Source organism: Pontibacter sp. E15-1 (assembly GCF_022601975.1).
Classification (GTDB): domain Bacteria; phylum Bacteroidota; class Bacteroidia; order Cytophagales; family Hymenobacteraceae; genus Pontibacter.
Window position 1 is genome coordinate 57,672 of record NZ_JAKVIR010000013.1, and the last position, 57,671, is coordinate 115,342.

Genomic DNA, 57,671 nt, shown 5'->3' on the forward strand with positions numbered 1-57,671 from the left:
CTTGGCATACCGCTGCAGGACTTACCGGATTTATGGAGGCAGTTGGTGTTTGCATCGCCCTTGCAGTTACGGCTACCCTTGATGTACTTTCACAACCAGTTGTAGAATTATAGCTACCTACATAAACTGTTCTTGCTGTACCTTCGGAGAGTGTAGGAGAGTAACTCAGTCCCTCCTGTAATAGAAGTCCACCTATTGGCGCATCATACCATCTGTTTGTAGCCCCCTCAGCAGGAACGTTTCCGGCAGCAACCGTACTTGTCAAATTGACTGTTCCGGCGCCGCATCGGGCTACAGCTGTATTAGTTACAGTTGGCTGATTGAGATTAGTACACGATCGTGAAACTTCTAAATCATCAAGAAGCAAGGTGGCATTGTTAACATTACTTGCAATCCGAAGTGCCAAATATTGCCCTGTAACAGGTGTGGAGACAGTGAAATTTATTGTGAAATTTGTTAAACTAGTGGTGTTTATAGTGGTCTTGTTAGGCGTAAGTAATAAACCATCTTTACTTCCGGCCACCGCCGAAGATACTCCTCTCCAAACTTCTATTTCAGCAGGAGAATTTGCATTTACTTGCGCTTTAAAACTAATGCTGTAGGTATATCCCGGATCAAAATTGAAGGTTGTTGAATTAATTACAACATAACCATTATATCCTTTTTTGGACGCATCTCCATTATTTCCAGTTGCTCTTATTGCTCCAGTAGCTCCGCTGCTTATAACTATAGAAGCACCACTTTGTGTTTGATTTTGAGCAGTAACTTGGCTTGCCTGAGCAGCAGTAGTAAAGGTATTGGGGCCATAAAGCGTCTGCGCCGACGCGACTTGGGCTAGCAGCATAAAGACCAACAGCAATAAGCCTGCGGCTGTATTGAAGTATCTTGCTCTATTGCAGCAGGCAATCAGTCCGGTAAAGTTTTCTAGCATAAAAAAGGGTTTAAAAATAGCCTATAAGCGTTGGTGTATAAAGTGTTAACTGCATACAATGCAGCGAAAACAAGGCTCCGAAGGGCCTTGCTACAGAAGGGTGAAATGCAGTAGTAATGCACCAGTTGCCTTTTCCGAGGCAGTTGCCGCATTACAGAATGGAATAGCCGTTTTTACCGTCTACCCGATAGAGATTCAGGGGCGCAGGCAGCGCGTTTGCAGCGCTACCTTTTTCTATAATTTCCTGCTATATTTAAAATACCTAAGAATATATATAGCAATAAATATTTTACTTTGTATATATAACATTTAACTATTACAATACATTTACCTTGAATGCTTAAATAAGTTACACCATTAATAAAATTAATTCTATATCATCCACAAAGCATATATATAAATTTTATTATACTAAGCCCTACAGCAACAGAATCAAACAAAAGGCATATAATGCCATGCCTGAAAATTCCAAAAAAATCACAGCGGAGTACCTACAGCCAACCTGGCATGCGGCTGCGTGCGCAGTAAGCTGAGAGAGGAAGGGCATACCCTTGGTATAACCTGAAAGTGCAGCCAAACCACCCATAGTATAAAACACGATAAAGCCGTACCTTTGCAGCCCTTACAAGACTAAAAGACCTATGAGTGCCAGAAGCGTAGCGCTATTACTTGAAACCGCCTACGACAGCGAGCAGCTGCCTGTAGCGGAAGATGCGGCAGGCCAGATTTACCTGGATTTCGAAAAAGCCCACAAGTCCTCCCGGTTATCGGCTGGCAAAGCGCCTGAAGAGCTGAACTTCCGGTTCGAGCGGCTGCGTCTGGTGGTGGCGCTCGCCTTCGTGAAAGCCTTCACGCGCCTCTCCAACAACGAGAAAAGCGTGGAGGTGCTGGAACTGCTGGAGCAGGCCCTGCAGGCCAAAAGCACGAAGGAGATTGACAAGGTGGTGCAAAAGAAGATCGCCGCGTTCGACAACCTGTACCACGAGATATTTGTGAATGAGCAGCGCGAGCAACTGTTGGGCCTTTTCGAGCAGACCCTGGATGCCGCATCGAAGGAGGAACTGGACGAGCTGATTTTTGAAGGCCTGGAACTGATGCAGGACATCAACTGGGAGGCCGACAAAGAGGATGACCCGGATGATATGGAGCCGCTGGACGAGGATTTCCTGAAAAACCTGTAAGCTCTGCCCTGCCGCCTCAGCGCTGTACGTGAAGCGATACGCCGATAGTAGCCCATTACACACGCATACCCTACTCCTATGACGGACCCCAAAAAGCTGGCGATAAAAGATTTTGTCTATCCGCTGCCCGACGAGCGTATCGCCAGGTTCCCACTGCCTGAGCGCGACCACTCCAAGCTGCTCCAATACAAGGGCGGCCATATCTCCGATCATACCTTTACCGACCTGCCCGGGCTGCTGCCCCCGCAGACGCTGCTGGTGTTTAACGATACGAAGGTGGTGCAGGCGCGGCTGCAGTTTCAGAAAGAGACGGGCGGCACGGTGGAGATTTTCTGCCTGGAGCCAGTGGCTCCCTACCGCGAGGTGCAGCTGGCCATGCAGCAAACAGGAAACTGCGTCTGGAAGTGCCTGGTAGGCAACAACAAGCGCTGGAAAAGCGGACCGGTGCAGCTGCGTTTTGACGGCGGTATGCTGCAGGCCACGCGCGAGGCACAGCAAGAAGGTCATTTCCTGATACGTTTCACGTGGGAACCTGCCGAACTGCCCTTCGCGGAGGTGCTGGAGCGCTGCGGCAAACTGCCCCTGCCCCCCTACCTCAACCGCGACCTGACCCCTGACGACCATATCCGCTACCAGACGATTTACGCCAACCAGCAGGGCGCGGTGGCGGCCCCCACGGCGGGCCTGCATTTTACTGAGCGAGTGATGGCAAGCCTCCAGGAGCAACACATCACATCAGCTTACCTGACGCTGCACGTGGGCGCGGGCACCTTTAAGCCCGTGAAAGCGGAGGTGATGGAGGCGCACGAGATGCACGCCGAGCAGTTATACATTACCCGGCCGCTGCTGCAGCGCCTGGCCCGGCAACTCGGAAAGCCGGTGATCCCGGTGGGCACCACCAGCATGCGGTCACTGGAGAGTTTGTATTGGCTGGGGGCCAAAGCGATCCAGACGCCGGATATGCTTTTGAGCGAACTGCATGTGAGCCAGTGGCAGGCATATGAGGCCACCGCGCTGCCCACCGCCACCGAGGCAGTCGAGGCCCTGCTGCAGTATATGGACCGGCATAAAACCAGCTTCCTGCATGCCAGCACCCAGATCATCATCGCGCCCGGCTATACCTTCCGCATCTGCAACGGCCTGATCACGAATTTCCACCAGCCCGAAAGCACGCTGCTGCTACTGGTATCCGCCCTGATCGGGGAAGACTGGCGCAAGGTATATGCCCACGCGCTGCAGCACGACTACCGCTTCCTGAGCTACGGAGACAGCTCGCTACTGCTGCCCTAACTGCTATAGCCTCACATTCACAGTTCCCATAACCTCACAGTGTCCGAAGGTCCTGTGAGTGTTTGGCAGCTACAGGGCTAACAGCTTTGCCATGGTTAGCCCAGTTACAAGGCGTCAGCTTTGCCATGGTTAGCCTAGCTACAGGGCGTCAGCTTTGCCATGGTTAGCCCAGTTACAAGGCGTCAGACACTCACAGGTCCTTCGGACGCTGTGAGGTCTTTTGCTGCCATCCCGTTACAGGCCATACTCGGATATGAGGTATACCAGCGAGGCCATACCGGCTGCGCCAAGTTGCATCTCGCGGCGGTTCACGTTCTCGAACACGTCTATACTGGTATGGTGATAATCGAAGTAGCGCTGTGAGTCTGGCCGGTAGCCGATGAGGGCCACCGATCCCTGTCCTTTCAGCGGGCCGATGTCGGAGCCGCCGTGCCCCATGCCGTACTCCGACAGGCCGTAGGGCTCCAGCATGGGCTTCCAGGCCTTCAGTTTGGCGAGCTGCGCGTTGCTGCCCTCCATGCTGAAGCCGCGCGGGGTAAAGCCGCCCGCATCCGACTCGATGGCAGCCACGTGCTTCTCGCCTTTGGCTTTGGCCACCTCCGCGTATTTTATACCCCCGCGCAGTCCGTTCTCCTCATTCATAAACAGCACGGCCCGCACGGTGCGCTTGGGTTTGATGCCCAGTTCCTTGAACAGGCGCAGCACCTCGATAGACTGCATACAACCCGTGCCATCGTCGTGGGCCCCTTCGCCCAGGTCCCAGGAGTCGAGGTGGCCGCCTACGGCGATGATCTCATCTGGCTTCTCTGTTCCCTTCAGCTCCCCGATCACGTTGTACGACAGCACGTCGGGCAGCATCTCGGAGGTCATGCGCATGTAAAACTTCAGGTTCGGATCCTCTTTCAGGAGGCTGCTGAGCCGCTCGGCGTCGTTGGTGCTGATGGCCGCTGCCGGTATTTTGGTTACGCCGTCTTCGTAGCGGGTATTGCCGGTATGGGGCACGTCCTGCAGTTCGTTTGCCATGGAGCGCACCAGCACCCCTGCTGCCCCGAGCCTGGCTGCCGCTACCGGGCCGCCGCCGCGCTGGTCCACAGCGCCGCTGTACGAGGCCATGGTCTGCACGTGGGTATTGTCAAAAGGCCGGTTGAAGAACACAATCTTGCCCTTTACCTTCTTTTTGCCCAGCTTCTCCAGCTCCTCAAAGTTCTGCACCTCAACCACCTCCGCGCTCAGGCCCTGTTTGCCTGTGCCCACAGAGGCACCCAACGCTGCGATGTTCATATCGGCGTTGCCGATCATTTTGGAGTTGTAGACACGGCCGATCTCCTTGTCGCCGCGCACCCAGTGGGGCACCATCACGGGCTGCAGGTATACGGTGTCGAGGTCCAGCCGCTGCATTACCTGCCGGGTCCATTCCACGGCCGCGGCGGCCTGCGGCGAGCCGCTGAGGCGCGCCCCGATTCGCTTGGTCAGGTAGCGCAGGTTCTCATAGCTCTCGGTGCTGGTGAGGGCCTCGCTGTAGAGTTTTCGGATGATGACTGAGTCGGAAGGAGCTTGCTGCTGTGCCACGGCAGGCAGTGTAAAGGCGGTGGCGGCTGCAATCAGAAAGTAGCGTAATTTACGTGTAGTGCGCATTAAGTATAATCAAATGAGTAGTTGTCGGTAGGTTTTCGGTTTGAGGATTCAAGATAGCGAATTTATGTCAGGACATGAAACCGACGCAACGCTAGCCAAATGAGAATTAGCGCTCATAGCGGCAGGTTCTGACCTGCCTGCCCATACCTCGGCATAAGCTAGCAGACATAGGTCTGTGAAAGGAATAAAGGAAAGACACCTTTATACTTTCGCTGCCCGGTCGTCATCCCCCTGCCCCCTTCAAAGGGGGACTTCCTCAATACGTAAAGTGAATAGACTTTCCAAGCATACTGAGTGACCCCTTTTAAGGGGGCAGGGGGATGAAATCTCCAAAGAAACAGGCTACACCATCTTTTGAGCCAACCACCATTTAACGCCCTCAAGCACGTGCCGCCAGGTATACACACGGCGCTGCAGCGGCTATTTCGCCTGCATCAGTTTCTCCAGGTTCTGCTTGCTCACGGTCAGGAGGCCGACTTCGGGCAGGCGGCTGGTGAGCTCGCGCCAGTCGGCGTCTTTCTTGTATACCTCTCGCAGCAGCTTCGAGGCTTCCGCTATCTGTCCGCTGTTGGCCAGCCCGATGGCATGCCAGTACTTCATCTCCAGGTTATTGGGGAACATCTTCTCTGCCTTGCCATACTCCTGCATGGCCTGCTGCATCTGCCCTTTCTCAATTGCCAGGTCGCCCGCGTTCATGTGCTCGTAGGCGCGGTATACCTTGAGCAGGCGCGCCAGTTCTTCCAGCGGTTGCTCGCCGTCGTCTACCCGCAGATCAATGGTGCGCTCGTTCCAGGGCTGGTCTGTTTTCTGCCCTTTCACCACCACCAGCGCCGCCGACTGCCGCCCGCGGATATCGCCGCCTTCGCCCTCGGCTGCCTGCATGGCCAGCAGCACCCGCTCGGCCAGCGGCTGCCCTTCGCTCTTCTCAAATGCCCTGGCCATGGCAGGCCATACCTTGTCGGTCAGCATCATGTTGGCCTGCACCGAGAAGTTAGCGCCCGTGGTGTGCCCGGCGTAACGGATGCACTGCTTGCCGGTATGGGTAGCCACCCGCCCCTGCGCATCCAGTATGGCCACCTGCCGCACCTCGCGGGCCTCGTCGTCAGAGAGCAGTATGGCGAGGGCCTCCTCCGGCGACTTCCCCTCTCTGAGCAACGCCAGCCCGCGCAACCCGAACGATTTGTTGGTGAACGACTGCGTGGCCACCACGCCTACCCCGGCCTCGGCCCACGGCACCGATGTGCCCACCGAGAACCAGTGGCTCTGCACGCCCACCGCCATCTCGCCGGTTTTCGGGTCGCGGGCGACGATAGAATAGGTATGGGCCAGCGGCTCCTCAGCCTTGAACACCTGCGCCTTCGCGGCTCCGAGCGAGGCCATCAGCGATACCCCCATAGCAATTAATGTCGTTTTATATTTCCTCATGTCGATCTATTTCCATATCATCGTGTATACCTTCCGGTCACTTCAAACGCTTGTTACCGGAAGTGATACGCAGGATAGGGCGAACGCACCATACAAAAATAAAATATTTTTCGCCCCTGGGATGTCCTTTGCCCTGCAACAACTTCTGCTAAGGATAGCAGTATAACGATATATATAACCACGACACTAAAAGCGGGCGCCAGCCGGCCCTCGCTCACAACATTTATACATGAAAAACGCAGTACGAGAAAAAAAACCTTCGCGCATGGCCATGCTGATAGACGGCGACAATGCGCAACCCAGCCTGATCGTGAAACTGATGGCCGAGGCCGGAAAGTACGGCGCCACCACCATCCGGCGCATTTACGGCGACTGGACCACCCCGCAGATGAACGGCTGGAAAGACTGCCTGAACAACCACGCCATACAGCCTATCCAGCAGTTCCGCTATACCGTGGGCAAGAACGCCACCGACAGCGCCCTGATCATCGATGCCATGGACCTGCTGCACAGCGAGTTGGTGGACGGCTTCTGCATCGTCTCCTCCGACAGCGACTATACCCGGCTGGCCACCCGCATCCGCGAGGCGGGTATTTTTGTGATGGGCATCGGGCAGCAAAAAACACCAAAGCCGTTTGTGAATGCCTGTAACGTGTTCATCTTCACAGAGAACCTGACCGACGATATTGACGAGAAGAAGATAGCCGCCGCCGAAAAAACCCCGGAAAACGGCACTTCCAAACAGGCCCCCAACCCAGTGCCCCTGCTGAAGGAAGCCTTCGTGATGTCGGCTGACGAGGACGGTTGGGCGCACCTGGGCGTGATGGGCGTGAACCTGCGCCAGCTCGACCCCAGCTTCGACCCGCGCACCTTTGGCTACGGGCAGTTGCTGCAGCTCATTAAGGCCCAGACGAAGCTGTTTACCATCCGGAAAGAAGACGACAAAGGCCCCTCGGCGGTATACGTGAAGCGCAAAGACCAGCGCAGAAGCCGCGCAAAGAAGAAACCACAGCCCGAAACGCAGAACATTGCCTAAGCGGATTTGGCGTTACATGAGTATAAACTTTTGGGTTGAAGTAGATACAGGCAGCGCATAAAGCCCTTCGTTTGTATATAAGTCATCATATTAAAGCGCATACCTGAAACGCCTGCTGTCTTGGGTTCACTGCCCGTGTCGTTCGTCTTGTGCAAACGAAACTGCTGCTGGACCTTTGCCTGCTTCCCTCCACTAGCGCCAGTACCAAAACAAAGATGTACAATGCCAGACATACCTTGCTCTAACCCGAAACACAACGCCGAGTTCGCGGAAGAATGACGTGGATGTACAGCTCATCAAAATGCACTCTGATTAAGTTGCATGTATCCCCACAAAAAACGCCTGCTCCGGAAAGAGCAGGCGTTTTTTGTGGGTGTCTTATAGCGGCATCCTACACACCAGTGCAGGAAAATCGCCAACACAATTATCTATAGCACAGATCTTTACAGCGAGGTGCCGATTTTTTCAACAAGCAGCTTGGCCTTTTTCCTCACCCCTGCCTTGCTGCGCTCAGGGAACGGGGTTACGTCAATCAAACTAAAGCTATATAGTGTTTCGCCAACCACAGCGGTAACGCTGTCTATACTACGAAACCCATTATCGCAACTGCCTATACACAGCTGAATGTCCTCGTTTTTGCCTTGGCTGTTGGATGCTGAAAGCACTATTGATGCGGCCCCATAGGTAATACAGGTCACATCCTCCGGACAGCGCGAGTCAGTGATTTTCCTGGCCGAGAGGTACAGTTTGCGGGGCACATCTTCACCATAGAGCGTCACCTGCCCCAGTTCCGGCAGCGTAATCTCCTGCCCAAACTGCACACCATCTGCTTCTATGCCGGCCTCTTCAAACTGCCCCGGCTCAATACTTGTTTCTTGCTGGCACCTGGTCAGCAACAGCAGCAGCAGCGCTGCGCAGATATAATTTACCATAGGGATTGAAAGTGGGTTCAGCAGTAAGAGCCCGAAAACGGACTAATGGTTGCATGCCATGGAAAACAGGTTCTATCCTTTGGCTTCAATGTCCCTATGCACTAAGAGCGTGTTTAAAATTCATCTTTTGGGCTACAAAACGTCCATCAAGGAACCTGACTTCGCCTTTTTATCGCCCCATAGCGCTGCTATGTGGCTCAAAAAACGCTTCGTCAGAACCCTTCCAGAACATTTTTCGCTTCCAAAAATGAAATTTAAACATGCTCTAAACCAGAAATAGACATCACAAGCGCCATGTCTATTTCTGGTTGTTTATTCAATTGAGCTTTCTCAAACTCTTTACTCCTCCCCCATGGCATAGCTGATGCCTCCCCACATGTGCTGCAGGAAGGTGGAGTCGGTGTAGCTTTCTTTGGTGTGGCCCAGGCCGGTGTAGAAAGAGCGGCCGCCGTCGAAATCGTGGTACCAGACGATGGGATGGTTTTCACCGTTCTTGCCACCTTCGTAGGTGCTTTCGTCCAGCGTGGCCAGCACCTTGATATCCGGGTTGATGTCCTTGTAGTTATAGAGCTCGTCGAAGCGCTCCCAGTTGTCGGGCAGGTGGCTGGTGGAGGGGTGGTTTTTGTCCTTCACGCGGACGGTGGCCTGCTGCTGCTTAGGGTGGCTCAGGAAATACGCGCCCACCAGCTTGTTATACCACGGCCAGTCGTACTCGGTATCGGCGGCAGCATGGATGCCCGCAAAACCGCCCCCGTTTTGTATATACTTCGTAAAGGCCTCCTGCTGCGCCGGGTCTAGCACATCCTGGGTGGTACTCAGAAAAACCACGGCCTTGTAATGCCGCAGCGAATCAGGGGTGAAGTAGGCGGCGTTCTTGGTGGTGTCCACCACGATGGTGTGCGCGCCGCCCAGCTTCTGTATGGCGGCAATGCCATCCGGTATGGACTCGTGGTAATAGCCGCTGGTTTTGGAAAATACGAGAATGCGCGAGGCGTCCGCTTTCTGCACTTCAGCAGCGGCGGGATTACGCGTCTCGGAGGCAGACGATGAGCAAGCCTGGGCACCGCAGAAAAGCAGGAGGGCAGCCCCGTAATGCAGGAGTTCTTTTTTCATGTGGAGATCTATCGTGTTTATAGTCAGATGTGTTATAAACTTAACAGATTATACCATCAGATAAAAGTGCCACAGGTATATAGTTTCATGCAAATCTTTCCGAACGGCGCACTGCCTGACTATTTCAGGATTTCCTTTGCCTTGGGCAAGGCCCGCAGGGCCCACTCCCGGTGCATCTTGCCAGAGTAGTGCAGCCCGTCGCTGGCCACATAAGTCAGGTCAGAAACGGCTTCACGCGTCAGCGGGGTAATGTTGATAAACGTGACCCCTGCCTGCTCCGATAGATCTTTGGCTGCGGCGTTAAAGGCGTCGATCTCCGCAGTAATCTGCTGACGGTTCTGGCCCCTGCCATAGGGCGTCGCGCCCCAATCCGGTATCGACAGGACCAGCACATGCTGCGGATTCCGTTTGGCCAGGCGGATGGAGGTTTGCAGCAACTCATTGAACTCGGTTCGGTAATTCGCCAGCGACTGCCCACGGTACTGGTTGTTCACCCCGATGAGCAGCGTCACCAGGTCGAAGGTGGCTTTGAGGTCGGCGGATTTGATGGCAGCGGCCAGCTCGGAGGTGGTCCAGCCTGTGCGGGCAATCGTTACGGGGTCGCTCACCTCCACGCCCTCCGCCCGCAGCAGCCCGACCAACTGCCTGCCCCACTGGTCGGCTTCCGGCACGCTCTGCCCGATGGTATAGGAATCGCCGAGGGCAAGGTAGGTTTTCGTGGTGCTGCTCTCGTCTGCAGGTGTTAGGATGGCCGGCTCGGGATCCGCCTGCTTGCAGGCGGCAAGGTTCAGGCACATGAGCAGTAACAGGTTTAAGAAATAGCTGTTCATAGGGTATGATTTCTTTCCCTCCATATACTCTTTCCAAGGGAAATCAGATTGGGTGCTACCCCCACAAACGTGTGTTTGTAAAGCAGCTTTCCGGTATAAGGGGAGGACAGGTCACACCTGTAAGGTTATCTCTTTTATACCGCCGTCAAGTGAAGCTTACGAACAGAAAAAAAGAATGATCCGAGTGAAAAAATCCAAGAAACTTTAAAAAAATAAAATTTATTTTCAGTGCTGCCGCCTCCCTCTCTAAAAGGAACTGTTTGTCAGATTGGACAATTTTCTTACAGTTCGTTTTCTTGTTACTAAACCCTAACATAAGACGAACAATAGCTTTAACGAACACACGTCAGCATATATACTGGGCAAATACACCTGTAATAAGTCAATTAAATATAAAAATGCATCAGGTTACTATCTGATTTAATAATTCCTTTCTATCAGTAATTATTATTACTTTCTTGTGATACTCCAAAACTATGACTCACCGAAAGGGGATTCAAAAACCATGGCCTAAGCCATTGGCAGACACAAAACCAACCAATTACCTCCTCCGTTTATTGATCATGCTGTAGGGCATTCCTTTGTACAGAGGCTATACCAGAATCAGTAAATTATATGTTAAAAAACGCCAGGCACGTCGCGGGCATTCCTGGCAAACTGAAGTTTATCCTATTTTATGTAAAACCTTTAACTACTCTCATCTTATGAAGTTGATTTTATCTTGTTTTACTGTTCTATGCCTGTTTGCAAACACCGTTTTTGCACAGGTTGTCATAGACACCGATTTGCAGCAGCAGTTGCATACAGCCACTGGGCCGTTGGGCGTAATCGTAACCTTTAAGGGCGATGGCGCACCTACCACCGCTAACTTAACGCTCCTGAAGGACCTCGGCATTAACAAGGGCGTCACTTTTAGCTCACTTCCTATCGCCGGAGTGCTGGCTACGCCGGCCCAGATCGAAAGCCTGTCAGGCAACCCTGCCGTTTTATCGATCTTCCTGAACAAGCAGCTTACCTACTACAACTACAACGGCACCAGCCTAACAGGCGTGAAAAGAGTTCGCGCTGACAAGGGGATGACGGCCCGCAACAACGGGATGCCGGTATCTGGCAAGGGCATCGGGGTGATGATCAACGACAGTGGCGTTGACGGCACACACGACGACCTGAAGCTGGGCACACACCTGGTACAGAACGTATTGGGTACCACAAACCTGAACGGTGTTGACGCCATGCTGCCGGTAACATACCTGGAGAACGTACCGAACACCGACACCAACTCTGGGCACGGCACGCATTGCGCAGGCTCTGTTGGCGGAAACGGTGCCAGGTCTAGCGGCCTGTACGAAGGCGCGGCACCAGGTGCACAATTAATTGGCTATGGCTCAGGTGGCGCGCTGTTCATCCTGGACGCGATTGGCGGATACGACTATGCCCTGACACACCAGTATGAGTACGGTATCCGCGTGATCAGCAATTCCTGGGGCACATCCGGCACGTTTGAGCCTGCCAACCCAGTAAACATTGCTTCCAAGAAAGCATATGACCGTGGCATTGTATCGCTGTTCGCAGCTGGTAACGACGGCCCGAGCTCTGATACCCACAACCCATACGCGATTGCCCCTTGGGTAATTTCTGTAGGCGCTGGCGACAAGTATGGCCGCCTGGCTGGCTTCTCTTCCAGAGGCGTGAAAAACGAAGGCGGCACCTTTACAATAGACGGCGAAACATGGAAGTATGAGAACAGACCTACTATAGTTGCCCCCGGCGTAGACATCGTTTCTACTCGTGTAATCGCCCCTGTTTCCTCACTTGGCGCTCAGAAAGACGCTGATCTTGCTCCAGCACACGTACCTTTCTATACGCACATGAGCGGCACTTCTATGGCGACACCGCACACTGCTGGCATCGTGGCCCTGTTATTAGAGGCCAATCCATCGCTTTCTCCTGCACAGGTAAAGGACATCTTGCAGAAGACAGCCACGAACATGCCGAACCGAGAATCTTGGGAGGTTGGTGCAGGTTACGTGAATGCTTACGCTGCCGTAGACCACATCTACCGCAACGCCACTTTCGGCACAAGCCTGAACATGACCAGAAGCTTCAACAGCAACATCAACACGGCTACTGTAAAGGAGAGCTTCGTGATCGATTACAAGCCTGTTTTGACTGCGGATAACAGCAAGACGTTCAATGTAGCGCAAGGAACCACTGCCATCGAAGCAAAAATCACTGCTGAAGGCGAGCTTGGCTTAACTGGCAACCCGGTAAACCTTATCCTGACAGGCCCGGACGGAAAAGAATACAGAGCAGGTATCCCGGTAACATTCGCCATCAGCACTGACCGTGGTGTAGCCGTTGCTTCCCCTATGGCCGGAACATGGACACTGCGCGTGGAAGGCCTGAATGGCGTGGCACTTGCAGAAAGAGTATCCGGTACCTTCACAGCCGTACAACTGAGCGGCTCTACTGGCCTTAACGACATTGCTGGCCATCCGGCAGAGGCTTCTATCAAAATGGCAGTTAGCTCCAGATTGGCAGACGGCCTTGGAAGCGGCTTTAAGCCAGACGAACTCCTGAAAAGAATTCAGTTGGCTGATTACCTGATGATGGGCCAGGCAGTGCGTCAGTACTACCCAACCACAGGCGCTGTTTCTTTCAAAGACGTAACCGGAAGCGAATTGCTGCTGGCAGAGTCTGTAACTGGTAAAGGAGCCGCGTTGAGAGACCGTTTCCAGACCGCAAACGGCATCATGCTGACAGATGGCTCTACCAAGTTTAACCCTAAGGGAAGCGTAGACAGAACGAGCCTCGCTTACGCACTGGTGCAAAGTCTGGGCCTTCAGGACATCGCCCTGCAGCGCAACGGAAAAGGTGTAACTGTACGAGTAGACGGGAAAGACATCCCGGTTGATGATGCGAAATCCATCCCTGCTGGTTTGGAGGGGTATGTTAGCGTAGCCTTAGACCTGGGACTGATCAACGCCTTCTACTCTGTAGCGCAGGGCCCTTACGACCTGGTGCCAGTGTTGCACGCTACTTTCAAGCCAACGCAGAACGTAACGCGCGCTGAGTTCGCCGTGATCATTACCCGCACATACGATAGCTGGAACTCTTTGAAGCAGCCATTAGCCACCTCAGGCACCTCCGGCATGCAGGCAGCAGGCGGCCAGTGGACAAAGAACTTCACATACCCGAACCCATTCACAGATGCCACTACCATTAGCTACGCTGTGGAGCAGGATGGCTTCGTAACTGTAGAGGTATTTGATGTGCTGGGCAAGAAAGTGAACACGCTGGTAGCTGAGCAGAAAGCAACAGGCACGCATGAGGTACAGTTCAATGCCACCAATCTGCCAGCCGGCACATACTTATACCGCATCAGCTCTGGCAACAAAACATATTCTAACAGAATGATGCTGACCCGCTAGACATAGCGAATAAAGCTAAAGCAAAACGCCCGTTGCAGTTGCAGCGGGCGTTTTGGTGTTTAATGGGTTTTGAGGATCAGCAGCTTGGTGATGGTCCTCCCCAGTTTGGAGGTACAGCCCTAATGCCTAGATATAGCGGTTCACCACGTTCTCCAGGTACTCCTGACGGCCGCTCTTTACTTCGGGCTCGCCGTTGTTGATCGCGTACTGGCGCAGGTCTTCGAGGGATAGCTCTCCGGCCTCGAAGGCTTTGCCCTGGCCGCTGTCGAAGGAGGCGTAACGCTCCTCGCGCACTTTCTTGTAGTCAGAGTTCTGCAAAATCTTGTCTGCCGTGATCAGGGCGCGGGCAAAGGTGTCGGCACCGCCAATGTGGGCGTAGAACAGGTCCGCCGGGTCAGTGGAGTTTCTTCTGATCTTGGCATCGAAGTTTATACCCCCGCCCTGCACGCCACCTGCCTCCAGAAACACCAGCATGGCTTCCGTCAGCTCGTTGATGTTGTTCGGGAACTGGTCCGTGTCCCAGCCGTTCTGGTAGTCGCCGCGGTTGGCGTCGATAGAGCCCAGCAGGCCCGCGTCGGCTGCTACCTGCAGCTCGTGCTGGAAGGTATGGCCCGCCAGCGTTGCGTGGTTCACCTCGATGTTGATCTTGAAATCGTCCAGCAGGTCGTACTTGCGCAGGAAGCCGATTACCGTGGCAGAGTCGTAGTCATACTGGTGCTTGGTCGGCTCCATCGGCTTCGGCTCGATGAAGAAGGTGCCTTTGAAGCCCTGCTTGCGGGCATAGTCCTTGGCGGTGTGCAGGAAGCGGGCCAGGTGGTCCTGCTCGCGCTTCATCTCGGTGTTCAGCAAACTCATATAGCCTTCGCGGCCTCCCCAGAACACGTAGTTCTCGCCGTTCAGGGCGATGGTGGCATCCAGGGCGGCTTTCACCTGCGCCGCCGCATGCGACAGCACATGGAAGTCGGGGTTGGTGGAGGCACCGTTCATGTAGCGGCTGTGCGAGAACACGTTGGCCGTGCCCCAGAGCAGCTTCACGCCGCTTTCCTGCTGCTTTTGCTTGGCGTATTCCACCAGCGTCTGCAGGCGTCGCTCGTTTTCCACGATGTCGTTGCCGTAGTCCACCACGTCCACATCATGGAAACAGTAATAAGGCATGTTCATCTTGGTGATAAACTCGAAGGCGGCGTCCATCTTGTCTTTCGCTCTTTCGATCGGGTCAGCTTTCTCGTCCCAGGGGAAGTTCAGCGTTGCGCCGCCGAAGGGGTCTGCGCCGCTTGCGTTGAACGAGTGCCAGTAGGCCACCGCAAAGCGCATATGCTCTTTCAGCGTTTTGCCGGCCACTACTTTGTTCTCGTCGTACCAGCGGTAAGCCAGCGGGTTGTCAGACTCCAGGCCCTCAAACTTTATCTGCCCTATTCCTTTAAAGAATTCCTTTTCTCCTATCAGCGGATTTGCCATACTCTTGGTTGTTAAAGATTAGTTGATTTATTTCTTGTTCAGTTGGTCCATCAGCAGCGCTTTCCACTCCTGGTATATGGGTTCGTAGGCGGCGGTCGCCTGTGGTTCTATCAGTTTTACGGGCCGGAAATGGAGGAAGGCCTCTTCCGGCGAGGCAAACACCGTGGCCCCGATACCGGCCCCAAGGGCTGCGCCCACGCTTCCGTCGTTCTGGTATAGCTCCACGGGCACGTTGGTGGCGTCCACGAAGGCCTGCGCGAACAGCGGACTCAGGAACAGGTTGGCCTGCCCCGCCCGGATCACCTGCGGATTCATGCCGTTTTCGCGCATGATGTCCAAGCCGTACCGGAAAGCGAACACGATCCCCTCCTGCACCGCCCGGAAAATGTGCGCCTGCGTGTGCAGGTTCAGGTCGATGTTATGGAAGTGCGCGCCCACGATCTTGTTGTTCAGCATGCGCTCGGCCCCGTTGCCGAAAGGCAGAATGCGCAGGCCGTCGCTGCCGATCTTCACCTGCTGCGCCGCCGCGTTCATGGCCGCATAATCCAGCCCGGACCCGATGTTGTGCTTTGCCCAGCTGTTCATGATGCCGGTGCCGTTGATGCACAGCAGCACCCCGACCCGCTTCTCGCTGGTGGCGTGGTTCACGTGCGCAAAGGTGTTCACCCTGGATTGAGGGTCATACACCAACTGGTCGCTCACGCCATATATAACGCCCGAGGTTCCGGCCGTGGCCGCCACCTCACCCGGCTTAAGCACGTTCAACGACAGCGCGTTGTTGGGCTGGTCACCGGATTTATACGTGACAGGTATACCGGCTTGCAGGCCCAGCCGCTCGGCCAGTTCCGGCTTCAGGCGGCCATGCTCCGAGAACACGGGCTTGATTTCAGGGATGAGCGTTTTCTCGAACTTGAAGTACTGCAGCACATCCTCCGACAGCGCGTCCTGCTTAAAATCCCAGAACACACCTTCGGATAAGGCAGAGGGACTGGTCGTGATCTCGCCGGTCAGCTTCATGGCGATAAAGTCGCCGGGGAGCATCACTTTATAGATCCTGCTGTAGGTTTCCGGCTCATTTTCCTTCACCCAGGCCAGCTTGGAGGCTGTAAAGTTGCCGGGTGAGTTGAGCAGATGCGACAGGCTCCTTTCATGCCCGATGGCATCGAAGGCCTTGTTGCCGATCTCCACGGCGCGGCTGTCGCACCAGATGATGGAGTCGCGCAGCACCTGCTGCTCCTTGTCCACTACCACCAGGCCGTGCATCTGGTAGGCAATGCCGATGGCGCTGATGTCTTTTGGGGCATAGCTGCCGCTGGCGTTTGCCTTGGCAATGGCCTTTTGGGCGTGCTCCCACCACATCTCCGGCGACTGCTCGGCCCATCCCGGCTGGGTGGAGGTGATGGCCGTTTCCTGGTCGGGGTACTGCGCCGCGGCCACCGTCTGCTGCGACTGTGCGTCCACCACCGATACTTTGATGGAGGAGGTGCCGATATCTATACCTAATAATAACATATATGCTTTGTTTCTGGCGGCTTACCGCCTTATTTTCAGTTAGTTCAAAATCAACCCACTCCTATGCCAACGTTGGCATAAATTTGTCGAGTTTTATTTACATAAACAAGTGTTTACTTACTTATTCTTTTCCTGCTACGGCTTTCTGCCTGTTTTCATTGCCTTTAAATGGATAGAAGCGTTACATTTGCTCGTCCCTTTTTTTATTTGAGTCGAAGCCCTTGAAAAAAGTTACCATACATGACATTGCCAAAGAGCTGGACATTGCCTTCTCTACCGTGGCCCGGGCCCTGAACGACCATCCGGCCATTAGCGACACGACCAAGAGATCGGTGCGGGAGACGGCGCAGCGGCTTGGCTATCGCCAAAACAAGATCGCCTCTTCCCTTCGCTCTGGCCAAAGTAACACGATTGGCATCATTGTTCCCAGCCTGGATGTCAGTTTTTTTAGCTCTGTGGTGCACGGCATCGAAAAAATAATGAACGAGAACGGGTATAGCATCCTGCTCTACCAATCGAACGAGTCGCAGGAGGGTGAGAAGAAAGGCATAGAGACTTTTCTGGACTCTCGGGTGGCGGGCATCATCGCCTCTGTGGCAAAGGGGACGACAACCTATGAGCATTTCGCCGAAATCCAGCGCCGCCGCATCCCATTCCTGTTTTTCGACAGGGCCATAGAGGCGCTGCAGGTGCCATCCGTGACGATTGACGATTACAAGGGCGGCTTTCTGGCAACAGAGCACCTGATCCGGCAAGGCTACAAACGCATCGTGCACATCACTGCCCGGCAAAGCATGGACATCTTTACCGAACGCATGAGGGGGTATGTGGATGCCCTCAAACGCCATGACCTACCTGTGGATGAGCGCCTTATCCTCTACGGGGACTTCTCGCTCGACTTTGGCCGCCAATGCATCCGGGAGCTCTGCCAGCACGAGGTTGACTTTGATGCCGTCTTCGCCCTCGAGGACTTCACGGCGATGGGCGCGCTGCAGCAACTGCTGGCCTACAACGTGCGCGTGCCCGAGGACGTGGGCGTGATCGGTTTCGCCAACGAGTCGTTTGCCGCACTGGTCACGCCGGGCCTGTCCTCCATCGACCAGCAAACCGAGGAGATGGGAGAAGCCGCCGCCGCGCTTTTCCTGAGGATGCTGCGCTCCGATGACCTGTACGACAACCCGCCTCAGCGCGTGGTGCTCGAACCGCACCTGATCGTGAGAGCCTCCACCGCCCGCAACTCCGCTTAACCCTTCTTCAGGTGCTCCTTGGGCACATTACCGCTTCGCGTTTACCCCCGTCATCATGATGGCCTCAAACGCTGGCTTGGGCTTGTACTGGCGGTCGAAAATCAATGGGTAGCTGGTGCGGCCCGGAATCGGCCAGTTGTTGAGCCAGGAGTCGTTGTCGGTAACGCCCCAGAACGTGATACGACTAATCTTGTCGCGGTGCTTGTGGAACAGCGCGAACAAGGCGGCATAGCGGTCGGCAAGCTGCTGCTGCACCGAGTCGGGCAGCCCGGTTGTGTAGAGGTTATACTTCTCGTCGAAGCCGAAGGTGGCGTCAATGTCGGCCCCCTGCCGCTGGCTCGGGTTTGGCAGCACGTCGATGTCCAGCTCCGTGAAGGCCACCTGCACGCCTAGCTCCGAAAAAGCCAGGATGCTGGCCTCCACCTCTTCCAGCGACGGGGTCTTCAGGCCGTAATGCCCCTGCATCCCGATCCCGGCCACCTTGATGCCTTTCTCCTGCAGGTTCCGCACCAGCCGCACGGCGCCCTCCCGCTTGGCGGGTTTCCAGAGGTTGTAGTCGTTGTAGTAGAGCTCCATCTGCGGGTCGGCCTCTCGGGCAAAGGTGAAGGCCTTGGGCAGGTAGTCCTCCCCGATAATCTGGAGCCACTTGGTCTGGCGCAGCGTGCCGTCGTCGTTCAGGGCCTCGTTCACCACGTCCCAGCCGTTTATCTTGCCTTTGTAGCGCCCGGCCACTGTGCTGATGTGGTCTTGCATGCGCTGCAGCAGCACCTCTCTGCTGGCGGCCTTGCCGTTGCCGTCCTCAAACACCCATGCCGGCGTTTGCTGGTGCCATACCAGGGTATGGCCCACGATAAACATGTTGTTGCGCTGCCCGAAGGCCACATACTTGTCGGCTGGCTCGAAGTTATAGATCTCCGGCTCCGGGTGCACCGGCCCCCACTTCAGGAGGTTTTCGGGACTGATGGTATTGAACTGCGACTGGATCAGGGACGTGGCCTGCGCGTCGCGCTCGTAGGCCTGCCCGCCGTTCAGGGCCGCGCCCACATAAAAGTCCCCTCGGTAGGCCGCCTTCAGCGTGGTGGGAGCGGAGGCCTGGCTTGCCTCCGGCTGGCTGGCGAACTCCTGTGCTACATTCGCCGTGTGCGTCTCGGCGCAGGAAGTGGCCAGACAAACCGCCAGCACCATCGGCCCGGCAATGTTTTTAAAGCGTTTCATATTCGATGCGTTTATATTGTCTAAAGCCTGATTTGCGCCCAACAGGTAGCGGCACGCGAAAGCAGGGGTATAACTTACAAGCTCAATTACTGCCTCGGCAGGTATAAATTTTTGCAGTGCCCGATGTATGGGTATGGCTCAGAACCCGATGGAGTTGCCGCCATCCACCGGCAGCACCGTGCCGGTCACGTACTTCGATGCGTCGCTGGCAAAGAAGTAAACCGCCTCCGCCACGTCTTCGGGTGTGCCCAGCGTGCCCATTGGCGTGCGCGACAGCACCTTGTTTTTCCGCTCCGGATCATCGTCCAGCGCCTTGGCCGACATGTCGGTGGCGATAAAGCCCGGCGCGACGCAGTTCACCCGGATGCCCTCCGGCGACAGGTCCACCGCCATGGCCCGGGTCATACCCTCTATCGCCGACTTGGAGGCGGTATAGGCGATCACTTTCGGAATGCCGTACTGCGAGGCCATCGAGCTGATGTTCACGATGGCGCCTCTGCGGTGCGGCAGCATCACTTTGGCCACCTCCCGGCTCAACGCAAAAACGGCGTTCACGTTGGTCTGGATAATCCGCTGAAAGTCCTCGTCGCTCACCTCCGTAAAGGGCTTTTTCATGTTGATGCCCGCGTTGTTCACCAGGATGTCGATCCGGCCGTGCTCCTGCATGATGCGGTCTACCAGCTGCGGAATCTCAGCCAGCTTGCTCAGGTCGAAGGCGATGCAGGTGCAGCGCCCCCCGAACTCGCGCTTGGCGGCGTCCAGTTTCTGCTGGTTCCGGCCGATGATAATCGTCTGGATATCCTGCTGGACGAGTTTCTGGGCGATGGCGTAGCCGAGGCCCGAGCCTCCGCCCGTCACGATGGCTATTTTGGTGTCTGACATAGGGTTTTCGTTGATTCGGTTTGTCTCAAAAGGTTAAATCCCCGGCACAAACTTGGGGTCTATCTGCATGTAATAGTCGAGGGTATGGGCGGGCTTCTCAAGGCCTTGCGGCAGGGGCCGCTTCGAGAAGGTTTGGAAATAAAGTAGGGCCGAATCGCGCCACCTCCGGGCCTCTTTCTCCTGGATCGCCAGGAAGGTTTTCACGTGGAAGAAGCGCTCTGCGTCCACCATCCCCTCCAGCTTGTCCCAGGTTTGCTGCATCTGCCGCACCGAGTCCACGCCGCCGGAGTAGCGGTAAGCCAGCTCATCCCAAAGGATTCTGCCGGAGTTCGTCTTATAGTCCCAGGGCACATGGTGGAACCAGAGCAGGTACTTCTCCGGCACTTTTTTGAGGCTGCCAAACTCCTTCTGCACCGGCGGGAAATACTGCGCCACGGCGTTGCTGCCGGTTTTGGTGCGGTCGAAGCCGATGCCTTTCTCATCTGCCTGGTGATAGTATACGGCGGTCCAGTCGGCGCGGGGCTTGTCTTTTATCCAGGGGCCGGGGCCGTAGTGGTGCGACCAGCCCATGAGGTGGTGCAGCCCCAGCGGGGTGGTATAGTTCACGTAGTTTTCGTGGGAGTTCAGCATCAGCGTCTGCACCGGGGCCAGGAACGCGCTGTTGTTCGTGAAGGTCATCCGAAGCCACTCGTCGGCTATTTTCTCCGAAGACAGGGTATGGTCCCAGGCGAGGCGGCCGAAGGTATACCAGTTGGACTGCGCGAACTGGTGGCCCGTCCAGTTGCGGTCTGTGCCGATGTTGCTGACCCCGGCGATGCCGGTGAGGGTATGGCTGTCCAGGGTGCCGTCGATCACCTTGCCCACGGTGGAGCCTTTGCCCTTGGCGTAGGTATCGGCGTTCAGGACCTCTTTATAGAGCGGCGCGAGGTATACCAGATTGGTTGCCTGCCCCAGGTACTCCTGCGTGATCTGGAACTCCATCATGAGCGGCGTCTTCGGCATGGCCCCGAACATGGGGTGGAAGGGCTCGCGCGGCTGAAAGTCGATGGCCCCGTTCTTTACCTGCACCAGCACATTGTCGCGGAAGGTGCCGTCCAGGGGCTTGAACTCGTTGTAGGCCTGCTTGGCACGGTCGTCGGGCACCTTGTCGTCATACACGAAGGCGCGCCACATCACAATGCCGCCGTGCGGCGCCACGGCATCGGCCAGCATGTTGGCCCCGTCGGCGTGGTTGCGGCCGTAGTTCTGCGGACCGGGCTGCCCCTCCGAGTTGGCCTTCACCAGAAAACCGCCAAAGTCGGGCACATAGGTATAAATCTCGTCTGCCTTCTGCTTCCACCAGGCCTGCACCTGCGGGTCAAGCGGGTCGGCGGTTTTCAGGCCGCCCAGCTCGATGGGCGCACTGAAGCGGGCCGTGAGGTATACCTTCAGGCCGTAGGGACGGAAGGCATCGGCCAGGGCCTTCACTTTTTCGAGGTATGGCTTAGTGAGCACCAGGGCGTTGGCGTTCACGTTGGTCAGCACGGTGCCGTTGATGCCGATAGAGGCGTTGGCGCGGGCATAATCGAGGTAGCGCTGATCGATGTAATCGGGAAGCTTGTGCCAGTCCCAGAGCGAGAAGCCGGCATAGCCGCGCTCCACGGTCCGGTCCAGGTTGTCCCAGTGGTTGAGCATGCGGTGCTGTATCCGGGGGGCGCTGCTGATGGCCAGGCTGCGGATGTCCTGCTGTGTCTGGAGGAGGCGCAGCAGGTGGAAGGTGCCGTAGAGCACGCCCACCTCGGTGTTCGCCGCAATCACGGTGGCCGGTTTCCCGCTCAGGTTGGTTGAGAGCAGCAGATAGCCCTCTTTTCCCACCTGCTTCAGCCTGTCGTCCAGGGCCAGGGTTTTAATCAAGGCAGAGCTGGCTGGCGTGCCCGCCACTACCGCCCCGGCCTGCGTCGGCCGCTGGGCGAGGGGCACCTGCTGGCCCAGCAAGCCGCTCAAGCCGTTGCGAAGCTCTTGCTGCACAAGGGCCAGCGTGGGCGAGCTGCCTTCCACCACCACCTCTTTGATGGCCTGCTGATAGTTTTGCAGCCTCGCGGCATCCTGCACTTTGTCGTAGCGCAGCCACAGCCGGTAGCCATCCTCGGCGTGCAGGCAATCGGGCACCAGCAGGAGCAGGAGCAACGGCAGGAGATAAGCAAGTCTTTTTCTCATAAGGCAATGTCGGTTATGGTGATGCTGTGTACTTTGCTATTGCGTATCCTTCCTCCTTTTCACACAGGCGCTTTGCTCCTCCTTGGATAGGCGGGCCTTTCGTCTGGCAAGGGCAGGTGATTATACCTGCGGTTTCCGCAGGGAGGACCCCCGCACGATCAGCTCGGACCTGAGCGTGACAGTGTTGGTGATGCTGATGTCGGAGAGGCCGTCGAGGTAATTGATCAGGCTCCGGACCGCCACCTCGCCCATCTCATACCCCGGGTAGTCGATGGTGGTCAGGGCAGGCTCCACCACCCGCGTGATCGGCTCGTTGTTGAAGCCCACGATGGCGATGTCGCCCGGTATGGAGAGGCCCGCCTGCTTCAGCGCGTTCATGCAGTTGGCGGCGCAGAAATCATTCGAGACGAACACGCCGTCCGGGCGAGGCTCCATTGCCAGGATCTGGCTCGCCGCCTCAATCCCCGCTTCCTCCGTCAGGTCGTTCACGATCACAAGCGATTCGTTGAAGGGCAGGTCATGGTCGATGAGGGCGTATTTATACCCCTTCAGCCGGTGGGCATACACGTTTATGCGGAGGTTGCCGGTGATGTGCACGATGCGCTGGCAGCCCTGCTCGATCAGGTGCGTGGTGGCCCGGTAGGCCGCCTGCACGTTGTCGATGATGATGCTGGTGCTTTGCTTGTGCTCGGCCACCCGGTCGTAGAACAGCACCGGCACGCCTTTCTTGAAGAAGGGCTCGAAATGGTCGATGTTCTCGGTGTCGGTTGCCAGCGACACCAGCAGCCCGTCTACCCGGCTGTTGAACATGGTTTTGGCGTTGGCGATCTCCTTCTCGGCCGTGCCCATCGACTGGCTGATGATCAGGTTATACCCCGCCTCGGTGGCCACTTTCTCCATACCGGCCATCACCGACGACTGAAAGCTGCTGTTGAGATGCGGCACGATGACCCCGATGGTGTTGGTGCGCTGCTTGCGGAGGTTGCTGGCGAACATGTTAGAGCGGTAGCCCATCTGGGTGGCGATCTCATAGATCCGCTGCTTCGTCTTCTTGTTCACCGCGGGGTGGTCGTTCAACGCCCGGCTCACCGTGGTTGGCGACACCCCCACTCCTTTGGCTATATCATATATGGTTATGTCCTTGTCCATGTTGTAGGATTAATTTGAAACTGTTTTTGAAATCGGTTTCATTGATTCTGTAGTCTTTCAGCGCCTATTTATACCTATTCTACTTCAGTATACTCACTTTTGCAGTTATCCCGACACTATATAGCCCTAAATCTACAATAGTTACTACCGCGCCTGCTACAAATACCACAAAAACTGTTTCTAAGGTATACCTCTTCTAAGCAAGACAGCATTTGAACCTACAACTTTCAACTGATTTTAAAACAAATTTATGAAATCGGTTGCAATTTCCAAATCATTTCCTCAAGTTTACAAAACAATAGTGATCGGTTACTCACTGAAATACCCCGAAACACCACGCGCCAACACCATTTTGAAGAGAGGAAAACACGCTTTCAACATACTAAAAATCAGCTGATTATACCATACAAAATACTTAAACACAAAGCAGTATTTCGGACGATTGGAAATGAAAATGGTGCAGAAATAGAGCCTGTTAGGATGGTTCCGGCAGGATAGCAAGGCACACGCCACCACGTGGCACCCACTGTAGCATCAGTTAAAACACTCGACAAATGAACCCAGAGAAAGACTTTATGCAACCCCCGACCGGCATTATGTCACGGATACTGCAACCGACGGCAACCCGGCCCCACACTGGCACCCCAACAGCAGTCGCACAGACTGACGCGCTCCCTGATTCTAGTGAACAGCAATACCAAACCTCAAAAACCTTCTCTTATGAAATTTGATTTTACGCAGAGCACCGGGCGGCCCCTTTCGCTGGCTCGCAGACCAGGTGCCATTCGGGTAGCCATGCTGCTGATTGCCTGCCTGCTGGCAGGCGGCCAGGCAATGGCCCAGGCCCTCACCGTAACCGGGCGGGTAACCGACGCAGAAACAGGAACAGGCCTGCCGGGGGTAACCGTAGTCCTGAAAGGCACCACAACGGCAGGCCCCACCGACGTGCAGGGCAACTACACCATCCAGGTGCCCAACGGCAACGGCACACTGGTGTTCTCTTACATTGGGTACACCGGGCAGGAAGTGCAGATTAACAACCGGGCGACAATAAACGTGAGCCTCAGCACCGACGCAAAGGCGCTGGAGGAAGTAGTGGTTATTGGGTACGGCACGCAAAGAGCAGAAGCCGTAACAGGCTCCGTTGCCTCCATAAGTGCAGAAGAGATTTCCAAAGTGCAATCAGGCAACATCACGCAGGCTTTGCAAGGGCGTTTGCCAGGTGTGGAGTTTACCCAATCTTCTTCTCAGCCGGGCGCCTCCATGCAAATCCGGATTCGCGGCACGCGCTCCATTAACGGTAGCAACGACCCGCTGGTGGTACTCGATGGTATCCCTTTTCCAGGAGCCATCTCTGATATCAATCCAAACGACATTAAAAGCGTTGACATCCTGAAGGATGCTTCCGCGACTGCCATTTACGGCTCGCGCGGCGCCAACGGTGTCGTATTAGTTACCACCAAAACTGGTAAAGCTGGGCAAAAGCCACAGGTAAGCTACAATGGCTTTCATGGCGTGAAAGATGTTTTCTCCAGATATGATATGATGAGCGGGCCAGAACTTCTTGAGCTGCGTCAGGCAGCCGGACTGTTTAAAGACCAGCTTGGAGTAGATGAGGAAGAGGGTGTAGATACGGATTGGCAAGACCTCTTATATCAAACTGGAATCACAACGAGCCATGACTTAGGCGTTTCGGCTGGCACTGAAAAGGGGCGCTATAACTTCAGTTTGGGTTACTTCGAGGATGAAGGCGTGATTCCTACGCAGAATTACACACGCTACTCTATACGCGGTAGCGTTGATCAGGAAATAGGTGAGCGTTTCCGCGTTGGCTTCAACACATACAACAACTATAACCTTACAAAAGGCTCCAACGTGGGCTTGTACAATATCCTAAGCTTGTCGCCTCTTGCCAACCCCTACAATGAAGACGGCACTTTGAAAAGAACTGTTAGAATGCCGCTGGATGAGACCTGGGTCTATACAAAAGACTTGGTAGAGGATTTAAGTGATAAATGGTTAAGCCAAACCAAGGCTTTTGCTACATACAACACGCTTTACGGCGAAGTAAAAATTCCGGGAGTGGACGGTTTGAAGTACCGCGCCAACCTTGGTTTAAATTTCCGCCAGAGCCAGGGCGGAGCCTACACGGCAGCAGGGATAAACGCTATTGACCCAAGAACTTTATCGTCTGCTTCGCTCAGTAACTCTCAAACGACTAACTGGACCATCGAAAACCTGCTGACATACGACCGTACACTGGCAGGGAAGCATAATGTGAACCTGGTAGGACTATACTCTGCCTCGCAAGAGCAATATGACAGATCCCGCATATCGGGAAGGGATATTCCGTCCGATGCCTTCCAATTCTACAACATTGGGTATGCTGCCGAAGAAATCACGGTAAACCCTAACGACCAGCAATATGTAAAGTGGGGCTTGCTGTCGTGGATGGGGCGCGCCATGTACTCTTATGACGACCGTTACTTGCTAAGCGCTACCGTGCGCTCCGATGGCTCCTCCAGACTGGGCACGGGATATGAATGGAATACCTACCCTGCCATATCAGCCGGGTGGAACATCGCCAGAGAATCGTTTATGCAGGATGTAAGCCTTGTAAACATGTTGAAACTGCGTGCGGGCTATGGGCAAACCTCCAACCAGTCTATCCCTCCCTACTCTACACTTGGGATTTTATCAACCAGGCCTTACAACTTTGGCCCTGACACTTATGCAACCGCATACTATCCAACGCAACTGCCTAACCCTAAATTAGGATGGGAGTACTCTAACACATGGAACTACGGACTGGATTTCGCCATCCTGAACAACCGCCTGTCTGGCACAGTAGAGTACTATCTGACAAACACCGACAATATTCTGCTGAGCCTTGGGCTGCCTCCTACATCAGGTGTGAGCAGCTATACGGCAAATATAGGGTCGACTCAAAATAAAGGCCTGGAGCTTTCGCTCAATGGTGTGATTCTGGACGACCTCAATGGCTGGACATGGGAAGCCGGTGTCAACCTGTATGGCAACCGGAACAAAATTGTATCGCTTGCTTCGGGACAACCGGATGATAAAGGCAACTGGTTGTTTGTAGGCCATCCTATCAATGTCATCTACGACTACGAGAGAACTGGCCTCTGGCAGGAGGGAGATCCGTATCTGGACATACTGGAGCCGGGCGGCGATGTAGGCATGATTAAGGTGAAATATACCGGCGAGTACAATACCGATGGCACGCCTGTAAGGCAAATTGGGCCTGATGACCGACAAATCATAAACGCGAACCCTGATTTCCAGGGGGGCTTTAACACCCGCGTAGGGTACAAAGGATTTGACCTTACCGCGGTGGCTGCCTTTCAGAGCGGCGGAGTCCTCAACAGCACGCTATACGGGGCGGCAGGCTACCTCAATTTGATGAGTGGGCGCCGCGGGAATGTTGATGTCGATTACTGGACACCGGAGAACACCGACGCCAAATATCCAAACCCGGCAGGCCCAAGAAGCGGCGACAATCCTAGATATGGCAGCACCCTGGGCTATTTTGATGCATCATACCTAAAAATACGCACTATCACGCTTGGTTATAACTTCAACAACAGCGACTGGATGGAAAAAGTAGGTGTCAATAACCTGCGGCTCTACGCTACAGCGCAGAACCCATTTGTGCTGTTCTCGCCTTACCACAGAGAATCAGGTATGGACCCTGAAACCAACTCATACGCTGACCAAAATGTGGCGGTAAGCACGGGCACTCCGTCCCGCCTCCTCACAATTGGCACAAACGCACCTGCTACGCGAAACTATCTGGTTGGTCTCAATGTGACATTCTAAAGAAAAGAAAAATGAAATTAATAAAAAATAAAGCCTTTATAGGAACAGCCCTGATGATGGCGCTGTCCCTAACGTCCTGCGAGGATATTCTGGAAGAGCAGCCACGAGCTACGTTTACACCCGAGTTTTTCCGAACTGAGACTGGTATATATGGTGGCGTTACATCCATGTATGCGCACTTACGCTATATTTATGGGCAAGCGTATTATTATAACACTACCGAGACCGGCACAGACGAAGTGACTTACGCACAGAGTGCGGACCAGAACTTTAAGATAATGGACATCTCGGGGCAGGGTGAAATCACATCCACAGACAGCCGAGCCGATGTGTTATGGATAGCCGCGTTCTCAAACATCAACACTGCCAGCGGTGTAATTGAAAATGCCGCCGCAGTGGGCACCATCTCCGATGCGCTGGTGGCCGAAACCAGATTCTTCCGCGCCTTCGATTACTTTCAGTTGGTACAGACCTTCGGCGGGGTGCCTCTGGACCTGGGGGCGGGCGAACTAAAGTTCAACAACAACCCTATTCGGTACTCTGTGCGCAACACTGTGCCCGAGGTTTATACGAAAGGCATATTTCCGGATCTGCTGACAGCGGTAGAAAACCTGCCGGCAAACCCACGCGTAACCGGCGGGGCAACCCAAACGCTGGCACGCCTTTTCCTGGCAAAAGCCTACCTGACCTACGGCTGGTGGCTGGAAAACCCCAACAACATTCCGACCTATCCGGAGACCCCACGAACTGACCCTGACGGCCACGATGCCCAGTGGTATTTTCAGCAGGCCTACGATGTGGCAGCTGCCGGAATAGACAATCCGGGGCCTTTCCGTTTGCAGGACACCTACTATGACGTGAACCTGGGATCAAACGACCGCAACAGCGAAGTTCTGCTGTACGCCGACCATACAGAGACAAGCGAGTTCTATAACGCAGCGAGTCTAACGTATAGCAACGGCGGTGCCCCCGACAACTTTGCCGGCTGGATGATGACGTGGAACTACACCAACATCCGAAGTGCTACTAACCCGGACGGGACTGGGATGATAAGCTCTGTGCAGCGCGAGGCAGCCCAAAACCTGGGGCGCCCCTGGACACGCATGGCTCCCACGATCGGCGTGATTACAAACACCTTTGCCGACAAAACGAATGACTCCCGCTACGACGGCACCTTTAACACCGTGTACCGTGGCAACTGGCCAAAGGGGAATGTAAACGCAGCGTTTGTATACAACGCAAACGGTCTGCAAGTGTCCCCCGGCGAGCCAATCCTGACTTTCCTGGACGAGCAACCAGCGACGCCTGTTAACTATCCCTCAAATGCAGGCAAGAGCAACATTGGCGCAGGAGAGTTGCCCGGACGGGCGGACTTCGTGATCGCGCCGCGCGGCATCAGCAGAGTGGTATACCCGGGCCTTTGGAAGCTTGGCACCTACCGCACCGACAATAACGGCGGGCTTGGACAGCCAAATGCCGCCAGCACCCGTCCTTTCAACATTGCTAAATTCTCGGAGTTTTACTTTGTAGCAGCCGAAGCAGCAGTGAAGGGCGCAAATGCACAAGCCGGCAAAAGCGCCAGAGAGCTGATCAATGTGATTCGGGCGCGCGCCGGTAACTGGCGCTGGGACAACAACGGGAATATGGCCAAAGTGGTAGACAACGGCGCAGAGATGGTCGCTGCCACTCCGGCAACGATTGATATGGACTATATTCTGGCAGAGCGTTCGCGGGAGTATTATGGCGAAGGTTACCGCTGGTTCGATCTGGTGCGCACGCAGAAATGGGAGGACCTCGCTTCTACCTACGAAATTGCCGGTAGCAACTACGGAGACCATACCCCTCAAACAATAACCCGCAACATCCAACCGTATCACTATCTGCGCCCTATTCCGCAAATCCAGCTTGACAGGATGGATATGACCGCCGCAGAAAAATCGGCCTATCAAAACCCGGGGTATAATTAATTAAAAAAATCAGGGTTAGAAGCTTGGCTGCCCCGATGGGGTGGCCAAGCTTTCTAATATTATACCCCCTTTGTATAGAGTGGGATTGAAAACCGCTATACCTTTACCGCTGCCCACAGTACACGCTACCAGTACCAACCACCCTTTATATCACCCAAACACGCTGAAAAGAAATGTAAAAAACAGTTAACCTTTTAATGATTATTCCTTTATGAAGAAAGTTATACTCCTTGTTCTGCTGCTGGCCTCTATGGGAGGCTTCCAGGCAAAGGCGCAGAACCTTATCCCCAACGGCAGCTTCGAGAGCGGCAGCGGAAACAGCTTCACCAACTGGTGGACAAGCGCCGGAAACGGCTCGGCGACCTTTACCGCGGCCACCGCCAACGTGAAAGACGGCAGCAGGGCCCTGCAAGTGGACGTGACGGCGCTCGGAACCAACCCTTGGGAGATTCAGGCAGTGAACGACGCGTGGGCCTCCAAATCAGGCCAAAGCTACACGCTTACTTTCTGGGCGAAGGCCGCTACGGCGGGCAGCAGGTTTAAGGCGGTGCTGCAACTAGGCAGTGCTTACGCCGAAAAGAGCTTTACCCTGACCGACACGTGGCAACAGTATGAATGGGCGTTCGCGGCCGGGGCCGACGACCTGCAACTCAAGTTCCAGTTCCTCTCCACCGGCACTTTTTATATCGACAACCTCATCATACCGCCTGCGGCGCAGCTGAAGGAGCTCCTGACAAACGGCGGCTTTGAGAACGGCACCGGCGACAGCTTCAGCAACTGGTGGACCCAGGTGGGCGGCGGCGGCCAGGGCGCCTTTACGGCGGAGACCGTGGATGTACAGCAAGGCAGCAGGGCCATGAAGGTAACCATCACCCAGGCCGGAAGCGCTGCCTACAGCATCCAGGCGGTGAACGATGCCTGGCCTTCCGTGACCGGCACCGAATATACCTTAAACTTTTACGCCAAGTCGGCCACCGCCGGCAAAACAGTACGGGTGGTGCAGCAGACCAGCACCTACGCCTCCAAAGACTTCGTGCTGACAGACGCCTGGCAAAAATACACCTGGACCTTCACGGCGCAGGAAGCAGACCTGCAACTGCGCCTGAACTTTCCGGCAGCGGGCACTTTTTACCTCGACAACTTCTCGATACTCGGCAGCGCGGACGACAACACGCCACCACCGCCCTATACCCCCACCGGCCCTCCGATCGCCACAGGCCAGCCTAAGTTTCTGGGTGGCGTGTACAGCGCATCGCAGCTGCCCAACTTCACCCACTACTTCAACCAGGTGGTAGCCGAAAACGCAGGCAAGTGGGGAAGCGTGGAAGCCACGCGCGACGTGATGAACTGGTCAGAGCTGGACGCTGCCTACAAGCTGGCCAAAGACAACGGATTCCCGTTCCGGATGCACGTGATGATCTGGGGAAACCAGCAGCCTGCCTGGATCGAGAACCTGCCCCCGGCAGAGCAGCTCGAGGAAATTGAGGAATGGTTTGCCGCCGTGGCAGCACGCTACCCCGACATTGCTTTTCTGGAAGTGGTAAACGAGCCGACCAACGACCCGCCTGTGAAACAAAACGCCACCGACCAGGGCAGCGGAAACTATTTTGCGGCCCTCGGCGGCAACGGCACCACCGGCTGGGACTGGGTGATCAGCGCCTTTCAGCTGGCCCGCAAGCACTTCCCCACCACCACGCTCATGATCAACGACTACAGCGTGGAGAACACCCCTGCCAACACCCAGCGCTACCTGGGCATCATCAACCTGCTCCGCGAGCGCAGCCTGATCGACGCGATTGGCATACAGGGGCACGCGTTCTCGACCAGGCCAACGCAAGCGGCCACCCTGAAAAGCAACCTCGACCTGCTGGCCTCCACCGGCCTCCCCATCTATGTAACCGAACTCGACATTGACGGCAGAACCGATGAAGTGCAGCTGGCAGAGTACCAGCGCATTTTCCCGGTGTTTTGGGAGCACCCGGCCGTGAAAGGCATCACCCTGTGGGGATACCGCCCCGGCCACTGGCGCACGGAGCAGGGCGCATACCTGGCCTATACCAACGGCGCAGAACGGGCGGCGCTGAAGTGGCTGCGGGAGTATGTGCAAAGCAACACCAACGTGCATGTGCCGGCAATAACCTCCGGCCAGAGCCTCCGCTTAGACGCTGCCATTGCCTGCAATGCCCTGGGCAAGGTAACCGCGACAGACGCCGACGCCAGCACCGTGCTACAGGGCTGGCAGCTACTGGGCGGAACCGGCGTTTCCATCTTCACACTGGACGCAGCCACTGGCCAGTTGACCATTGCCCATCCCGAGCTGATCGACTTCAGCCAAACAGCCTATACCCTGACGGTGCAAGTGAGTGACGGATTTAACACCAGCGCCGCCGGAACCGTGACCATTCTGATTCCGGACAAGGTGTATGTGCTGCACAAGGGCAAAGTGCTGCACATTGATAAAACCTCGGTGCCCGACCACCTGAGCCACGGCGACTGCATTGGCAGCAACGAAGGTACCGTTACGATGGCAGGCGGCAGCACGAGAAGCAACCAGGAGCGCGAGCGGGTGAGCGTATACCCGAACCCGGCCTCCGAAGGCAAGTTCAAGCTGGTTCTCCCCGACTACAGTGCAGCGAAAAAAGCTGTGGTGCAGTTGGTGGACCTGGAGGGCCGCATCCTGCTGGAGCAGCAAGTTACGCAGCCGGTAACCAACGTGGAGCAGCCGCTTAAACCGGGCATCTACCTGATCCGCGTTATCCAGGAAAAGGAAGTAACCGTGAAGAAAATGATCGTTCAGTAAAGTATATATCCTCCGGAGCCGGCAGGTTGCACAGGGACATGGTAGACGTAACCCCGCCCTATATGCAACCGGCCTGGTTTCGGGGTTTATATATCCGTTAAACCCGGTATGGGATGAAGCAGGTAAAGAAGTTGAAAAAATGCCTGACGCCATCTACCTGAGAGCATGTTTAAAATTCATCTTTTGGGCTACAAAACGTCCATCAAGGAACCTGACTTCACCTTTTTATCGCCCCATAGCGCTGCTATGCGGCTCAAAAAACGCTTTGTCAGAACCCTTCCTGAACATTTTTCGCTTCCAAAAATGAAATTTAAACATACTCTGAAACCCAAACGACAATCCAACATGAAATTACAGCTGAGATCCGTTAGCTTCCTTATTTTACTCTGTGCTTTCTGCTATGCGTTCCCATCCTACAGCGACGTTAAACTGCCCCACCTGATTCAGGACGGCATGGTGCTGCAGCGAGATGCCAAATTGAAGGTATGGGGTTGGGCATCGCCTGGCGAAAAAGTCAGCATTAATTTTAACGGTAAAAAGGCAAGTGCAACGACGGGTGCTGACGGGAAGTGGCTTGCCGTTTTGCCGGCCATGAAAGCTGGCGGACCCTATACCATGATGCTGAAGGGCAACAACACGATTACGCTGAAAGACATCCTGATCGGGGATGTATGGCTGTGTTCGGGGCAATCGAACATGGTGCACCAGATGGCGCTGCATAACATTACCTATGCCGAGGATATTGCGAACGCCGACTATCCGCAGATACGGCATTTCTGGATTCCGACCACCACCAACCTGCAAGGCCCTGCCCAGGATTTGCCGCCCGGCACCTGGAAGTCGGCCAATCCGCAGGATGTGAATCAGTTTTCGGCAGTCGCCTATTTTTTCGCCCGGAAACTGTATACCCAGTATCATATCCCGATCGGCTTGATTAATGCCAGTGTGGGAGGCACGCCTATTGAAGCCTGGATGAGCGAAGAAGGACTACAGGAATTTCCTGATGCCCTTGCCACCATCGACAAGAACAGAGACACAAGCTATGTGAACAGCTTGAACCGAAAAGCCTTAGCGGCTGCAGAAAAGAACAGGCAAAAACCCGAGCAGGACAAAGGGCTAACCGGCGATGTGAAGTGGTATGATATGGCCTATGTTCCGAAGGGCTGGCAAAACATCAACGTGCCGGGCTATTGGGAAGACCAGGGCATCAAAGATCTGAACGGTGCTGTCTGGTACCGGCGTGAAATAGAGGTGCCCGCCACCATGGCAGGCGTACCGGCAAAAATGTTTCTGGGCAGAATTGTAGATGCGGATGAGGTATATATCAACGGCAAAAAAGTGGGTAACACAACCTACCAGTATCCGCAAAGGAGGTATAGCCTGGCCGCAGACGTACTGAAGCCCGGTAAAAACACGCTTGTGGTACGGGTGCTGAACAACGGCGGGAAAGGCGGCTTCGTGCCAGATAAGCCCTATTTCATCGAGGCAAACGGCCAGACCCTCGACCTGAAAGGGACCTGGCAGTATAAAGTCGGGGAAGTATACATGCCTGCTTCCGCTGCACCTGCGGGTATAAACGCCCAAAACCAGCCGACAGCCTTGTACAATGCCATGGTGGCGCCTGCTACCAATTTCACCATCAAAGGAATTCTGTGGTACCAGGGCGAGAGCAATTCTGGCAACCCTACCGCCTATAAACGCTTATTGCCGGCTTTGATCAACGACTGGCGGGGCAAATGGCAGCAAGATAACATTCCGTTCCTGTATGTGCAGCTGCCGAACTTTATGGAGGTGAATTACCTGCCTGCCGAGAGCAACTGGGCACTGATGCGGGAGGCTGCCCTGCAAACCTTATCGGTCCCTAACACCGCGATGGCCGTTACCATTGAACTTGGGGAGTGGAACGACATACATCCCGACAACAAAAAGGACGTGGGCGAAAGGTTGGCGCTGGCCGCACAAAAGCTGGTATATGGCGAAAAGAACCTCGTCTCCTCAGGTCCGCTTTACAAGTCCGCTACAGTAACGGGTGATAAAATCAGCATCAGTTTTACCAACACAGGCAGTGGGCTGACAGCCATCGATGAAGAGGAGCTTTCGTGGTTTGCTATAGCAGGAGAGGACAAGGAATTTGTCTGGGCGAAGGCAAAAATCGAGGGAGATAAAGTAGTGGTATGGAGTGAGCAGGTGCCGCAGCCAAAGTATGTGCGCTATGCCTGGGCCGACAACCCTTACGGCGCGAACCTCTACAACAAGGAAGGCTTGCCTGCCTCCCCTTTCCGCACGGATCAATAAAGCCCATACATCCCATGAAAAGAACGCTATACCTGCTTTTCGCTTTGGCTGTTTCTACTGCCTCCGCCCAGAATACCACAACAACTGCTGGTGGCAAATATCCTGCGTTAGTGAATTTTACGGCCGAGCAGGACCATCAACACATGATGCAGCAATTGGGCATCCAATCGCTCCGGCCAGGGCCGAGCGGCGATGAATCGGCACCGAACCACGCGAACTACGACGAGGCGCTGGCGAACCCATACCCCAACCTGCCGCCTTTGCTGACGCTGAAAAACGGCAAAAAAGTGACCTCTCCGGAAATGTGGTGGAAGAAGCGCCGTCCGGAAATTGTGGAGCAGTTCGAGAAAGAGGTATATGGCCGCGTGCCGAAACAAGTCCCCAAGGTAACCTGGGAAGTGCTGATAAACGAACGGGAGCGGGTGGGCTGGTTTCCGGTGATCGCGAAGCAACTGGTGGGCCACGTGGCCAACTCCGAATACCCGCTCATCAATGTGGATATTGCCATGACGGTGGTGACGCCTGCCAATGCCAAAGGCCCGGTTCCCGTACTGATGATGTTCGGGCGCAGCGCACTTCCGGCCCCGGCCCAACCGCCGCAGGAAAGTCTAGACAAGATCAACGCAGCGCTAAAGGAGCTGCTCGTGAAAACCGACCCGGCCTTGCAGGCTGTGTTTGAGCAATATCCCGCCTATACCCCCATTGCCTCGCAGACGCCCACTTACGGGCCGCCGCCCGCCGGCGACCCGCCTACGCCGCAGCAGTTGCTGGCCGCTGGCTGGGGTTATGCCCTCATGGAGCCGGGCAGCATCCAGGCAGACAATGGCGCGGGCCTCACCAAGGGCATCATCGGGCTCGTGAACAAAGGGCAACCCCGCACACCCGAGGACTGGGGTGCCTTGCGTGCCTGGGCCTGGGGAGCCTCGCGCGGCCTGGATTACCTGGAGACCGACCCTGCCGTGAATGCAAAGCAGGTAGGCATCGAAGGCGTGTCGCGGTATGGCAAAGCCGCGCTGGTGACCATGGCGTTCGACCAGCGCTTTGCCCTGGGCCTGATCGGTTCTTCCGGGGAAGGGGGCGCGAAGCTGCATCGACGCAACTTTGGCGAAGCCGTGGAGAGCCTGACGAGCAGTGGCGAATACCATTGGATGGCGGGCAACTTCCTGAAATACGGAGCAGACAAAGCCACATTCGGCAGCAAAAACGCGAATGATATCCCAGTGGATGCTCACCAGTTGATCGCGCTCGCTGCGCCCCGCCCTACGTTCATCAGCTACGGCATCCCGGAAAAAGGCGATTCCAAATGGCTCGACCAGCAAGGCAGCTATATGGCTACCGTGGCAGCGCAGCCTGTGTTTGAGCTGCTGGGCGCTACAGACCTTGGCGTATCAGATGACTATAAAACGGCGAAGATGCCGGGCGTGAATGTGGGCCTGATGGACGGCGAACTGGCCTGGCGGCAGCATGACGGCGGCCACACCGATGCCCCCAACATAAAGTATTTCATACAATGGGCGGATAACATGCTGAAGCGTTCCCCATCTGGCGCAGCCCGGTAAGCATCCAATTGAACCAACGCATATAATTTCTTAACACAAAACGATATGGCATTAACGCAAAGCTGGCGATGGTACGGGCCCAACGACCCCGTGTCGCTTCAGGATATAAAACAAGCCGGGGCCACGGGCATTGTCTCGGCCCTGCACCATATTCCCCACGGGGAGGTATGGCCGCTGGAGGAGATACAGGAGCGCAAGCGCATTATCGAAGCAGCCGGGCTGAGCTGGGTAGTGGTGGAAAGCGTGCCCGTGCACGAAGCGATCAAGACGCGTAGTGCCGCTTGTGAATCATACCTCGAACACTACCGCACCTCGCTCCGGAACCTGGCCGCGTGCGGCATCCGGACGGTGTGCTACAACTTTATGCCCGTGCTGGACTGGACCCGCACCGACCTGGCCTATACCCTGACAAACGGGGCAAAAGCGCTTCAATTCGACTGGGTGCAGCTGGCCATCTTCGATTTATACATCCTAAAACGGGCTGGTGCAGAGCAGGACTATGCCCCAGAGGTGGTGGCAGCTGCGCAGCAGAAAGCCGCGGCGCTTTCGGAGGAAAACCTGAGAGAATTGGCCGACATTATCCTGATGGGGGTGCCGACAGAGGGAAGCGTAACCGTGCCGGAACTGCTGAAAAGCATAGAGATTTACAAAGCGATAGGCCGCGACGGGCTGCGCGAGAACCTGGTATACTTCCTGAAGGCGATCATGGACGTGTGCGAGGAAACCGGCATCAACATGACCATCCACCCCGACGACCCGCCCTATGCCATTCTTGGTCTGCCGCGTGTGGTCTCCTCCAAAGAAGACCTGTTGTATCTGCTTGAGAAGGTAGACCGCAAACCAAACGGCATCTGCTTCTGCACCGGCTCCCTGGGCGCGGGCCGCCACAACGACCCGGTGGATATCCTGAAAGCTGTGGGCCACAGGGTATACTTTGCGCACCTGCGCAACGTGCTGAAAGATGCGACAGGCAGCTTCTACGAGTCCGACCACCTGACCGGCGATGTGGACATGTATGGCGTGATGAAAGAACTGGTTGCCCTGAACAGCAGGCGCGAGCAGCCCATCCCCTTCCGCCCCGACCACGGCCACCAGATGCTCGACGACCTGCATAAAACAACCAACCCCGGCTACTCTGCCATCGGGCGGTTGCGCGGTTTGGCGGAGCTGCGCGGCTTGGAAATGGGCATCCAACGATCCATCAATGCCTGACACACCGCCTGACCGTAAAGGGCCGGGCTTTCTATGATTTATCCTTAACAACCTGTCCGTGCCCCCGGCGGTTTTAATGTATGCTGCACATGAAAAACTATTTTTTCGCTTCTTCTTTGATTGGGTATGGCCAACTTTCCGGCTTTCCCCGCCTCACGGCCATCCTGGCTGCTGTCCTGTTTTCTTTCGCCTTGGCTTTGGTGAGTGGCCCGGCGGCGTTTGCCGTGAACGGCGACAAGGCATACGTTGCCACGGAGGCAAGCAAAGGCGCTTTCCCGCTCGCGGTGGCAGGCAAACCAGCATCTTTATTTGTGAGCTCCGGAGATTATCCGGGTGTGCTACGGGTGATCAAACACCTGCAGGCAGATATCAGGCGTGTAACCAATACCGAGCCGCAGCTCACCATCGGCACAAACGCCCCGAAGGCAAAACAAATCATACTGGTTGGCACGCTCGGCAAAAGCCCGCTGATCGACAAGCTGGTGAAGGCCAAAAAGCTGAATGTGACAGGTATAGCCGGGCGCTGGGAAACCTTCCTGGTGCAGGTGGTAGAGAAGCCGATACGCGGCGTAGACCAGGCGCTGGTGATTGTGGGCAGCGACAAGCGCGGCACTATCTACGGCATGTATGATGTGTCAGCTCAGATCGGGGTATCGCCGTGGTATTATTGGGCCGATGTGCCTGTGAAGCAGCAGCAGAACCTGTACGTGTTGCCGGGCCGCCATACACAGGGCGAGCCGGCGGTTAAGTACCGGGGGTTCTTTATCAACGATGAGGCACCCGCCCTTTCGGGTTGGTCGAAGGAGCAGTTCGGCGGTTTCAACCACAAGTTCTACGACAAGGTGTTTGAGCTGCTGCTCCGCATGAAAGGCAACTACCTATGGCCCGCCATGTGGGGCAGCGCCTTCAGCGACGATGACTCGCTGAGCGCCCCGCTGGCCGACGAGTATGGCGTGGTGATCGGCACCTCGCACCACGAGCCGCTGATGCGGGCCCACGACGAATGGCGGCGTTACGGCGAAGGCCCCTGGAACTACGACACCAACAAAGAGAACCTGCAGGAATTCTGGCGCAACGGCATAACGCGCATGGGCACCAAGGAAAGCATCGTGTCGGTGGGGATGCGCGGCGACGGAGACGAGCCGATGTCGGAGGAAAGCAACATTGCCCTGCTGGAGCGCATCGTGGCCGATCAGCGCAAAATCATCGCCAGCGTAACGGGCAAACCGGCTTCCGAAACACCACAGCTTTGGGCTTTGTACAAAGAGGTGCAGGAGTATTACGACAAAGGCATGCGCGTGCCCGACGACGTGACGCTGCTGCTCTGCGACGACAACTGGGGAAACATCCGGAAGCTGCCTAAACTGACCGAAAAACCGCATCCGGGTGGGTATGGCATTTATTATCACTATGATTATGTGGGCGGTCCACGGAATTACAAGTGGATCAACACAAACCCCATTCCGAGGGTATGGGAGCAGATGCACCTGGCTTACCAGTATAGGGCCCGTGAAATCTGGATCGTGAACGTGGGCGACATCAAGCCGATGGAGTTCCCGACAGAGTTCTTCCTGGATTATGCCTGGAACCCCGAAAAGTGGCCGGCAGAGCGCCTGGAAGAATACACGCGCCTGTGGGCAGCACGGGAGTTTGGGCCAGCACATGCCCCGAAAATCGCGGACATCGTTGCCACCTACGCCAAGTATAACGCCCGCCGCAAGCCAGAGCTGCTCTCCCCCGACACGTATAGCCTGTTGCATTACCAGGAAGCGGAGCGGGTTGTAGCGGACTATAACAGACTGGCCGAGGAGGCAGCGCAGATATACGCATCATTGCCAGAGGCATATAAAGACGCTTACTACCAGTTGGTGTTATACCCGGTGCAGGCAAGCGCCAACCTGAACGAGTTGCACGTAACTGTCGGCAAGAACCGGCTCTACGCCAGGCAGGGCCGCGCCGCCACCAACGAGATGGCTTCTAATGTGAAGGCGCTTCTTGCCAAAGACAAAGCGCTTTCAGACTATTACCACCAGCAGGTGGCAGGCGGCAAGTGGAACCACATGATGGACCAGACGCACATCAGCTATACCTATTGGCAGCAACCCGAAAAAGACGTGTTACCGGAGATCAAAGAACTTGTTCTGCCAGCCTCGGCTACCATGGGTATCGCAGTAGAGGGATCGGAGGTGGTATGGCCCGGAGGGAAAAAACAGGCGGCACTGCCAGCGTTCAACCCGTTTCAGTCGCAACCATATTATATCGATATCTTTAACAAGGGCAAAACTCCGTTTGAGTTTTCAGTTAAAACAGATGCCCCGTGGCTGAAGCTATCTGCGCAAAAAGGCACAGTGGCTACCGAACAGCGCCTGTGGGTGAGCGTGGACTGGGAGCGGGCCCCGGAAGGGACGCAACAAGTCCCCATCACACTGACCGGGACTAATAACAACCGCGTGGTTGTCCAGGCAATAGTTAACAATCCTCCCGATCTGGATTTGGCCAACATGAAGGGATTTGTGGAAAGAAACGGGTATGTATCGATAGAGGCCGGGCATTATACCCGCGCCGTGGAGGCAGGCGCTATAACCTGGCAGCTGCTCCCTGATTTGGGCCGCACGGCTTCCGCTGTAACGCCTTTCCCGGTAACGGCTCCGTCGCAAACTCCAGGAGGTGGCAGCCCGCACCTGGAGTACAACATATACCTGCAGGAGGCTGGCGAGGTAAAGGTGCAGGCCTATCTGTCTCCTACCCTCAACTTCCACGATACGCAAGGCCTGCGGTATGCCATTTCCATCGATGACGAAGCGCCGCGGCTCATCAACATGCACGCCGGCAATTCACAGAAGGTATGGGAACAGTGGGTCGCTGACAACATCAACATCCAGACATCCACGCACCAGGTACAGCAGCCGGGCGCGCACGTGCTGAAGTTCTGGATGGTGGACCCGGGCGTGGTGCTGCAGAAGCTTGTGATAGACACCGGAGGTTTGCAACCCAGCTATCTCGGTCCGCCCGAAAGTTTCGTTGAGCCAATTGAGGCGAACCAGTAAGTAAAGGACAAGAGAGCAGCTAACTTCTCTATCATACCTATACCGAGAAAATAAAAAGGGGGCAGGCTTTAGAATCGAAAAGCCTGCCCCCTTTTTAGCGCTAAAACAGAGCGTGTGGTACATTTGCTCTTACTGTTTGTCAGATCATCATTGAAGCAAATCACAAAGACTTAACATACTACATTGTACGTAAAGTAACCGGCAACTAAAAATCAACTTCTCTTCACAAACTTTAAGGAAGTACGCTTATTCTTCTCGAAAACCGTCAAAACGTAGATTCCTGAGGGTAAATCATCGAGTTCAAGTGTATAAAAACTGCTATTTTCCCCGAAAGCAGAAAATGCTTTGACTTTTTTACCGGTAAGAGAAGTAATTGTAAAATGCTCAACCTGCGCGTTCTCTTCCACAATTATTCTGACAAAGTCTCCTGCCGGGTTCGGAAAAAGAGTATATCCTTTAGGATGCGCTACAAAAAACTCCATAGCCTTTGTTGCCGCATCAAAGTTCTTATCGCCCTCCTGAACCAGCTCAACTATAACGAGCCCGGGATTTTTGATTACAAATTCGTTTTCAGCAGTAATAATAATGCTGGGGTTTGGCACAATCTTCACTGGTAAGCCTGAACTAGCCATGGCATCTATGCGCACAGTATCGCTGATTAGCGCTTCTGTCGCAAACTCCTGAACATTTATAGTCTGCGTTTTCTTTAGGACATTAAAATCAAAGTATACCGGATCGAGCGGAAAGAAACCGTAGCTCCCCGGATGCGACACCACCACCTGTGTCTCACCAACCTTCTTCGCTACCAGCCTGTTACCGGGCAGTATTTCGGCAACTGTGGTATCAAGCACGCTGTAGGTGGGTTGCAACCCAGAACTCAACCCAAAATCCAGCTGTAGCGTGTCTGGCTCGTATCTGACAGCTGGCAGTGGATGCGCCGCGAGCTGCTGCTCTGCAGGAGTTGTAAATTTATATATACCAGTTATATTTGAGCCTGCTGCCAAATACAGTGAATTCTTGTGTGCATAGACTGTACTTGCATGTGTTGCCTCAAATGTAGTGGTGCTGTTTAAGCGGGTCCAGTCTTTGCCGTCTTCAGAGTACCAGACTTCATTGGTATAAGCTTCTGCCATGGTTGTCCCGTCTATGGCCCATAACTTGTTGTCGAAAGCTATAACTGAGAAGTGAATTCTGGGGTCCCAACCTGCATGGTCCGTCACCAACTCCCAGTTAACGCCATCTTTGCTTTTCCAGACGTCGTTGAAAACGTTAGTAGGGATGTTCCAGAGTTTGCTTCCTCCACCAAAAACCCACATCTCATCTTTAAAAACCACTGACCCATGCATGAGCCCTCTTGGCCCCCAAGGCGCAGAGGGCATTTCTAGCGTCCAGTTTACGCCGTCTTCCGAAGACCAGATGTCATTCAGTGGCCGCTCCAAGGTATGGTCATAGTTGCCTTCAGCGTCCCAAAAGCTCACGCCGCCCATAATCCAGAGCTTGTCGTGGTACGCAACAACATAAGGTGCGTATCGCATTCCCCAAGGTGCACTGGCAGTTTCCTGATTCCAGGTTATGCCGTCCGCCGATGACCAAACATCCGGGTAACCATCTCCGCTTAAGACCCAAATCTTGTCCTTAAAAACTACCACACCACCACCATGGCGACCTGGCCAGCTACCGTTTCCGACCTTTTCCCAATGCACGGCATCTGCTGACTTGTATATACCATTGGAAAGGGGACCATATTTCCATCCGCCTATCATCCAAATCTCGTCCTTGAAATGGACAGCGCCAACACCGTCGCGCATAGAGAACGGCAAATCAGCAACCCTCTCCCAGCTTTCCCAAATCTTTCCTTCTGAGGCATGCTGGGCATAAGCAATATTTCCATTCCAAGAAATGAAAAGGCAAAAAGTACACAGAGCAAGTATTAAGTTCTTATTCATGACTGCGGCAAGTATTCTTCATGTGATTAAATTAATTGGTCTCATATTCTGTGGCAAAACTCTCTTAGAAAGTATAAACAAAAATATATACAGTGTATTTTTAACATAAAAAACCATATTGAAAAACGCATACTTAAAGAATACTCAAGCACTAAGAATCATAAATACACATAGAATATTTATACTTCATACATGCCATTACACATAGTATAACAAATGTATTTATATAATTAAATATACACAAGCCTAACCTTTTAAATTCAGTAATTGGAACGTCATGCCATAGCAATTTATCAGCTTTAAAATCTCCTTTCAGTACCTTAAACCTGCCTCCTATCTTCTTTCTTCATCACTCCTGACTTTACACTCTGCTGATTATCCAGTAATCACGTTAAGCTATTTCAAAGGACCGAGTAGGAAATTATGTCTTGCTCTGAAGATCAGCCGGGCACAAGTCGGACAAAAGCGAGCGCCTAGGTATGAATGGTGACATATTGACAGAATCAAAAGCCTGTTTGCCCCTTGGCACAAGGGTTGTTATAGAACAGACACAAGAAAAAATCGAATTAGGAATCATATAATAAAACTATAGAATGGGAAAGATAATTGGTATTGACTTAGGTACAACTAACTCTTGCGTTGCCGTAATGGAGGGTAACGAGCCAGTGGTTATACCAAACAGCGAAGGCCGCAGAACCACGCCGTCTATCGTCGCGTTTCTGGACAACGGAAACGGCGAGCGCAAAGTAGGTGACCCTGCCAAACGTCAGGCAATCACAAACCCGCAGAACACGATCGCTTCTATCAAGCGCTTCATGGGCCACAGCTACAACGAGGTAAGCGAAGAAGCAAAGCAGGTATCCTATAAAGTAGTGCAGGGTGGCAACAACACCGTGCGCGTGGAGATCGGCGACAGACAGTACACACCACAGGAAATCTCAGCGATGGTGCTTCAGAAAATGAAGGCTACCGCAGAAGACTACCTCGGTACTACAGTTACTGAAGCGGTTATTACCGTGCCCGCCTACTTTAACGATGCACAGCGCCAGGCCACAAAAGAAGCCGGACAGATTGCAGGCCTTGATGTGAAGCGTATTATCAACGAGCCAACAGCGGCAGCGCTTGCTTACGGCCTGGACAAAAAGCACAAAGACCAGAAAATTGCCGTGTTTGACCTTGGTGGCGGTACATTCGATATCTCTATCCTTGAACTAGGAGACGGCGTGTTTGAGGTGCTTTCTACCAACGGTGACACTCACCTGGGTGGCGACGACTTTGACCAGAAAATCATTAACTGGCTGGCGGATGAGTTTAAGAGCGACGAAGGCATTGACCTGCGCAGGGACCCAATGGCGCTTCAGCGTTTGAAGGAAGCAGCTGAGAAGGCAAAAGTGGAGCTTTCTTCTTCTAACGAAACTGAAATTAACCTGCCTTATATCATGCCGGTTGACGGCGTGCCGAAACACTTGGTTCGCAAATTATCGCGCGCAAAGTTCGAGCAGCTGGCTGATGACTTGATCCGCCGCTCTATGGAGCCTTGCAAAGTGGCGCTTAAGGACGCAGGCCTTTCCATCTCTGACATCGACGAGGTGATCCTTGTAGGTGGTTCAACCCGTATCCCGAAGGTACAGGAAGAGGTTGAGAAATTCTTCGGCAAGAAGCCTTCGAAGGGTGTGAACCCGGATGAGGTGGTTGCAGTTGGTGCCGCCATACAGGGTGGTGTACTGACAGGTGAAGTAAAAGACGTGCTCCTGCTGGACGTAACGCCGCTTTCACTGGGTATCGAGACCATGGGTGGCGTGATGACCAAATTGATTGAGTCGAACACCACCATCCCGACGAAGAAGTCTGAGACCTTCTCTACCGCTTCGGATAACCAGCCGTCTGTGGAGATTCACGTACTGCAGGGGGAGCGCCCGATGGCCCGCGACAACCGCACGATTGGCCGATTCCACCTGGCAGACATTCCGCCAGCACCGCGTGGCATTCCGCAGATCGAGGTAATCTTCGACATCGACGCCAACGGTATCCTGCACGTAACGGCTAAGGACAAAGCGACTGGCAAGGAGCAGAAAATCCGCATCGAGGCTTCTTCTGGCCTGAGCGAGCAGGAAATCGAGAAAATGCGCCAGGAGGCAGAGGCCAACGCTGAAGCTGACAAAAAAGCGAAGGAAGAGATTGAGAAGCTAAACTCAGCCGACTCTATGATCTTCCAGACGGAGAAGCAGCTGAAGGAGTATGGCGACAAGCTTTCTGACGGCAATAAGTCTAACGTTGAGAACGCCTTGGCAGAGCTGAAGACCGCGCATGGCGCGAAAGACGCAGCCGGTATAGACAAAGCCCTGGAGAACCTGAACAACGCATGGAGTGCAGCCTCTCAGGAGATGTACAATGCCACGCAAGGCCAACCAGAAGGTGCCCCAGGCGCCGAAGCTGGCAACGGCCAGGCGGGCGGGCCGCAAGGCGCCTCTGCCGACGGTGGCGTAACCGACGTTGACTACGAAGAAGTGGACGGCAATAAGTAATCTAAAAACTAATTCATATATGAAATCCCCCGCTGGCTCAGCGGGGGATTTTTTTGTTTGTGCCCACCATACCTACACTAAACAAGGGATTTTACGTATTCAGTTTTTTTCCTTCTCTTGTTCCTCTTCGCATACACTATAGACAAGTGATTGTCAATCGCAACTTGTGTTACTTTGTCATTCAAGGCAGATTTGTGCAATGGTATACATCATGCAGCCCCTTCCCCGCCCGACCACAAAACCCTAACTTCGTAACACGCACGTTAGATGAAAATAACCTATAAAAATACAATCAATACTTAAAACATTTAAAATAACAAATCGTATATATATAAAAATATAAATTAGAGTATTTTATAACGCTTGAAAACTATTCCCTCCTGTTTCAGTACTAAATTTGTAAATTATTAGATTACGTTAAGAAGCATGCTAACCGCAGAAAAGAAAAATTGGGAGTGGGAAATAGATAATTCTTCAAGCTATTGGGGGGAAAGCCTCCGGGAGCTCTGGTCGTTTCGGCACCTGATAGCCAGTTTGGTGCGCCGCCACTTTATCCTGAATTACCAGCAAACTGTGCTTGGTCCCTTCTGGATTCTGTTCCAACCCATCATGACGCTAATCACCTATGTGGTTGTGTTTGACAAAATGGTGGGTATACCCACCGGCACGCTGCCACCTGTGCTGTTCTACTTTTCGGGTATCGTGCTCTGGAACTTCTTCAGCGACAGCTTTTCCGGAACCTCCAACACTTTCCGAGACAATGCCCAGATTTTCAGCAAGGTTTACTTTCCCCGCATCATTATGCCGGTATCCGTGATCGTGACGCACGTGTTTCGGTTTCTGATGCAGCTGGCCATGCTCCTTCTGTTTATCGCCTACTATTGGCTCTTTAAAGACCTGCAGCTTTCCTTCAGCGCCTGGGTCTTTGCCGTGCCCTTGGCTGTGCTGATGTTAGGCTGCATGGGGCTTGGGCTTGGGCTGCTCTTCTCTGTCCTGACGGCGAAGTACCGCGACATCTCCAACCTGGTGAGCCTGGGCATACGGCTGATGATGTTCGTGACCCCGGTTATCTTCCCGCTGAGCACAGTGCCCGAAGGAGTGCAATGGATTGTAAAGATAAACCCGCTCAGCCCGCTTTTCGAGTTGTTCAGGCTTTCGCTGCTTGGCGAGGGGTATGTATCGCACTGGCATCTGCTCTACAGCTTTGTATTCATGGTTGTGGTGCTGTCCGGCTCGCTGCTCCTGTTCAACAAGCAGGGCACAAAACTTATGGATGTAGTATAAAGACACTATGGGAGATGTAGTTATAGAGGTTGACAGGCTGTCTAAAATGTATCGCCTGGGTACCATCGGCACCGGCTCTTTCCGGCAGGATATACAGCACTGGTGGACAACCAGCATTCTGAAAAAGGAAGACCCTTTCTTTAAACTGGGAGATGACAGCCCACAGCAGATGAACAACCAAACGCTTTGGGCGCTGCAGGATGTGAGCTTTGAGGTGAAACGTGGCGAGGCGCTTGGCATTGTGGGCAGCAACGGGTCGGGCAAGTCCACGCTGCTGAAAATCATGTCTAAGATCGTGCGGCCGACCAGAGGGTCGGTACGAGGCATCGGTAAAGTGAGCAGTTTGCTGGAGGTAGGCACCGGCTTTAACCCGGAGCTTACCGGTAGAGAGAACATTTATGTGAGCGGCTATATTCTGGGCATGAGCAAAAGCGAGATCCGCAGCAAGTTCGACCAGATTGTGGACTTCTCCGGCATCGAGCAGTTTATTGACACCCCTGTGAAGCGCTATTCCTCGGGCATGTACGTGCGCCTGGCCTTTGCGGTGGCCGCCCACCTCGAGCCAGACATCCTCATTGTGGACGAGGTATTGGCCGTGGGCGACGCTGACTTCCAGAAGAAATGCCTGGGCAAAATGCGCGAGGTCACCCATACCGACGGGCGAACCATTCTGTTTGTGAGCCATAGCATGCAGGCTATCCAAAACCTCTGTGACAGGGCCCTATGGCTCGAAAAAGGCAAGATGAAGGAGATCGGAGACGTGTCGCGGGTGGTGAACAAGTATATCTCTGGCGTGCAGAAGCACCAGATGAAGCAAAGCTGGAAGACGCCAGAGGAAGCCCCTGGCAACGAATGGGTGCGCATCAAGTCCGTCGAGCTCATCCCCCACCGCCTTGCCCACGACGCTCCGCTGGATATCAGGACGCCACTCACCGTGAAATTCAGTTTCTGGAACCTGACGGATGGCATTGTCCTCGGCGCTGGCCTGCACCTGTTCACCTACGGGGGCGAGTGCATCTTCGACGTGCCCTCTCCCACACAGCCCTGCGACAAGGGGCTGGTAGAGGGTGAGTGCACCATACCGGGCAATTTCCTGAACGACGGCTCATACTATATTTCCCTGATTTTTGTGCGCGACACCTCGGTGCAGCTTTTCTATTTGGAAGAGTGCCTTTCGTTTGACCTGGAAGATTACCGCGAGAACATCCAGTGGTATGGCAAGTGGTGGGGAGCTGTGCGCCCCAAGCTGCCCTTTCGCTTCGAGCAGACAGAAATGGTTCTTCAGTAACAGTTTATACCGCATGCCGCTTATGCAAGCTTATCCGCCCTATACCATCACCCACATCCGCCTGAACGAGCAGCTGGCCATGCCCTCCCTTCACTTTAACGGGCAAGGAAACTACCTCGTGTTCTGGTGGCGGGAGATGGCGCTGGGGCATCTTTTCCTAAAGCCAGGGAAGCCGCTCTCAGTTGATGCCTTTCACCAGAAGACCATTCAGGCAATTGCGCCTGCCCTGCGCTTTTATACCCAGGAAACGCCTGAAATGACAAGCCAGCTGCTCCAGCTATTCAAGCAGGGCGCTTTTGCCCTTTGGGCTGCCGCGATGGCCAGCGTCTTTTCGGTCTGGCATCCAGACGAGATTCCGGGCACGGTGCCGGTATCCGTTGTGATCTGTACCCGCGACAGGGCCGCTGACTTACACAGCTGCCTGACGAGACTTTCGGCGTTACAATGCCAGCCACACGAGATCGTGGTGGTGGACAATGCGCCCACAGACGATGCTTCCTTCCGAGTGGTGGAGCAGTTTGCCGGGGTCCGGTACGTGAAAGAGCCCCGGGGTGGCCTGGACATCGCACGCAACACCGGCGTGACCAGCGCTGTCTGCGAGGTCGTTGCCTTTTGTGATGATGACGTAGTGGTGCATCCGCTGTGGGTATACCAGGTATGGCAGACGTTCCAGGATCCCGCCGTCGCGGCCATGACCGGTTTGGTGCTGGCAGCGGAGTTGCAAACGGAGGCCCAACTGATCTTTGAAAAACACTGGAGCTTTAACCGCGGGTATACCGACAAGACGTATGATAGCGCCTACTTTAAGGCCACGCTGGCAAAGGGCCCTCCGGTATGGGAAATTGGGGCGGGCGCGAACATGGCCTTCCGAAAATCGGTGCTGGATGCAGTGGGCTACTTCGATGAGCTTCTGGATGTTGGGGCCGCCGGTTGCAGCGGAGACTCGGAGATGTGGTACAGGATTCTGCTGCATGGCCATGCCATCCGGTATAACCCCAGGGCCATCGTCTTCCACCGACACCGCCAGGAGCTGAAGGCGCTACACAGGCAACTGTTTAGCTACATGCGGGGCTTTACGGCAGCGGCGCTCACACAGCAGCAGCACTATCAGGCGGCAAACTACAGGTACCGTTTGTTGACATCCATACCCAGGTATTATTTCCGGTTGCTTTGCGAGGGCTTCCCGAGGTATAACTTCCGTTTCAGAACCGTGGGCTCGGAGATGCGCGGCATTGTGTCGGGCTTACTGTACTACCAAAGAAACAGGGGAAAAGTCCCATACCCTAAACCGGGCGTACAGGCATGACCGGCCAGCATCCATCCCAACCATTGGTGTCGGCCATCATCACGTGCTACAACCATGGCCAGTACCTGCGAGAGGCAGTGGAGAGCGTCCGCAGCCAGGAGTATCCTGCCGTCGAAATCGTGGTGGTAGACGACGGCTCTACAGACGACACAAAGGCAGTGGCGGAGAGTTGCCCGGGCGTACGCTATGTTTACCAGGGCAATCAGGGGCTGTCTGCGGCGCGCAACACGGGCATCCGCCACAGCCACGGAGAGTTTTTGCTGTTTCTGGATGCCGACGACTGGCTTTTGCCCAACGCCCTGCGCACCAACGCCACGCACCTGCAGCAGCAGCCGGAGCTTGCCTTTGTGTCGGGGGGGCACGACAAGGTGTTTGTGGATGAGGGCATCACGCGGGAGGACATCGCTGAAGTAAAAGGCAACCACTACCAGCACCTGCTGCAAGGCAACTACATTGGCATGCATGCCACCGTTATGTACAGGCGCTGGGTTTTCGAGGAGATACAGTATGACACCACCCTCAAAAGATGCGAGGACTATGACCTTTACCTGAAAATTGCCCGCACGCACCCAGTATACCATCATGCGGGCAGAATTGCCGCCTACCGGCTCCATACCACCAACATGTCGGCCAACATCCCCGCGATGCTGGGGACGGTGCTGCAGGTACTGGCCCGGCAGCACGGCAATCTAAAATCGGAGGCTGAGAAAAAGGCATTCCGGCGAGGACAGCGCGTTTGGAGCGATTACTATTGCAAAGAACTGTATACCAAGTTACTAAACAACAAAAGCCTGCTCACAAAAGCAGGAATCTATACCCTGCTACGGCACAAACCATCCCTGTTTTTAAACTACATGCTTATGCAACCTACTGCCATGATCAAGTCAAAAATAAAGAAAAACACCCCCGCACTTGGGTTAAGGCTGCTGCAAAAGATAGGCATGCTCAAGAAGTACACCCCCGCTCCCGGTCAGGTACGGGCAGGAGATTTGAACAGAAACCAGCCTTTCAGCAAAAGCTTTGGCTATGACCGAGGCGGCCCCGTGGACCGCTACTACATTGAGAACTTCCTGCAGCAAGAGTCGGCCAGCATTTGCGGCCGGGTGCTGGAGATCGGGGACAATGAGTATACCCTCCAATTCGGGGGCCAGAACGTAGCCCAAAGCGATATCCTGCATGTGGATGCCAGCAACCCCAAGGCCACTTTTGTAGGAGACATCAGCGATGCGCCGCAGCTGCCCGACAATACCTTCGACTGCATCGTCCTGACGCAGACGCTGCACCTGATCTACGACTTTAAGGGCGCGCTCCGCACCTGCCACCGCGTGCTCAAACCGGGCGGCACGCTGCTCCTGACCGTGCCGGGCATCACCCCTATCGACCAGGGCGAGTGGAAGGAGACGTGGTATTGGGCGTTCACAGACAAGGCCATGCGCAGGCTGATGACAGAAACCTTTTCGGGGGCCGCCACTGAGGTGAACTGCTTCGGAAATGTGTTTGCCGCCACCGCCTTCCTGTATGGCATGGGCCTGCCTGAGGTTCCGAAGGCCAAGCTGGACTTTAACGACCCCCATTATCAGGTCATCGTGACTGTAAAAGCTGTGAAGGCACCCCTCGCTTGAAAAAGAGATTACTTCATACCCTGAAGATGCTTTTTGAGCACAAGGCGCTGGTACTGATGTACCACCGTGTTGCGGTGCCCGACGCGGATATATGGGACATTGCCGTTTCGCCCGAAAACTTTGAACAGCAGTTGCAGTTCCTGCAAAAGAAAGGAAATGTTATACCCCTCTCCGAACTGGTGAAGGGTGTCGCAGACGGGAAGCTCCCAAAGAACGTCGTCGCGATCACCTTCGACGATGGGTATGCCGATAATTTCCTGACAGCCAAACCGCTGCTGGAGAAATACCGGCTCCCCGCCACATTCTTTATCGCCTCGGGCAATACAGACACCGAGGCTGAGTTCTGGTGGGATGAACTGGAACATACGCTCCTGTTTGCCCCGGTGCTGCCCCAAACCTATACCAACATGCCCGGCGAACCGGCCTATACCTTTGACTTGCAGCACGAAACGCAGCTAACGCCAGCGATGCAACGCGTGCACTGCCATTGGGATGCATGCGCCGAGGCCCCGCCCACGCTGCGTGCACGCCTTTTTTATGCCCTGTGGCAACAGCTGAAACCATTGCCGCACCAGGCACAGCAACACCTGCTGCAGCATATCCGCAACTGGGCCGGTTGGGCCTATGCTGCGCGCCCACACTACAAAGCCATGACAGCGCAGCAACTGCGGCAGCTCAGCCAAAGCCCGCTGTTCGAGATTGGCGCGCACACCGTGACGCATGCCGCACTGGCGTTCCATGCCAAAGCGGTGCAGGTGCAGGAACTCTGTGAAAACAAACAACAGCTGGAGGCCATAACTGGTACGGAGGTGCCGTTGCTTGCCTACCCCTACGGGAACTACAACCACGAAACGAAGGCCGCCGCCGCCGAGGCGGGCTTTACGGCGGCAATGACGACCGAGGAAAAAGCCCTTCGAAAACAGTCGCACCTATATACACTTGGCAGGATGCAGGTGAAAAACAGGTCAGGGCACGACTTTGCCGCGCAGCTAGGCACTTGGCTGAACAAACGATAGCACCATCATGAAGCACCCATATACTCCCTTAGTCTCCATCGTGATCGCTTTCCTGAACGAAGAAAAGTTTTTAGGAGAGGCAATAGCCAGTGTGCTGCAACAGCGGTATACCCATTGGGAGCTGCTTTTGGTGGATGATGGCTCAACGGACCGCAGTTCCGGGATCGCGCGACAGCACGCCGCTGAAAACCCTGGCAAGATCCACTACCTGGAGCACGAAGGCCATGCCAACAAAGGCCTGAGCGCCAGCAGAAACAGGGGCATTGCGCAAGCCGGAGGCACGCTGGTCGCCTTTCTGGACGCTGACGATGTATGGCTCCCGGAAAAACTCTCCTGCCAGGTGCGGATTTTTGAGCAGCATCCTTCCCTTGGCATGGTCGCGGAGGCCTCCACCTATTGGTATAGCTGGGAGGACCCGGCCAAGAAAGACATAACGATTGCAGTGGGCGCTCCACCGGAGCAGGTATATCACCCTTCGCAACTCATGGGTTATTTATACCCCCTGGGGAGCGGCGCAGCCCCCTGCCCATCCGGGTTAATGCTCACCAAAGAGGCCATCCTGCAGGTAGGGGGCTTTGAGGAGTCTTTTACAAAACAGTTCCAGCTTTATGAGGACCAGGCTTTCCTGAACAAGGTATACCTACAGGCCAGCACCTATATTTCGTCGGCCAGCAGCAACCTGTACAGGCAACGCGCAGGCTCTATTGTGCAGCAGGTACACCAGGACGGGCAGTACCATGCCGTGCGACAGCATTTCCTGGAGTGGTTCAGCTCATACCTGCAGCAGCACCAGGTGCAAAACAGCGCCACGCACAAACTCCTGAAGCAGGCGCTAAAGCCATACCATCACCCCGGGTTGTTTTATTTCACGAGTACGCTGCCGGGCACGCTGAAACGCGCCCTGCGCAAGCTTAAAAAGAAAGCCGCCGCCTATGCCTAAGCTGACCGTCCTTATGCCCGTTTTCAACGCGGAGCGTTTCCTGGCCGAAGCCATCGACAGCATCCTGGCCCAAACGCTTTCAGATTTTGAATTCCTGATTATCGACGATGGATCTACAGACGGCACTGCGGCCATGGTGGCCTCCTACACAGACCCACGCATCCGGTTTTATCAGAACGAAAAAAATATGGGTATTTCCCCTACCCTGAACAGGGGGATTGAGCTGGCCTCAACGCCCTACATTGCCCGCATGGACGCGGACGACATCAGTTACCCCGAGCGGCTGGAGAAGCAGTATGCCTACCTCCAGGCGCATTCCGAGTGTGCCATGGTTTCCTCGCTGGTGCGTGTGGTTACGGAAGACGGCCTGTTTGTGCGCCAGGATAAGTTCAGAAGTGAGTTTTTCTATTACAACCTCATCTTCATCTGCTGGATATACCACCCTACCGTGCTGTACCGGAAGCAGGCCGTTCTCGAAATCGGGATGTATACCGCCGCGTATGCCGAGGACTACGAGCTCTTTTGGCAACTGTCGCGGCGGCACGTGCTGTATAACCTGCCCGAGGTGCTGCTGGATTACCGCACCACCAGTCAGAGCCTGCATCAGGTCCTGAGAAAGGAAGAGTATGCCGAGGCCCAGCTCGCGCAGATGCTGCGCAACGTGCGGTATTATACCGGTAACGGCCATACCGTTCCCTCCGACTTTTTGGAGAGCTACCAGCACAATTTCGAACCTTTGCTGACCAGTGGAAGCGTTACGCGGGTGCTGGCCTGTATCCGGGAACTGGACCATATAACACAGTGCGTGCTAGCGTCAGAAAACGTGAACCACGACAATGCCTCCATCAGGAAGGCCGCCCGGTATAAGCGCAACTTCATACTGGCCTATTACATCCAGCGTTTGCCCCCTTTCAAAGGAGGACTTTTATCGGTTCGGTCTGGGTACGCCGTTCAGGTCCTGAAGGCAAAAGTGAAGAAGCTGTTCAAAAAGCCTGCTTTATCCGTATAAATATTTTCATTTAAAATAGAACCTTATATTCATGCTTAGTTGGTTTTCCTTATGAGTTGTCGCACGCTTTCTTCCCCTCCCCAGATATTGCCGATAGGCCCCGAAGTGGTCAACCGGCCACTGTGGTCTGTAATGATCCCGGTGTATAATTGCGCGCACTACCTCAAGGAAACGCTGCAGAGCGTGTTGCAGCAGCAGATTTCGGAAGAAACCATGCAAATAGAGGTGGTGGACGATGCCAGCACAGATGCCGATGTAGAAGCCTTGGTCGCAGCGATTGGCAAGGGAAGGGTGAAGTACTACAGGCAGGCAGAAAATGTGGGAAGCCTCCGGAACTTTGAGACATGCCTGAACCGGGCGCAAGGGAAATTGCTGCATATCTTACACGGCGATGACAAAGTGCGGGACGGGTACTACGCCACGATGCAGCAGCTGTTTAAAAGATACCCTGATGCTGGGGCTGCCTTCTGCAGGTTTAATTACATAGACCATACAGGCGCTGACTTGTTTATGCAGCGCCGGGAGATGCGCGAAGAGGGCATTCTGGAAGGCTGGCTTCAGAAAATAGCGGAGCGCCAGCGCATCCAGTACGCGGCCATCACCATCCGACGGGAAGTGTATGAGAAGCTCGGCGGGTTCTACGCCCTCACCTACGGGGAGGATTGGGAGATGTGGACCCGGATAGCCCGCGAATACCCGGTGGCCTACACGCCCACCGTCCTGGCCGATTACCGGAAACACGCCACCTCCATATCTGGGGAGAAATACCTCACGGGCCAGTACCTGCAGGACCTGGCGCAGGCCATGGAGCTCATTCAGCACCATCTGCCCCAGGATCAGCGGAAAGCGATCCTGAAAAAATCCAGAACCTATTACGCCCACTACGGGATTAAAATAGCAAACCAGCTTTGGCGCCGGCTGCATAGCCGCCAGCTCGTGCAGGTGCAGGTAACGCAGGCCCTGCGGCTCTATAAAACGCCTCATCTTTATTATAAAATTGCTCAAGTATACGCTAAGATTCTCCTGCATACCCTATGGAAAACGGTATAACCATTGTTGTGTGCACCTACAACGGTGCCAGCTTGCTTCCTGAAACGCTTGCGCACATCGCACAGCAGCAGGTGCCTCCCCATATATCCTGGGAGGTGATCGTGGTAGACAACGCCTCTACTGACAACACATCCGAAGTGATCCGGGCGGAATGGGCCAAACACCGGCAGGATGTCGCTTTCTCGCTTTTGCACCAACCACGCCAGGGCCTCACCTTTGCCCGCGAGCTAGCGCTTAAAGAGGCGAGATATTCCTACATTCTGTTTTGTGATGACGACAATTGGCTGGCCCCAAACTATGTTGGTATAGCGCATGAGCTTATGGAGGAGCATGAGTCGATAGGGGTGCTGGGCGGGTATGGCGAGCTGGTTTACGAAGTTCCGCCTTCAGCCTGGGCGGCGGCACTCCCGCTTTTCGCTAATGGGCGGCAGGCAAAACAATCAGGCAAAGTATGGCGAAACGCTGTGTATGGAGCAGGCTGCGTTATCCGAAAGGCTGCCTTCGATGAGCTTTTTGCAGCTGGCTTTGAGCCGATGCTGACAGACAGGTCGGCCTCCAAGCTCACTTCCGGGGGTGACTATGAGATGTGCTATGGCCTTGTGTTGGCCGGGTATGACATTTGGTATGACGAAAGGCTACTGTTCAAGCACTTTATGCCTAAAAAACGTCTGGAATGGGCATATTACGATCGCTTTTTCAAAGAAAGGGCCCAGTGTTTTGAGGTGCTTATGCCCTATCAGATCATCACCAACTCAACAGCAGACACGGTGCCGGTATTCTACTTTAAGCTGACGCACCATTTTTTGCGGCATCTGCGGCAGTTTTACCACTTGATCCTGAACCAACTACACTATTCCACAAACTCAGACGAAGCGAAGATAAACACGCTGAAGCTGATGGCCTGCAAAGCCCGTTTAAAAAGCTTCAGGCGGTATCGCACCATGGAAACCAATTTTGCCAAAATTCTAAAATTTAAGCAAAGCAAGTTACCTGCTGTGAAAGAAAGCAGGCCAAGCTATACCTCACCAAAGAAAATCAGAATGAAATTACAGTAAGCTCCTTGCCAGGAAGATCCAGCGACGTAGTATAGCCCGGCATGTAGCGTAAATAAGGTATCTCATCATAAACCCAAAAGGTATGCAGGAACGAATACTAACTTTACGGCTGTCCATCGCTACGTTGCGCTTTTATCTAGGTGTATTGTTGGTCACTAACCTGGCGGTGCTGCTTGGCACATGGGCGGCCCATACCCTACCGGAACAGCGCTACAGTATACGCATGGTGCTGCACCTGCTGAACCTGGCGAAGGAAAACACGGTTGCTACCTGGTACTCTTCCATGCTGCTGCTGTCTGTCGCGCTCATGTCTGTGGTTTGCTTCCTGGCCGACTGGCAGCGTTTTAGCCAGTGGCGTGAACGGGTCTTAAGCTATGGCTGGCTGGGCTTCAGTTTGATTTTCACTGTCCTCTCATTTGATGAGATCGGGTCGTTTCATGAAACGATAGGTGACACCGAAGTGATGAACACTTTTGGCAGCAACACGGGCTGGAATGCTTTTTATGGAGTTATTGCACTTGTTGGGCTGTTTATGCTTGCCTTCAGCATCTTACGCCTGGCCCGCTCCGGGTGGGCAGCGGCCTTTGCCGTGGTTGGCCTGCTGCTCTTTCTCAGCAACCCACTGCAGGAAAACTACGAGGTCAGCGCCTACAGGGCTGCGCCCGATCCTTCTCTGTGGGTAAGGCCCATCTGGCTTCTGTTACTCGAGGAAGGGTCTGAGATTATCGCCTCAACATGCTTCTTATTTGCCACAACGCGCTATGCCGTATACAGTTTAAAGGAGCAGAACCAACCTAAGCAGCAGCCCCATACCTCACACAGCAGCCTTACACTCTCTTTCAGCGGAAACTCTTTTTTCAGCTACCTGCTCGCTGCTATCGCCGCCCTAGCCGCCGGTTTTGCAGCCGTGGCGTTCGGGCTTGACGAGACAATGGAACGGGACCAGGGGATTCCGGCCAACTGGTTCCCGAGTGGGGTTGCTTTTGTCGCGGCGCTTGTCAGTTTTTACCTCCATTACACGGTAACTCCCGGGTATCATCTATCGCTCCAACTCATGCTGGCGCTTTTCAGTTTTGCGCTGTCGCTGGTTTATGGCAGTAATCTATATGCTTATTCGGTATGGGAAACGTCGATTGGCCATCTGCCTGCCATCATCATCACGTATACGGCTGTCGCAGCAGCAGCGGGACTCTGCTATGGGCTGGTGTCTGCAACGAAGGATAGTTGGAGCCGCGCCCTGGTTATAACCTGGTTTATACTGCTTGCGGCTGCTCTCGTCTTTTATAAGGCCTATACCCAAGAGCTTGCGTTTGTTGCTTTCGCCTGTTTGCTGTTGGCATTGGTCAGGGACTTATACCATACTCCGCTTCGTGCCAGGAATGAGGGCGCGACTAAACCAACCTATGCCGAAGAACAGGCAAGCCCGGCTACCTGAAACAGTCGAATAGCTTCTGGCAGCGGGGCTTGGCAGGAAAGGGCAAATCAGAGTTAGACGGTTTTAATCCTCGTCCCGATCCCCTCTACGCAGTTCTTCCACGGAGCGCATCACCTTGTCCTTCAGGCTGGTTTTGTACTTCTCCAGTCGGTCGGCGGTGGCGGCGTTGGCAGTGCCCAGGATTTGGGCGGCCAGGATGCCAGCGTTCTGCGCGCCGTTGAGCGCCACAGTGGCTACGGGTATACCACCGGGCATCTGCAGGATCGACAGCACCGAGTCCCAGCCATCTATCGAATTGCTCGATTTAACCGGCACCCCGATCACGGGCAGGGTGGTGAGCGAGGCCACCATACCGGGCAAATGCGCAGCCCCGCCCGCGCCGGCGATGATCACCTTAAGTCCTTTTTTGCGGGCACTTTCGGCATACTCCAGCATGCGGTGCGGCGTGCGGTGCGCCGACACGATTGTCAGTTCATACGGCACCTGCAGGATTTCCAGGATATCGGCTGCGGCCTCCATCACTTTCAGGTCAGACTGGCTGCCCATGATGATGCCTACCAGTGGCTGTGTGTTTGTGTTTGCTTCGGACATGTTCTATGCTTTTACTTTGATGACATTTTTAATGGCTGCGGCGCGCTGCTGCGCCTCTTCTAGGTTGGTGCCCAGCACCGTGATGTGCCCCATCTTGCGCGCAGGCCGCGTGTACTTCTTTCCGTAAAGGTGGATGTAGACGCCCGGAACCGCCAATGCTTCCTGCAATCCCTCGTAGGCCGCCTCGCCGTCGTAGCCCGGCTCACCCAGCAGGTTCAGCATCACGGCCGCGCTCTGGATTTCGGTCGAGCCCAGGGGCAGGTTCAGGATGGCCCGCAGGTGCTGCTCATACTGTGAGGTATAGTTGGCTTTGATGGTATGATGCCCGCTGTTGTGCGGACGCGGTGCCACCTCGTTCACCAGAATCTGGCCGTCTTTCGTGAGGAACATCTCCACCGCCAGAATCCCCACCATCCCGAAC

38 protein-coding genes (2 of these 38 cut by a window edge) are annotated in these 57,671 nt (G+C 54.7%); 23 read left to right on the forward strand and 15 right to left on the reverse strand.

Annotated features, from left to right (window positions below; translation table 11 throughout):
- A protein-coding gene (locus MKJ04_RS10650) for a T9SS type A sorting domain-containing protein (protein WP_241641620.1) crosses the window boundary here: on the reverse strand, window positions 1–931 show its 5' portion. Its footprint begins 3,863 nt before the window's first position; only the first 931 of its 4,794 coding nucleotides appear in the window; the start codon lies at window positions 929–931; its stop codon lies beyond the left edge, outside the window.
- A gap of 641 nt (window positions 932–1,572) precedes the next feature.
- On the opposite strand from MKJ04_RS10650, the gene MKJ04_RS10655 reads away from it, so the two are divergent.
- Both MKJ04_RS10655 and MKJ04_RS10660 read left to right on the forward strand, forming a co-directional pair.
- A complete protein-coding gene (locus MKJ04_RS10655; protein WP_241641621.1) occupies window positions 1,573–2,112 on the forward strand; it encodes a hypothetical protein in 540 nt (179 codons plus the stop codon).
- Between the two features lie 78 nt (window positions 2,113–2,190).
- Complete coding sequence (locus tag MKJ04_RS10660; RefSeq protein ID WP_241641622.1) at window positions 2,191–3,402, forward strand: S-adenosylmethionine:tRNA ribosyltransferase-isomerase; 1,212 nt, start codon at window positions 2,191–2,193, stop codon at window positions 3,400–3,402.
- A 234-nt stretch (window positions 3,403–3,636) separates the two neighbouring features.
- On the opposite strand, the gene MKJ04_RS10665 is transcribed toward MKJ04_RS10660, so the two are convergent.
- Both MKJ04_RS10665 and MKJ04_RS10670 read right to left on the reverse strand, forming a co-directional pair.
- Entirely contained in the window at window positions 3,637–5,037 is a 1,401-nt protein-coding gene (locus MKJ04_RS10665; protein ID WP_241641623.1) for a M20/M25/M40 family metallo-hydrolase, read from the reverse strand.
- Between the two features lie 420 nt (window positions 5,038–5,457).
- A complete protein-coding gene (locus MKJ04_RS10670; RefSeq protein WP_410896821.1) occupies window positions 5,458–6,462 on the reverse strand; it encodes a DUF1028 domain-containing protein in 1,005 nt (334 codons plus the stop codon).
- 229 nt (window positions 6,463–6,691) lie between these two features.
- Here MKJ04_RS10670 and MKJ04_RS10675 point away from each other — a divergent pair, with 229 nt between their 5' ends.
- Window positions 6,692–7,498: an NYN domain-containing protein gene (locus tag MKJ04_RS10675; protein WP_241641624.1), complete on the forward strand. Its 807-nt coding sequence runs from the start codon at window positions 6,692–6,694 to the stop codon at window positions 7,496–7,498.
- Window positions 7,499–7,941: 443 nt separating this feature from the next.
- On the opposite strand, the gene MKJ04_RS10680 is transcribed toward MKJ04_RS10675, so the two are convergent.
- The 3 genes from MKJ04_RS10680 to MKJ04_RS10690 form a co-directional block, all read right to left on the reverse strand.
- The gene (locus MKJ04_RS10680) at window positions 7,942–8,430 is read right to left on the reverse strand and encodes a hypothetical protein (protein WP_241641625.1); all 489 of its coding nucleotides are present in this window, start codon (window positions 8,428–8,430) and stop codon (window positions 7,942–7,944) included.
- A gap of 339 nt (window positions 8,431–8,769) precedes the next feature.
- Complete coding sequence (locus MKJ04_RS10685; protein ID WP_241641626.1) at window positions 8,770–9,543, reverse strand: ThuA domain-containing protein; 774 nt, start codon at window positions 9,541–9,543, stop codon at window positions 8,770–8,772.
- A gap of 119 nt (window positions 9,544–9,662) precedes the next feature.
- Window positions 9,663–10,373, reverse strand: coding sequence for an SGNH/GDSL hydrolase family protein (locus MKJ04_RS10690; RefSeq protein WP_241641627.1), 711 nt, complete (start codon window positions 10,371–10,373; stop codon window positions 9,663–9,665).
- Between the two features lie 704 nt (window positions 10,374–11,077).
- Here MKJ04_RS10690 and MKJ04_RS10695 point away from each other — a divergent pair.
- A complete protein-coding gene (locus MKJ04_RS10695; RefSeq protein ID WP_241641628.1) occupies window positions 11,078–13,804 on the forward strand; it encodes a S8/S53 family peptidase in 2,727 nt (908 codons plus the stop codon).
- 126 nt (window positions 13,805–13,930) lie between these two features.
- On the opposite strand, the gene xylA is transcribed toward MKJ04_RS10695, so the two are convergent.
- On the reverse strand, window positions 13,931–15,262 hold the full coding sequence (gene xylA / locus MKJ04_RS10700) for a xylose isomerase (RefSeq protein ID WP_241641629.1): 1,332 nt from the start codon (window positions 15,260–15,262) through the stop codon (window positions 13,931–13,933).
- Between the two features lie 27 nt (window positions 15,263–15,289).
- Window positions 15,290–16,774 carry a xylulokinase gene (locus MKJ04_RS10705; protein ID WP_241641630.1) on the reverse strand — a complete coding sequence of 495 codons (1,485 nt, stop codon included), beginning with the start codon at window positions 16,772–16,774 and terminating at the stop codon, window positions 15,290–15,292.
- A 221-nt stretch (window positions 16,775–16,995) separates the two neighbouring features.
- Between MKJ04_RS10705 and MKJ04_RS10710 the strand changes: the two genes are divergently transcribed.
- Window positions 16,996–18,021 carry a LacI family DNA-binding transcriptional regulator gene (locus MKJ04_RS10710; protein ID WP_241641631.1) on the forward strand — a complete coding sequence of 342 codons (1,026 nt, stop codon included), beginning with the start codon at window positions 16,996–16,998 and terminating at the stop codon, window positions 18,019–18,021.
- A 27-nt stretch (window positions 18,022–18,048) separates the two neighbouring features.
- On the opposite strand, the gene MKJ04_RS10715 is transcribed toward MKJ04_RS10710, so the two are convergent.
- The 4 genes from MKJ04_RS10715 to MKJ04_RS10730 all read right to left on the reverse strand — a co-directional run bounded on the left by MKJ04_RS10715 (window position 18,049) and on the right by MKJ04_RS10730 (window position 23,463).
- Entirely contained in the window at window positions 18,049–19,236 is a 1,188-nt protein-coding gene (locus MKJ04_RS10715; RefSeq protein WP_241641632.1) for an endo-1,4-beta-xylanase, read from the reverse strand.
- A gap of 138 nt (window positions 19,237–19,374) precedes the next feature.
- Window positions 19,375–20,118: an SDR family NAD(P)-dependent oxidoreductase gene (locus MKJ04_RS10720; protein ID WP_241641633.1), complete on the reverse strand. Its 744-nt coding sequence runs from the start codon at window positions 20,116–20,118 to the stop codon at window positions 19,375–19,377.
- 33 nt (window positions 20,119–20,151) lie between these two features.
- Window positions 20,152–22,314 carry an alpha-glucuronidase family glycosyl hydrolase gene (locus MKJ04_RS10725; RefSeq protein WP_241641634.1) on the reverse strand — a complete coding sequence of 721 codons (2,163 nt, stop codon included), beginning with the start codon at window positions 22,312–22,314 and terminating at the stop codon, window positions 20,152–20,154.
- A 120-nt stretch (window positions 22,315–22,434) separates the two neighbouring features.
- Window positions 22,435–23,463, reverse strand: a complete 1,029-nt coding sequence (locus MKJ04_RS10730) for a LacI family DNA-binding transcriptional regulator (RefSeq protein ID WP_241641635.1) — start codon at window positions 23,461–23,463, stop codon at window positions 22,435–22,437.
- Window positions 23,464–24,183: 720 nt separating this feature from the next.
- Between MKJ04_RS10730 and MKJ04_RS10735 the strand changes: the two genes are divergently transcribed.
- The 7 genes from MKJ04_RS10735 to MKJ04_RS10765 all read left to right on the forward strand — a co-directional run bounded on the left by MKJ04_RS10735 (window position 24,184) and on the right by MKJ04_RS10765 (window position 40,183).
- Window positions 24,184–27,303 carry a SusC/RagA family TonB-linked outer membrane protein gene (locus tag MKJ04_RS10735; protein WP_241641636.1) on the forward strand — a complete coding sequence of 1,040 codons (3,120 nt, stop codon included), beginning with the start codon at window positions 24,184–24,186 and terminating at the stop codon, window positions 27,301–27,303.
- An 11-nt stretch (window positions 27,304–27,314) separates the two neighbouring features.
- Complete coding sequence (locus MKJ04_RS10740) at window positions 27,315–29,270, forward strand: RagB/SusD family nutrient uptake outer membrane protein (protein ID WP_241641637.1); 1,956 nt, start codon at window positions 27,315–27,317, stop codon at window positions 29,268–29,270.
- A gap of 211 nt (window positions 29,271–29,481) precedes the next feature.
- Entirely contained in the window at window positions 29,482–32,070 is a 2,589-nt protein-coding gene (locus tag MKJ04_RS10745) for an endo-1,4-beta-xylanase (protein ID WP_241641638.1), read from the forward strand.
- A gap of 345 nt (window positions 32,071–32,415) precedes the next feature.
- A complete protein-coding gene (locus MKJ04_RS10750; RefSeq protein WP_241641639.1) occupies window positions 32,416–34,365 on the forward strand; it encodes a sialate O-acetylesterase in 1,950 nt (649 codons plus the stop codon).
- 14 nt (window positions 34,366–34,379) lie between these two features.
- Window positions 34,380–35,924 carry an acetylxylan esterase gene (locus MKJ04_RS10755; RefSeq protein ID WP_241641640.1) on the forward strand — a complete coding sequence of 515 codons (1,545 nt, stop codon included), beginning with the start codon at window positions 34,380–34,382 and terminating at the stop codon, window positions 35,922–35,924.
- Window positions 35,925–35,969: 45 nt separating this feature from the next.
- The gene (gene uxuA / locus MKJ04_RS10760) at window positions 35,970–37,136 is read left to right on the forward strand and encodes a mannonate dehydratase (RefSeq protein WP_241641641.1); all 1,167 of its coding nucleotides are present in this window, start codon (window positions 35,970–35,972) and stop codon (window positions 37,134–37,136) included.
- 89 nt (window positions 37,137–37,225) lie between these two features.
- Window positions 37,226–40,183 (forward strand): glycosyl hydrolase 115 family protein, encoded by a 2,958-nt coding sequence (locus MKJ04_RS10765; protein WP_241641642.1) that lies wholly within the window; start codon window positions 37,226–37,228, stop codon window positions 40,181–40,183.
- 212 nt (window positions 40,184–40,395) lie between these two features.
- On the opposite strand, the gene MKJ04_RS10770 is transcribed toward MKJ04_RS10765, so the two are convergent.
- Window positions 40,396–42,129 carry a T9SS C-terminal target domain-containing protein gene (locus tag MKJ04_RS10770; RefSeq protein WP_241641643.1) on the reverse strand — a complete coding sequence of 578 codons (1,734 nt, stop codon included), beginning with the start codon at window positions 42,127–42,129 and terminating at the stop codon, window positions 40,396–40,398.
- A 593-nt stretch (window positions 42,130–42,722) separates the two neighbouring features.
- Between MKJ04_RS10770 and dnaK the strand changes: the two genes are divergently transcribed.
- The 11 genes from dnaK to MKJ04_RS10825 all read left to right on the forward strand — a co-directional run bounded on the left by dnaK (window position 42,723) and on the right by MKJ04_RS10825 (window position 56,659).
- Entirely contained in the window at window positions 42,723–44,654 is a 1,932-nt protein-coding gene (dnaK, locus tag MKJ04_RS10775) for a molecular chaperone DnaK (RefSeq protein ID WP_241641644.1), read from the forward strand.
- Window positions 44,655–45,080: 426 nt separating this feature from the next.
- Window positions 45,081–45,938, forward strand: coding sequence for an ABC transporter permease (locus tag MKJ04_RS10780; protein ID WP_241641645.1), 858 nt, complete (start codon window positions 45,081–45,083; stop codon window positions 45,936–45,938).
- Between the two features lie 7 nt (window positions 45,939–45,945).
- Window positions 45,946–47,226: an ABC transporter ATP-binding protein gene (locus MKJ04_RS10785; RefSeq protein ID WP_241641646.1), complete on the forward strand. Its 1,281-nt coding sequence runs from the start codon at window positions 45,946–45,948 to the stop codon at window positions 47,224–47,226.
- Between the two features lie 13 nt (window positions 47,227–47,239).
- On the forward strand, window positions 47,240–48,532 hold the full coding sequence (locus tag MKJ04_RS10790; RefSeq protein ID WP_241641647.1) for a glycosyltransferase family 2 protein: 1,293 nt from the start codon (window positions 47,240–47,242) through the stop codon (window positions 48,530–48,532).
- A complete protein-coding gene (locus MKJ04_RS10795) occupies window positions 48,529–50,154 on the forward strand; it encodes a glycosyltransferase (RefSeq protein WP_241641648.1) in 1,626 nt (541 codons plus the stop codon). The genes MKJ04_RS10790 and MKJ04_RS10795 overlap by 4 nt, the downstream gene beginning before the upstream one ends.
- Window positions 50,151–51,170 carry a polysaccharide deacetylase family protein gene (locus tag MKJ04_RS10800; RefSeq protein WP_241641649.1) on the forward strand — a complete coding sequence of 340 codons (1,020 nt, stop codon included), beginning with the start codon at window positions 50,151–50,153 and terminating at the stop codon, window positions 51,168–51,170. Before MKJ04_RS10795 ends, MKJ04_RS10800 begins: the two co-directional genes overlap by 4 nt.
- Window positions 51,171–51,177: 7 nt before the next feature.
- On the forward strand, window positions 51,178–52,110 hold the full coding sequence (locus MKJ04_RS10805) for a glycosyltransferase family 2 protein (protein WP_241641650.1): 933 nt from the start codon (window positions 51,178–51,180) through the stop codon (window positions 52,108–52,110).
- On the forward strand, window positions 52,103–53,119 hold the full coding sequence (locus MKJ04_RS10810) for a glycosyltransferase family 2 protein (protein ID WP_241641651.1): 1,017 nt from the start codon (window positions 52,103–52,105) through the stop codon (window positions 53,117–53,119). The genes MKJ04_RS10805 and MKJ04_RS10810 overlap by 8 nt, the downstream gene beginning before the upstream one ends.
- Window positions 53,120–53,170: 51 nt before the next feature.
- Window positions 53,171–54,169, forward strand: a complete 999-nt coding sequence (locus MKJ04_RS10815) for a glycosyltransferase family 2 protein (protein WP_241641652.1) — start codon at window positions 53,171–53,173, stop codon at window positions 54,167–54,169.
- A complete protein-coding gene (locus MKJ04_RS10820; RefSeq protein WP_241641653.1) occupies window positions 54,154–55,224 on the forward strand; it encodes a glycosyltransferase in 1,071 nt (356 codons plus the stop codon). The genes MKJ04_RS10815 and MKJ04_RS10820 overlap by 16 nt, the downstream gene beginning before the upstream one ends.
- Window positions 55,225–55,306: 82 nt before the next feature.
- Entirely contained in the window at window positions 55,307–56,659 is a 1,353-nt protein-coding gene (locus MKJ04_RS10825; RefSeq protein ID WP_241641654.1) for a hypothetical protein, read from the forward strand.
- A 63-nt stretch (window positions 56,660–56,722) separates the two neighbouring features.
- On the opposite strand, the gene purE is transcribed toward MKJ04_RS10825, so the two are convergent.
- Both purE and MKJ04_RS10835 read right to left on the reverse strand, forming a co-directional pair.
- Window positions 56,723–57,250 carry a 5-(carboxyamino)imidazole ribonucleotide mutase gene (gene purE, locus MKJ04_RS10830; protein ID WP_241641655.1) on the reverse strand — a complete coding sequence of 176 codons (528 nt, stop codon included), beginning with the start codon at window positions 57,248–57,250 and terminating at the stop codon, window positions 56,723–56,725.
- Between the two features lie 3 nt (window positions 57,251–57,253).
- On the reverse strand, window positions 57,254–57,671 hold the 3' portion of the coding sequence (locus tag MKJ04_RS10835; RefSeq protein WP_241641656.1) for a 5-(carboxyamino)imidazole ribonucleotide synthase. Its footprint extends 713 nt past the window's final position; the window shows 418 of its 1,131 coding nt (coding positions 714–1,131); its start codon lies beyond the right edge, outside the window; its stop codon occupies window positions 57,254–57,256.

Coding starts and splice junctions, on each gene's coding strand:
- MKJ04_RS10655 (WP_241641621.1), top strand. CDS start 1,573: ATGAGTGCCAGAAGCGTAGCGCTATTACTTGAAACCGCCTACGACAGC.
- MKJ04_RS10660 (WP_241641622.1), top strand. CDS start 2,191: ATGACGGACCCCAAAAAGCTGGCGATAAAAGATTTTGTCTATCCGCTG.
- MKJ04_RS10665 (WP_241641623.1), bottom strand. CDS start 5,037: ATGCGCACTACACGTAAATTACGCTACTTTCTGATTGCAGCCGCCACC.
- MKJ04_RS10670 (WP_410896821.1), bottom strand. CDS start 6,462: ATGAGGAAATATAAAACGACATTAATTGCTATGGGGGTATCGCTGATG.
- MKJ04_RS10675 (WP_241641624.1), top strand. CDS start 6,692: ATGAAAAACGCAGTACGAGAAAAAAAACCTTCGCGCATGGCCATGCTG.
- MKJ04_RS10680 (WP_241641625.1), bottom strand. CDS start 8,430: ATGGTAAATTATATCTGCGCAGCGCTGCTGCTGCTGTTGCTGACCAGG.
- MKJ04_RS10685 (WP_241641626.1), bottom strand. CDS start 9,543: ATGAAAAAAGAACTCCTGCATTACGGGGCTGCCCTCCTGCTTTTCTGC.
- MKJ04_RS10690 (WP_241641627.1), bottom strand. CDS start 10,373: ATGAACAGCTATTTCTTAAACCTGTTACTGCTCATGTGCCTGAACCTT.
- MKJ04_RS10695 (WP_241641628.1), top strand. CDS start 11,078: ATGAAGTTGATTTTATCTTGTTTTACTGTTCTATGCCTGTTTGCAAAC.
- xylA (WP_241641629.1), bottom strand. CDS start 15,262: ATGGCAAATCCGCTGATAGGAGAAAAGGAATTCTTTAAAGGAATAGGG.
- MKJ04_RS10705 (WP_241641630.1), bottom strand. CDS start 16,774: ATGTTATTATTAGGTATAGATATCGGCACCTCCTCCATCAAAGTATCG.
- MKJ04_RS10715 (WP_241641632.1), bottom strand. CDS start 19,236: ATGAAACGCTTTAAAAACATTGCCGGGCCGATGGTGCTGGCGGTTTGT.
- MKJ04_RS10720 (WP_241641633.1), bottom strand. CDS start 20,118: ATGTCAGACACCAAAATAGCCATCGTGACGGGCGGAGGCTCGGGCCTC.
- MKJ04_RS10725 (WP_241641634.1), bottom strand. CDS start 22,314: ATGAGAAAAAGACTTGCTTATCTCCTGCCGTTGCTCCTGCTCCTGCTG.
- MKJ04_RS10730 (WP_241641635.1), bottom strand. CDS start 23,463: ATGGACAAGGACATAACCATATATGATATAGCCAAAGGAGTGGGGGTG.
- MKJ04_RS10735 (WP_241641636.1), top strand. CDS start 24,184: ATGAAATTTGATTTTACGCAGAGCACCGGGCGGCCCCTTTCGCTGGCT.
- MKJ04_RS10740 (WP_241641637.1), top strand. CDS start 27,315: ATGAAATTAATAAAAAATAAAGCCTTTATAGGAACAGCCCTGATGATG.
- MKJ04_RS10745 (WP_241641638.1), top strand. CDS start 29,482: ATGAAGAAAGTTATACTCCTTGTTCTGCTGCTGGCCTCTATGGGAGGC.
- MKJ04_RS10750 (WP_241641639.1), top strand. CDS start 32,416: ATGAAATTACAGCTGAGATCCGTTAGCTTCCTTATTTTACTCTGTGCT.
- MKJ04_RS10755 (WP_241641640.1), top strand. CDS start 34,380: ATGAAAAGAACGCTATACCTGCTTTTCGCTTTGGCTGTTTCTACTGCC.
- uxuA (WP_241641641.1), top strand. CDS start 35,970: ATGGCATTAACGCAAAGCTGGCGATGGTACGGGCCCAACGACCCCGTG.
- MKJ04_RS10765 (WP_241641642.1), top strand. CDS start 37,226: ATGAAAAACTATTTTTTCGCTTCTTCTTTGATTGGGTATGGCCAACTT.
- MKJ04_RS10770 (WP_241641643.1), bottom strand. CDS start 42,129: ATGAATAAGAACTTAATACTTGCTCTGTGTACTTTTTGCCTTTTCATT.
- dnaK (WP_241641644.1), top strand. CDS start 42,723: ATGGGAAAGATAATTGGTATTGACTTAGGTACAACTAACTCTTGCGTT.
- MKJ04_RS10780 (WP_241641645.1), top strand. CDS start 45,081: ATGCTAACCGCAGAAAAGAAAAATTGGGAGTGGGAAATAGATAATTCT.
- MKJ04_RS10785 (WP_241641646.1), top strand. CDS start 45,946: ATGGGAGATGTAGTTATAGAGGTTGACAGGCTGTCTAAAATGTATCGC.
- MKJ04_RS10790 (WP_241641647.1), top strand. CDS start 47,240: ATGCCGCTTATGCAAGCTTATCCGCCCTATACCATCACCCACATCCGC.
- MKJ04_RS10795 (WP_241641648.1), top strand. CDS start 48,529: ATGACCGGCCAGCATCCATCCCAACCATTGGTGTCGGCCATCATCACG.
- MKJ04_RS10805 (WP_241641650.1), top strand. CDS start 51,178: ATGAAGCACCCATATACTCCCTTAGTCTCCATCGTGATCGCTTTCCTG.
- MKJ04_RS10810 (WP_241641651.1), top strand. CDS start 52,103: ATGCCTAAGCTGACCGTCCTTATGCCCGTTTTCAACGCGGAGCGTTTC.
- MKJ04_RS10815 (WP_241641652.1), top strand. CDS start 53,171: ATGAGTTGTCGCACGCTTTCTTCCCCTCCCCAGATATTGCCGATAGGC.
- MKJ04_RS10820 (WP_241641653.1), top strand. CDS start 54,154: ATGGAAAACGGTATAACCATTGTTGTGTGCACCTACAACGGTGCCAGC.
- MKJ04_RS10825 (WP_241641654.1), top strand. CDS start 55,307: ATGCAGGAACGAATACTAACTTTACGGCTGTCCATCGCTACGTTGCGC.
- purE (WP_241641655.1), bottom strand. CDS start 57,250: ATGTCCGAAGCAAACACAAACACACAGCCACTGGTAGGCATCATCATG.